This is a genomic window from Devosia sp. YIM 151766 (assembly GCF_030285925.1).
GTDB lineage: Bacteria > Pseudomonadota > Alphaproteobacteria > Rhizobiales > Devosiaceae > Devosia.
This window is the reverse complement of record NZ_CP127251.1, coordinates 2,775,001-2,832,671: the sequence shown is the minus strand read 5'-3', so window position 1 is coordinate 2,832,671 and position 57,671 is coordinate 2,775,001. Positions and strand designations below refer to the sequence as shown.

The following is a 57,671-nucleotide window of genomic DNA, read 5'->3' as shown; positions in this document are numbered from 1 at the left end:
GTCAATCGGGCCGTCGAAGGGCAGGGCGGTGCCGTCGGTCAGGCGCAATTGCCCGGCTGCAGCCGCGACCGGCAGGAAGTTCATGGCCGGGGAGCCGATGAAGCCGGCCACGAACAGATTTGCCGGACGGTCGTAAAGCTCGAGCGGCGAGCCGACCTGCTCGATGCGCCCGGCATTCATCACCACGATGCGGTCGGCCATGGTCATGGCCTCGATCTGGTCATGCGTCACATAGACGGTGGTGGTCTTCAGGCGGGCATGGTTGAGCTTGATTTCGCTGCGCATCTGCACGCGGAGCTTGGCGTCCAGATTGGAAAGCGGCTCGTCGAACAGATAGACCTGCGGATTGCGCACAATGGCGCGGCCCATGGCGACGCGCTGGCGCTGCCCGCCCGACAATTGGCGCGGCAGCCGCTTGAGCAACGGGGTCAGGCCGAGGATTTCGGCGGCCTGGGCCACCTGGACGGCCCGATCTTGCTTGGAGACGCCCTTGAGCCGCAGGGCGAAGCTCATATTCTCCTCGACGGTCATATGCGGATAGAGCGCATAGGACTGGAACACCATGGCGATGTCGCGATCTTTCGGCGCCACGTTATTTATCAGGCGGCCCGAGATCGAAATATTGCCCGAGCTGATATCCTCAAGGCCGGCGATCATGCGCAGCAAGGTCGACTTGCCGCAGCCGGACGGCCCGACCAGGACCAGGAACTCCCCGTCCCTGATATCGAGGGACAGGTCCGGAATGACGGTCAGCTTGTTATAAATCTTCTGGATCGACTGGATGCTGACTGCGCCCATGGATCAACTCCGGCTCAATAGGTTGCGCGACCGCCCGACAGGTCGAAGACCGAGGCGGTGGTGAAGCTGTTTTCGGCACTGCACAGCCAGGCGATCATGCTCGCGGCCTCCTCGACTTCCAGGAAGCGCCCGCGCGGAATGCGGTTGAGCATGTAGTCAATGAATTCCGGTTTGAGTTCGTTGAGAATATCGGTCTTGGCGGTGGCCGGAGTGACGGCGTTGATGGCGATGTCGTATTTGGCGCATTCCTTGCCCACCGCCTTGGTCATGCCGATGACGCCGGCCTTGGCGGCGGCATAGGCGCTGGCATTGGGATTGCCTTCCTTGCCGGCAATTGAGGCGATGTTGACGATGCGCCCGTAATCGCGCGCCTTCATTCCCGGCAGCACCGCGCGGTTGACGAAGAATGTCCCGTTCAGGTCGATCTCGATGACGCGGCGCCATTCCGCGATCTCATATTCGTCGAGCGGCGCGTTCTTGCCGGCGATCCCGGCGGAATTGACCAGGATATCGATGCGGCCGAAATGCGCCTCGGTAGCGGCCACGGCCGCCTCGACGGAGGCGTAATCGGCAATGTCGACGATATAGGTCTCGGCCTGGGGAAGCAGGGCGCGGGCCGCCGCGAGCGCCGCTTCGCTGACATCCCAGAGCGCCAGCCGGGCGCCGCCCTCCGCCAGCTTCTTCGCCACCGCAAGGCCAATGCCGCCCGCCCCGCCGGTGATGACGGCCACCTGGTCCGCGAAGCGCTTCTGCATGCCAATCCTCCCTGTTCAGCATCCAAAGATCATCACAGGGACTATCACCTGTCAATACTAACTTTTGCCCACGAAAGCGGTGCCCTGGATTTGCCGATAGGTGCTTTGTTTTTCCCGGTGTCACCCCCGCGCAGGCGGGAGTGGTTACGTCGGTCGCTTCGAGCCAGTTTGTCTCGGGACGTGAGGCCCCTCCCCTTCCCTCCCCCTTGAGGGGAGGGAAGGGGAGGGGGTGCTGCGGTTCCTACACATCCGGCACCCTCGCTCCGCCACCCCATCCTCCCGGATCGTCACCCTCGCGCTTGACGCGAGGGCTCTTGCGCCAGGTCCATAAACACAGAACCCTCACGTCGAGCGCGAGGGTGACGAGCGAGGGTGACGGGGCTTGGTCACTCAGTCCATTTCGCGCGCTATTGCTTCGTTTCCCCGGTGTCACCCCCGCGCAGGCGGGGGCCTCCGTTTACCACGCCGCGGTCAGGCAAGGCGCCGGCATAGGGGCAGGCGTGTTCGATGCGCTGGCCGACAAGCGCGCGACAGGCTGGCCGGGATCGGCCATGGAGATGGGGAGGTCAGCAGACGCCACTATCGCCCCGGCGGTCCTCTGACCGGCCGGAGCGCGGGATTGTCGCGGGCAGGGAGGGCGTTCCGTCCAATTACGAAACGCCCCGAATGTCCTATTCGGCGGCGCTGCCGGTCAGGAAGGCCGGAAGCTCCGGCGTGTCCGGCTGCGGGGCCTCGGCCGGATCGGCGGCGCCTTCACCGCCGGCAGGGCGGCGGCGGCGGGGGCGGCGCTCGCGCGGCTTGCGCGCTGTCTGCTCGCCATCGGCCGGCGCGGCCTCGCCCTCTTCGGCAGGCTGCGGAGCCGGCGCTTCGGCCGTCTCGCCCTCATTCTCATTGCTCTGCTGAACCGGCTGGGCCGGCTGCGGCGAGGAGAAGCGGGAATTGACGTCCGACACGTCGTCGTCGAAATCGACCTCTTCGCTGACCTGGCCCTCACGCGGGTTCAGGGCCTGCTGGGCCGAGGAAACGATGCGGAAATAATGTTCGGCATGCTGCAAGTAATTCTCGGCCATCACCGAATCGCCCGAAGATTGGGCATCGCGGGCCAATTGCAGATATTTCTCGGCCACATGGGCGGCATTGCCGCGCACCTTCACGTCCGGGCCGTTGCTTTCGTAATTGCGCGATAGCGGATTGACATGCTTGCGTCCGCCGTTCCGGCCACGCTGCCGGTTCTTGTTCTGGTTTGGTCTCATCGGGTCGCTTTGTCTAACTCTAAAAGTTAAGCGTCATCATTGGGGGCGGACCGGGTCACAGGCCCGATCTGGCCGTGGCTCCGACGGTTGAATAATATGCCGTCCGGGGCCCTAACTGGCTTCATGAAGACCGAATGCTCTCGGCAGCGACCTTACGGAAAATCCGCCCCGTCCTCGCGTCGCCCCGGCTCGCCGGAACAGCGCTGCTTCAAGCAGCATTTTCGCAAATTGATCGGGTGTGATCGCTGCGGCGCTCATGATGCACCATTGACAGCACGATCAAAATATCCGTTTCGGCCGCCTTTGGCCAGCACAAAGTGCAATCGAGGATTATCGCCTATCGGTCGTAGCTTCTATCTGGTGTGCCGAGACCACCCGGTCAAGGCCGGCCAAGTCCTTGTGAACGGCGATTTCGGCAAATCCGGCCGCCCGGAACAGCGCCGCGACCGCCGCGCCCTGGTCATAGCCGATTTCGACCAGAACCCGCCCGCCCGCCCGCAGACAGGGCAGCGCTTCGCCGGCAATGATGCGATAGGGCGCCAGGCCATCGGTTCCGCCATCAAGGGCAAGCAGCGGGTCGAAGCGTTTCACCTCCGGGGCCAGGGTATCGATGACGGCGCTGGCAATATAGGGCGGATTGGAGACGATGAGGTCGAATGTGAGACCGTGGCGTTCGCGGCCGGGCAGGGGAGGTGCTGCTGGCGCTTGGGCAGCGGCAAGGGCTTCGAACCAGTTTCCCAGCCCGAAATCCAGCCGCTCCGCCACCCCGTGCCGTCCGGCATTCTGTCGCGCCATGTCCAGCGCTTCGGCATCGAGGTCGGTGGCCAGGCCGGTCGCGTCCGGCCGGTTGGCCAGGATCGCGATGGGAATGCAGCCGGTGCCGGTCCCCAGATCGAGCAGGCGGCCATTGGCCGGCAATGCCGCCAGCGCCAGGTCGACCAGCAATTCGGTATCGGGTCTGGGTTCGAGTGTCGCGGCATTGAGGCCGAAGGCGAGGCCGTAAAATTCCTTCTCGCCGATGATGCGGGCCACCGATTCCCCGCTTATGCGCCGTTGCAGCAGATCGGCGACCTCTGCGGCTAACAATCTGTTAACCAATTCGCCCTCGCGGGTAGCCATGGCCAGGCTGTCATGTCCCAGCGCATGACCGGTCAGCAGCTTGGCGTCGAGGGCGGCATTTTCGAAGCCGAGCCGGGCCAGGACGTCGCGCCAGCCGCGCCAGAGCTTGCCGATCGTGATGGTGTCGGTCAGTTGACCTGCTCCATGGCGGCCAGTTGCGCTGCCTGGTTCTCGGTGATCAGCGCCTCGATCAGCTCATCCAGCGCTTCGCCGGCTATCACCTTGTCAAGCTTATATAAAGTCAGATTGATGCGGTGGTCGGTGACCCGTCCCTGCGGGAAATTATAGGTGCGGATGCGCTCCGAGCGGTCACCCGAGCCCACCTGTCCCTTGCGCTCCGCCGACCTGGCGCTGTCGCGTTCCTCGCGCTGCATCTCATAAAGCCGCGAGCGCAGCACGATCATGGCCTGGGCCCGGTTCTGGTGCTGGCTCTTCATCGCCGAGGTGACGACCAGACCGGTGGGAATATGAGTGATCCGCACCGCCGAATCGGTGGTGTTCACGTGCTGTCCGCCAGCGCCGGAAGCCCGCATTGTATCGATACGGATGTCCTCATTGCGGATTTCGATGTCGATATCCTCCACCTCCGGCAGCACCGCCACCGTGGCCGCCGAAGTATGGATGCGGCCCGAGCCCTCGGTCGCCGGCACGCGCTGCACCCGGTGCACACCCGATTCATATTTCATCCGCGCATAGACGCCCTTGCCGGAAATATTGGCGATGATTTCCTTGAACCCTCCCATTTCCCCGGGGCTTTCTTCCACCACGCTCACCTTCCAGCCATGCTGGGCCGCGTAGCGCTCATACATGCGGAATAGATCGCCGGCGAACAGCGCCGCCTCGTCGCCGCCGGTGCCGCCGCGGATTTCCAGGATGATGGACTTCTCGTCGGCCTCGTCCCGGGGCAGCAGCAGGATGCGGATCGACTGCACCAGGCCGTCGATCTTCTCGTCCAGCTCGGTGATCTCGGCCTCGGCCATTTCGGCCATTTCCTTGTCGCCGCTTTTCAGCAGCGCCTCGGCCTCGGCCCGGTCCCTGAGGGCTTTCTTATAGGCGCCGATCTCACCGACAATGTCCGACAGATTGGCATGCTCCTTGCTGAGCCTGGCGAATTCATCGGGGCTCGCCCCACCGGACAAGGCCGCTTCGATATATTGGAAACGCGTTTCTAAAGCGTCGAGCTTGTCCTGCGGCAGGCTGGGCATGGGCGGGTCTTTCAGGATATGCCCGGCAGGCGCCGGGCGATTTCGGGGATGTAAAGGCCATGAAGGCCAACATCAAGCGCGCAATGACGCCCTATCCCATGGGCAGGTTCTGTTTTTCCGCCCATTTGGTCAGCAGCGCCCGGATGGTCCCGCCATTGACGCCAATGCTCAACGCTTCGGCCACGGCAGCCTGGATCGGCTTGATCTCCAGATTGAGCACCATTTCCTTGATCGGGCCGATAGAGGCCGGCCCCATGGACAGCCGGGTCATGCCGATGGCCATCAGCGCCAGGGCTTCCATCGGCTTGCCGGCGAGTTCGCCGCACATGGTCACCGGCTTGTTGTGGCGCGAAGCCGCATCCACCACCAGCCGCAGCGCCCGCAGGCGCGGTAGGGCGATCGGGTCATAGGTCTTGGAAACCCGCGGATTGGCCCGGTCCGCAGCGGTCAGGAACTGCACCAGGTCGTTGGAACCGATGGAGACGAAATCGGCCTCGGGCATGATCTGGTCGAGTTCGAACAGCAGCGAGGGCACTTCCACCATGGCCCCGATCTCGAGCTGCGCCGGCGGGGGATGGCCGGACCGTTGCAGCCGCTCGATTTCCTTGAAGATGACCTTCTTGGTCTGGCGGAATTCGAAGGTCTCGGTGACCATGGGCACGAGGATCTTGAGCGGCCGTCCATTGGCGGCCATCAGCAAGGCCCGGATCTGCGTCCGGAGCAGGCCGGGCCGATCCAGCCCCAGCCGGATGGAGCGATAGCCCATGGCCGGGTTTTCCTCGGCACTGGCGCGCAGATAGGGCAGGACCTTGTCGCCGCCGATATCGAGCAGACGGAAGACGATGGGGCGCTTGCCGGCGATCTGCATGGCCTCGGCATAAAGATCGGCCTGCTCCCTGAGGCGTGGCAGGCGGCTGGCGATCATGAACTGCAATTCGGTGCGGAACAGCCCGACCCCGACAGCGCCGGTATCCTCCAGCATGGGCAGGTCGGCGACCAGCCCGGAATTGTGCAGCAGCGTGATCTCGACCCCATCCCTGGTCACGCTTGGCCGGTTCTTGAGGGCGGCAAAATGGGCGCGGCGCTTGGCCGAGATGCGGACCTTGTCGATATAGGTCTGCTCGACATCGGGGGAGGGGCGCAGATGCACCTGGCCGATCGGGCCGTCGATGATGATATTGTCGCCAGCCTCGCACATGGAGACGATGGACTCGGCCTGGCCGACCGCGACCAGGCCGAGCGAGCGAGCGACGATGGCGACGTGAGCCGTCGCGCCGCCCTCCTCCAGCACCACGCCGCGCAGCTTCTTGCGGTCATATTCCAGCAATTCCGCCGGCCCCATATTGCGGGCCACCAGAATGGCATTGTCCGGCAGGTCGCGCTGCGCCGGCTGGCTGCTATTGGTCAGAACCCGCAGCAGCCGGTTGGCGAGATCGTCGAGATCATGCAGCCGGTCGCGGATATAGGGATCGGTCTGGCGCAGCATGCGGGCGCGGGTATCGTTCTGCACCCGCTCGACCGCGGCCTCGGCGGAGAGGCCATTGTCGATGGCCTCCATCATCCGCTTCACCCAGCCGCGATCATTGGCGAACATGCGGTAGGTTTCGAGGATTTCCCGATGGTCCGAGCCGCCGGCCATGTCGCCATGGTCGAGCATGGCGTCGATTGAGACGCGCATGGTTTCGAGCGCCGCGTCCAATCGTCCGCGTTCGGCATCGGTGTCCTCGGCGATGAAATTGGTCACCACCACGCGCGGGTCGTGGAGCACCACCGTGCCCAGCGCGATACCATCGGTGAAACTGACGCCATTGAACATGCGGGGCCGCCTGAGGTCGATATCCGAGCCCGGCTTGATGAGACTGTCGAAATCGCTTGTCGCAACCATCTCGGCCAAAATCGTGGCCGTGGTCAGCATGGCCTCGGTTTCGTCCTCGCCATAATGGCGCCGCTCGGCGTTCTGGACCACCAGAACCCCCAGGGTCTGGCCGGCCCGCAATACCGGCACCCCGAGGAAGGAATTGTATTTTTCCTCCCCGGTTTCCGGACGATAGGCGAAAGCGGGATGGCCGGTGGCGTCATCGAGGCTCAGCGGCTCGGCCTCGGCGGCGATGAGACCGACAAGTCCCTCGCCCAGCCGCAGCGTGGTCATGTGCACCGATTCGGCTTTCAGGCCGCGCGTGGCGAAGAGTTCGAGCGCGCCGTCGTCGCGCAGCACGTAGAACGAGCAGACATCGGCCCGCATGTTTTCGGCGATGAGACCGACGATCTTGTCGAGCCGCGCCTGCGAAGCCAGCGGCTCCGCCATCACTTCGCGCAATTGCCGCAGCAATATCCTTGGGCCGCCTATGGTCGTGACCATCGCCTCAATAAGGCAGCCCGCAAAGCCGCCCCCCTAATCTGAGGACGCGGCCCACTCTCCTCGACCGGGTCAGGCGTCCTTTTTGTCCAAACCGTAATAGGTGTGCAAAGCCCGGACCGCAAGCTCGGCATATTCCTCGTCGATCAGCACGGAGGTCTTGATTTCCGAGGTGGTGATCAACTGAATGTTGATGCCCTTGTCGGCCAGCGCCTTGAACATCGAGGAGGCGACCCCGGCATGGCTGCGCATGCCCACGCCCACAACCGACACCTTGGCGCCGCCCTTGGAGCCGGAAAGCCTGGCATATTCGAAGCGCCCGCCATTGTCTTCCAGCGCCTTGACCGCCTTGTCATATTCGTTGTCCGGCACGGTGAAGGTGATGTCGGTCGTCGCGCCATCATCGGCAATGTTCTGAACGATCATGTCCACAATGATGCCCTTGTCGGCGAGCGTGCCGAAAATGGCGGCAGCGACGCCGGGGCTGTCCTTGACCTTGCGCAGGGTGATCTTGGCCTCGGCCTTGGCGAGCGTCACGCCCGAAACGATCTGCTTTTCCATGATCTCATCCTCATCGCAAACGAGCGTACCCGGAATTCCCGGCGAGCCATCGGGCGCAATCTGGGGCGCATCCGGGTCATCGAAACTGGAACGGACGGTCAGGCGCACCTTGTGGGCCATGGCCATCTCGACGGCGCGGATCATCAGCACCTTGGCACCCAGCGACGCCATTTCCAACATTTCCTCGAAGGAAATCTTGGTCATGCGCTGCGCCTTGGGAACGATGCGCGGATCGGTCGTGTAGACGCCGTCCACATCGGTATAGATGTCGCAGCGCTCCGCCCCCACCGCAGCGGCCACCGCCACGGCGGACGTGTCCGAGCCGCCCCGGCCCAAAGTGGTGACGCGGTTATTGGGGGAAATGCCCTGGAACCCGGTAATGACCGGCACCCAGCCATTGCTCATCCGGTCGTCGAGCTCGGTGGGATCGATCCCGACGATACGGGCGGCGCCATGGGAATCGTCGGTATGGATCGGCACCTGCCAGCCGGAATAGGAGCGGGACTGGATGCCCATATCGCTGAGCACCAGGGCCATGAGGCCGGCCGTTACCTGCTCGCCGGAGGCGACCACCGCGTCATATTCGCGGGCGTCGTGGAATTTGCTGGCTTCATTGACCCAGCCGACCAGTTCATTGGTCTTGCCCGACATGGCCGAGACGACCACGGCAACTTCATTGCCGGCCTCGACCTCGCGCTTGATATGGCGTGCGGCGATGCGGATACGCTCGATATTGGCGACTGAAGTGCCACCGAACTTGACGACGATACGGGCCACGTGACTTCCCCGCTGACCGGCAGAACCCGGCGGTACGCTTGTGTTGGCGGGGGAATGCCACAAAGGTGGGGCGCAATCAATGGGCGTTACGGACGCATTTCTCATATGCGGCGCGACTGTGTCGGATGAGCGGCACCATCGACGCCCAAACTGCGACACGCGGTGACTTGCCCCTATCGGCGCCAGGGAGTCATATGGGGCCGAACGGAGCCCGCCCATGACCCAGACCACCGTCAACGATGCCGAGATCGCCAAGTTCACCGCCATGGCCGAGGAATGGTGGGATCCCAAGGGCAAGTTCAAGCCGCTGCACAAGTTCAATCCGGTGCGGCTGGCCTATATCCGCGATCATCTCGTTCGCCATTTCGGCCGCGACGGCAATGCCATCCGGCCCTTCGAGGGCCTGACCATCCTCGATGTGGGCTGCGGGGGCGGATTGCTCTGCGAACCGCTGACCCGGCTGGGCGCCACGCTTGTGGGGATCGATGCGGCGGAGCGCAATATCGCCATTGCCAGCATTCATGCCGAACAATCCGGTCTCGACATCGAATATCGCGCCACGACCAGCGAGGCCCTGGTGGCGGCGGGTGAGAAATTCGATGTGGTGCTCAACATGGAAGTGGTCGAGCATGTCGACAATGTTCCGCTCTATATGAAAAGCTGCGCCGACCTCGTCGCGCCGGGCGGGCTGATGTTCACGGCCACGATCAATCGCACCGCCCGTGCCTGGGCCCTGGCGGTCGTCGGCGCCGAATATGTGCTGCGCTGGCTGCCGCGCGGCACCCACGACTGGAACAAATTCCTCACCCCCGAAGAGATCAGCGCGCAATTGCGCCGCAATGGCCTCGCCGTCATCGATCAGACCGGCGTAACATTCAATCCACTGGCCGACGAATGGCGTACCGCCCCGGATATGGGGATCAATTACATGGTGTTGGCAGCGCGGCCACAAGCCTGAGGGACATGTTCCATCCCAGCGATAATTGTGATCGGCTGCGAGATGGAACAAAATGACGAAAGCGCTATTGTTGATCTCGAACACATCCGAGTGACCATAGATGCCATCTTTCGCCCGCGCTGCCATGGCGCTTGGAATAGTCTTGTCTTGCCTTGCCCCCGGCGTCCAGGCCCAGCCCTATAATGCCGACACCGACGAAAACCTCTTCATCATGGGCGGCCCCTTCACTACCGGGTTTTTCGGGGACACTTTCCTGTTCTGGCAGGATCATTACGAATCCAATCTCTTCGCCGGCATCGGCTATCAGCGCTTCTTCTACCAATATGAGAGCTTCAAGCTGGGCGTGGAGGCCGGGCTCGGATTGCGTCTGGGTACGCCGAGTTCCGCCGAAATCTGGGGCGGCGCGGTGGCCCGCATCACCGAATTCACCTTTGGCGACCTCACTATCACCCCGGCACTGTCCTTCGGCCTCTCGCTGGTGACCGATACGATCGGCATCGAGGCCCAGCGGGCCGAAGCGCTCGGCCATGACGTGCCGGTGCTGTTCTATCTCAGCCCCGAAATCGCCATCTCCAACGCAGCCCAGCCACAATGGGAGGCGTTCGGACGCATCCAGCACCGTTCCGGCGGCTTTGGCACCATTGCCGAAATCGACGGCTCGAACGCAGCAGTCATCGGCCTGCGCTACAAGTTCTAAGTCCGCAAAGCCGCAAGCTCCCGCCGGATAGCCCCCATATCATCGCGCAAGCTCGCCCAAATGCCTGTACCGTACCGTACGGTACGGAAAATTCTTGCCGTTGTGTTGGAATGGGTCTAAACAGGAGGAAATAAAATCCGGCTCCCACCGGCAGCATTTCGAGGATCCCCCGCCATGCCCGCCTATCGTTCCCGCACCACCACCCATGGCCGCAACATGGCCGGCGCCCGCAGCCTGTGGCGCGCCACCGGCATGAAGAATGCCGACTTCGGCAAGCCGATCATCGCGGTGGTGAATTCGTTCACCCAATTCGTGCCCGGCCATGTGCACCTCAAGGACCTCGGCCAACTGGTCGCCCGCGAGATCGAGGCGGCCGGCGGCGTCGCCAAGGAATTCAACACCATTGCGGTGGATGACGGCATCGCCATGGGCCATGACGGCATGCTCTATTCCCTGCCCAGCCGCGACATCATCGCGGATTCGGTGGAATATATGGTCAACGCCCATTGCGCCGACGCCATGGTGTGCATTTCCAATTGCGACAAGATCACCCCGGGCATGCTGAACGCTGCCATGCGGGTCAATATTCCGGTGATCTTCGTCTCCGGCGGCCCCATGGAAGCCGGAAAATCCATCGTCCAGGGCAAGTTGCAGGCGCTCGATCTGGTCGATGCCATGGTCATGGCCGCCGACGATCATTATTCGGACGAGGACGTGCAGGCGGTGGAAGAAAATGCCTGCCCCACCTGCGGCTCCTGCTCGGGCATGTTCACGGCCAATTCGATGAACTGCCTCACCGAGGCTTTGGGCCTGTCGCTGCCGGGCAATGGCTCGACCCTGGCCACCCATGCCGATCGCAAGCAATTGTTCCTGGAGGCGGGGCGTGTGATCGTCGATCTGGCCCGTCGCTATTACGAGCAGGACGACGAATCGGTGCTTCCGCGCTCCATCGCCACCAAGGCAGCCTTCGAGAACGCCATGGCGCTCGACATCGCCATGGGCGGCTCGACCAATACGGTGCTGCACATCCTGGCCGCCGCCCATGAAGGCGGGGTCGATTTCACCATGGACGATATCGACGCCCTCTCCCGCAAGGTGCCGGTGCTGTGCAAGGTGGCGCCCGCCAAACAGGACGTCCATGTCGAGGATGTGCATCGGGCCGGCGGCATCATGTCGATCCTGGGCCAGCTCGATCGCGCCAAGCTGATCAATCGCAGCGAGCCGACCGTGCATTCGGCCTCCATGGGCGATGCCATCGACAAATGGGACATCACCCGCACCAATGCGGAACATGTGCGCCAGTTTTTCATGGCGGCGCCGGGCGGGGTGCGCACCACCCAGGCCTTCTCCCAGTCCAATCGCTGGGCCGAACTGGATACCGACCGCGTCAACGGTGCCATCCGCTCGCCCGACCACCCCTTCTCCAAGGATGGCGGTCTGGCCGTGCTCAAGGGCAATATCGCGCTCGACGGCTGCATCGTGAAGACGGCCGGCGTGGACGAAGCCATTCTCAAATTCACCGGCCCGGCCCGGGTATTCGAAAGCCAGGACGCCACGGTGAAAGCCATTTTGTCCAATGAGATCAAGCATGGCGACGTGGTCGTCATCCGCTATGAAGGCCCGCGCGGCGGTCCCGGCATGCAGGAAATGCTCTATCCCACGAGCTATCTGAAGTCGAAGGGCCTGGGCGCGGCTTGCGCGCTGCTGACCGATGGCCGTTTCTCGGGCGGCACGTCCGGGCTTTCCATCGGCCACGCTTCGCCGGAAGCTGCAGAAGGCGGCGCCATCGGCCTGGTGCGCGAGGGCGACATGATCGAAATCGACATCCCCAACCGCAGTGTCAACGTGCTGGTTTCCGATGCCGAACTGGCGACGCGCCGGGCCGAGCAGGACAAGCTCGGCTGGAAACCGGCCCAGCCGCGCCAGCGCAAGGTGACCACCGCGCTCAAGGCCTATGCGGCCTTCGTGACCTCCGCCGCCACCGGCGCGGTGAGGGATTTGAGCCGGCTGGACGACTGACCTAGGCAAAAAGCCCCGGAGCGATCCGGGGCTTTTTCTTTTCGGCATGTCCGTGACAGGGCCGTGGTCTCGTGCTACAGCCCGCTCAGCCAATCAGCGGCCTGCCAAGGCTTGCTGGCTTGGTCAGGTCCGATAGCGGGGATTCCACCCTCCCTATCGGACCGACCCAATCCCCCAAAATTATTGTGACGACACCGGCGCGGGCTTTATCGGCCCAGCACCGCGCTCAGCTCCGGCACCAGACGATCGATCGACCACGGGATCGAGAGGACGGAGGGAGCCGAGGTCGCCATGACGAAGCTGTTGTCGACCAGGCCCACATGCCGGCCCTCGCGCACCGGCGGAAACAGGTCCACCAGCGGATTGGTCCTGAAGGCGTCCAGTTCTTCCTGGCTCGAATGCCAGGTAATGAAGACATCGGCATCCATGCTGTCGAGCAGTTCCAGGCTGGTATCGACATAAAAGCCGCTATTGATCGGCAGTGCCGCCGAGCCGGGGGACATTTCCAATCCGAGATCGGTCAGCATCTGCACACGCGGATCGGTGGCGACATAGATGCCGACATTGCCGGAATTGGGCTCGTAATAGCCGAAGGTGAAGCTCTTGCCGGCAAATTCGGGATGTTCGGCCGCGATTGCTGCCAATTGTTCACCGACGCCGGCAACCAGCGCCGCCGCCGCATCCGGCTGACCCAGGGCCGCGCCCACCACCAGGGTGATGTCCTGCCAGGTGCCGCTCCAGGGGCCTTCGGCATAGGCGAGAGTCGGGGCAATGGCGCTCAAAATCTCGTATTGGCTCTGGTCGAGATCGCTATAGGGCGCCAGGATGAGGTCCGGCTCCAGGCCGGCGATTTCTTCGATGGGCAGGCCGGAATCGAAATTGATCCGGGCCGGCAAAGCCCCGCCCAAGGCCGCGACGGCGTCATTGACCCAGGGCAGCACCCCGTTTTCGTCTCCGCCCCAGCCCTGATAGGGGATGGCCACCGGCACCTGGCCCAGCGCCAGAACCACGTCCTGGGTCATCCAGCCAATGGTCAGGATACGCTCCGGCGCCGCCGCGATCACCGTCTCGCCCAGGGCGTGAGGAATGGTGACGGGAAATGCCCCGCCATCCTGGCCCAGGACCGGCACGGCAATGCTCGCAGCAACGAGCCCGATAAACGCGCGTCTTCTCATGACGAGACCTCCAACAACCGATGCCGAAGGTCTATTTTAAGTGGACTGTTATCGTCAACTATAAATGATAGAAGGCGCCGGTCAGTTATCTTCGCTCATATCGGGCAGGGGCAGGAAATCGATGCCGTCTTCGATCAGGCCGGCGAGGTCGTCGCGGCTCGCCTCGCCATAAATGCCGCGCGCCTCCACTTCCTCGAAATGGATCTTGCGCGCCTCTTCGGCGAACCGGTCCCCGACATAATCGGCTTCGGTCATGACCTTCCGGCGATATTGCCGCAGCATTTCGCGGAATTTCGCCGCATCGGGATGGGCGGAAGACAAAGGCAGGCGCTCCTGGCCGGAGCGGGCGACATTGGGGGCCATCGGCGCCTTTTCGACCTGGCCATCGCCGCATTGCGCGCAGGTCACGATACCGCGCGCCTGCTGCTCGTCATAGGCAGTGGCGCTTTTGAACCATGCGTCGAAGCGATGTCCCTTCGAACATTGAAGCGAATACTGGATCACGTCTCTTGTCGTTTCCTTGCGGCGCCGGGCCGCGCCTTTATGCGAACCATATAGGGTGCCGGATCAGTTCTGCAAACCGGGCGAAGCGAAGTCGCGGGCATTGGCCAAGGCCGGCACCCGGCCGCGCGCTTCGCTCACCGCGGCTGGATCGATCTCGGCGACGAGCACGCCGGGCTCGTCATGATCCAGTTCGGCAATGACCTTGCCCCAGGGATCGACGACCAGCGAATGACCATAGGTGGAGCGTCCATTGGCGTGGTTGCCGCCCTGCACTGCGGCGATGACATAGGAGCCGGTTTCGATGGCGCGGGCCCGCAGCAATACGTGCCAATGCGCTTGCCCGGTCGGCACGGTGAAAGCCGCCGGCACCGCCAGGAGAGTGGCGCCGGCATTGGCCAATGCGTTGTAGAGACGCGGAAAACGCATGTCGTAGCAGATGGAAAAGCCCAGGGTGAAATCGCCCAGCGCTGCAATCACCGCCTTGTCGCCGGCCGTGTAGGTTGCGCTTTCGCGATAGGCGTTGAGCCCGGCAATATCGGCGTCGAACAGATGGATCTTGTCATAGCGCGCCAACTGATCGCCATCCGTCCCGAACAGCACCGAGCGATTGGCAAAACGGCCATCGGCCAGCGGAATGGCAAGCGAGCCGATATGGACGAACATTTTGTGGTGCCGCGCCAGCTCCGCCATCCGGGTCAATTGCGGATGCCCCTCGAAAGGCGCCGCCACAGAGCGCAATTGCTCCCCATTTTCCGGAAACAGCATCGTGACTTCCGGGGTAAGCGCGTAGGACGCGCCCTGCCGGGCGGCCTCGGCCAGCAGGGGTTCGAGCGCGGCGAGATTGGCTCGCGGGTCGAGTCCCGACCGCATCTGGATAGCGGCGATCTTCATCGGCGCTAACGCGCCAGCAAGGGATCGAGCCCGCCCCGGCGCTCGAGAGCGGCCATGTCGTCATAACCGCCTACATGCAGGTCGCCGATGAAAATCTGCGGCACCGTTCGCCGGCCATGGGCGCGCTCGGTCATCTTCTGGCGCAGAGCGGGATCGAGCACGCTGATCTCTTCAAAATCCACACCCTTGTCGCGCAGCATGGATTTGGCGGCGTGGCAATAAGGGCAGGTGGGAGTGGTGTAGATTTCGACCTCGGCCATGGGAGCATTCTTCCGGACAATAAGGCATCACGCCTTTATATGGGCATATCCCCGCCAATGACAACGCGAGCGAAGGTCAGGACATCCACCCTGTCCATGCCGCCGCGCTTCAGCGCCCGCGCCACTGCCTTGACCGTGGCGCCGGTCGTATAGACATCATCGATCAGCACCAGAGGCCGGCCGCGCCAGCGCTCCAGGGCCCGGTCATGCAGCGAGAACGCGCCCTGCACATTGCGCAGCCTGCTATCGCCGGAAAGGCCGACCTGCTGGCGGGTTTTTCGCTCGCGCCGCACCAGATGGGCATCCACGGCCAAGCCGGTCAGCCGCCCCAATTCCCGCGCCAGCAGCGTCGCCTGGTTGTATCGGCGAAAGCGCAGGCGGCTCGGATGCAGCGGCACCGGCACCAATAGCGGTTTCTCGGCCCAGAATTCCCGGCCCGCTCCATGCATCGATCGGGCGCAGAACCGGGCCAGTTCCACCCGATCGCCATATTTGAACCGTCCCACCAATGTGCTCACCACCTCGCCATAGGCGAAGGCGGCGCGCGCCCGGCCAAAAGGCGGCGGATCGGCCAAGGCCTCAGGCGAATAGGTGTCGGGTCCGGGGTCGCTGTCGAAGGGAAGGCCCAGGACCGGGCAGAATGGCGCGCTGATCGGGCGCATGCCCAAAAAGCAATCCGCGCAGAGCACATCCCCCATCACCAAAGGGGCGTTGCAGGCAATGCAGCAGGGCGGATAGAGCTGGTCGAGCAGGGCATTGCCCAGCCAGCCCAATCCCGGCCTCAGCCGGGCGAGCAGCCGCCCCCCTTTGACTTCCCCGTCTCCGCTCTTCATAACGCCATTATTGCCACGACCCGGCCCCGGCGAAAGCCCTTTCCATGTCCAGCCCGCCCCGCCTTTTCGACGCTGCCCGGATCGCCCGGAATCTCGCCCGCCGCGCCGGTCCCGAAAATTTCCTGCGCGATCTGGTTCTGGACGATCTGGCCGACCGCCTCAGCGCCTATAAGCGCGACTTCGCGCGCGCGGTGGTGATCGGGCCCGATGCCGATCTGCTGCCCGAAACGCTCTTCACCGCCAATGGCCCGGTAAAGGTGCAACGGGTCGAAGCCTTTGCCGGCGAGACCTTCCCCGCCCTGCCCGGGGACGAGTACGACCTGATCATCTCGCTACTGCATCTTCAGGTCATTGACGACGTGCCCGGCCATCTGGCGCGATTGCGGCGCCTGCTGAAACCTGACGGTCTCCTGATGGCCGCCTTTATCGGTGGGGAAAGCCTCACCGAATTGCGCGAGGCCTTTCTCGCCGCCGACCTCCAGGTCACGGGCGGCGCCTCGGCGCGCATCGCGCCCATGGCCCAGGTCCGCGACGCCGGGGCGCTGCTGCAACGCGCCGGCTTCGCCTTGCCCGTCGCCGATGTCGAGACGCATCGCGTCCGCTATGCCACGCCCTTCGCCTTGATGGCGGAGCTGAAAGCCCTGGGTGCCTCCAATCCGCTGGCTGACAGGCCGAAGCGCTTCGCCACGCGCACGCTGCTGGCCGCCGCCGCCCAGGCCTATAGCGACCGCGATAAAGATGCCGATGGCAGGATCAGGGCCACGCTTGAGATCATCTGGATTGCCGGCTGGGCGCCGCATGAGAGCCAACAAAAGCCGCTGCGTCCCGGCAGCGCCACGATCAGCATGAAGGACGTGCTGGGAAAAGACTGAGGGATCAGGCGCCGGGTCGGCCCGGGGGAAGATGGCCCAAGATGAAACAAGGCCGGTGTCTCCACCGGCCTTGTTCAAATTCATATCGGCAATCCGCTTACGCGGCTTCCTCGTCGCTTTCCGCCTCGGCCGCATCGGCCTTGGTCCGCTTGGGGCTCTTGGCGAGCTGCTTCTCGATAAGCTGGACGGCTTCGGTCAGGGTCAGCTTGCGCACGGCGCCGACTTCGCGGCTCATGCGGTCCATGGCCTGCTCGAAGAGCTGGCGTTCCGAATAGGACTGCTCGGGCTGCTCTTCGGAGCGGTAGAGATCGCGCACCACTTCGGAAATGGCGATCAGGTCGCCCGAATTGATCTTGGCTTCATATTCCTGGGCACGACGCGACCACATGGTGCGCTTGACGCGGGCGCGGCCGGTGACGGTTTCCAGCGCCTTGTGGATTTCCTCGTCCTCGGCCAGCTTGCGCATGCCGACGGACTTGACCTTGGCCACAGGAACGCGGAGCGTCAGCTTGTCCTGCTCGAAGCTGATGACGAACAGCTCAAGAACAAGACCGGCGACCTCCTGCTCCTCGATACCGACAATCACGCCGACACCATGGGCGGGATAGACGACAAATTCGCCCGTCTTGAACCCAAGCCGCTGCTGCTGCTTCTTGGCTACCATATGCTGGAACTCCTTATTGACGCCCCAAATGGCCGGTTCCTTGCGGCAAGGACCTGCCATTCCTACTCGTTGACGCCCGATCTGGGCGCTTACTGCGCAGTAAAGCCTCACGCCGTCCGGGTCCGCTTTGTCCGGAACGCCATGCAACAATGGATGTTTGTCAAAAAAATCGTGCCTTGCGGCACGGGCTGGGTGACGGGCTCAACTGCATATGGCCAGACCATAGCACAATTTTTCAGCAGAATCAAAAACGACGAATCAGGCCAGCACGACGAGGCCGCGAAGCCGGCGGCGTCCTGCTAGCGGCGTCATGGTAAGCCCTTGTCGCGCCTCACCGATTTGCGGCCGGAATGCCGGCGCCTCAGTCGCCCTCGCCAGGGGCGTCGGAGAAATATTTCTCCAGCTTGCCGGTTTCGCCATCACGGTTGTCGGCTTCGGGCATCGGGTCGCGCCGCTCGGTCAGGTTCGGCCAGATAGCGGCGAATTTGCGGTTGAGTTCCAGCCAGTCGTCCAGGCCGCTTTCGGTATCGGGCTTGATCGCCTCGGCCGGGCATTCGGGCTCGCAGACGCCGCAATCGATGCACTCGTCCGGATGGATCACCAGCATGTTCTCGCCTTCATAGAAGCAGTCCACCGGACACACTTCCACACAGTCGGTATATTTGCAGGCGATGCAATTGTCGGTGACGATATAGGTCATCTCGGAGGCGATCCCGTCCAAAGGCGATCCGACCTGGGGGGAAGTCGGTCCGCCTGTCTCAACATCCCGGTTGCTAAACCCTTTTGACCCCCGCCGCAAGGGCGGGCCGGGGGACGGTTTGGCGCAGGTTCGCCGTGAAGCGGAATGCTCTGCCAAGCGGCTTCGCCGGCGGGGATTTCCCGCTCCGCCAGGCCGCGAGATGGCCGCTATTGCTCCCCGTCGTGCAATTTGTCCGTCTCCCGCCGCTCCTTCTTGGTCGGCCGTCCGGCTCCCGGCAGGCGTTCGGCGATGGCCGCTTCATAGGGCGACAGTGCGGGCCTCGGCAGCGATGGCGGTGACAGGTCCTCATAGAGCCCTTGCGCCTCGCTGGCCGGACCGCGCCGCGTTCCGGGATCGAGAATGCGCCAGATCAGAATCCGGCCATGGATGGACATGGTCAGCACATCGCCGGCGCCGACCTTGTGATCGGAGCGTCCGGTTTTTTCGGAATTGATGCGAATGGCGCCGGATTCGATGATTTTCTGCGCCAGGGTCCGCGATTTCACGGCGCGCGAAAAGAACAGGAACCGGTCGAGCCGCTCCTTGCGGAGCCTTGCCTCGGCCGGCCCTGCCAAATTCTACTCCGTCTTGCCGCGCAGGGCGGCAAGCGCGGCGAAGGGACTGTCCGGATCGAAGACGGGCTTGCGGTCCTCCCGCGCCGGACGCCGATCCTTGGTCTCGCCCTTGCTCGGGCGATTGCGATTGTCTTCGCGGCCCTTGCCATTGGGTCTGGGGCCACGCGGACCGTCCTCGGCCTCGGGCCGGCGCGGACCTTTGCCGGTGCGCGGGCGCTCGTGGCGACGACCCTGCTGGTTGTCGCCCTCGGCCTCGCGGCGGCCGCGCGGCTCATGGCGGCGCTGGTCGTTGTTGCGGCGGCCCGGGAACCAGACCTCGTCGAATTCCGGCTCGGCCGGAACCGCCGGCTCCACCGCTTCGGCTTCGGCAGGAGCGGCATCGGCAATCGCGCCTTCCGCGATATTCTCCACCGGCGCCGGGATATCGACTGCCTCACCCGCTTCATTTTCGGGCTCGATGCTGGCCGGATTGTCCGCCAGCACCTGGTCCAGCGCCGGCGCTTCCGCGGACGCTTCCTCTGGCGTCACCGGTGCCGGCGCCTTGGGGGTGCGGCGCACCCGATAGCCCAGCGAATTGAGGATCGAGGAAAAATCCTCGCCCGAACAGCCGAGCAGGCTGGTCATTTCCACGGTGACGCGGAAACCATTGCCCTCGGCCGCGCCGGCCGGCAATTCGCCCTGATAGGGACGTCCGGCATCCAGGGCGATCAACGGGCGGATGATATCGGCCAGGCGTTCGAGAATATCGACGCGCACCGCCCGCTTGCCCGCGACCTTGAAACCCGCGACCTCATAGAGTCGGGGATCGACTTCCGGGTCGACCAGGAAGGACGTGCGGCCCGAAAGCACGATATGGGGGATATCGGTCACGCCGGCCTGGCGGATGCCGCCATGCTTGAGGGCGAACAGGATCAGCGCCAATTCGCGCGGCGCCGGCTTGAGCGAGAGCGGCAGATAGATGTGATAGGCGCCGAATTTGAGCCCCAGCTTCCGCAGCTTGCCGCGCACCTCCTGATCGAGGCCCTTGACCTCGTCGGCCACCGCCGCGCGCGGCAGCAGGCCCAGATGCTCGAACAAGCGATAGGCCAGGCCTCGCGCCGTGCCCTCGATATCGGCCGGCGCTTCGAGCGCCATCACCTGTTCGAGCACGGTATTGATATGGTGGCGCAGCCAGAGCGAGAGACGGTCCTGCACCTTTTCCAGGTCCGGCCCGGTCAGCGTCTCGTCGGCCAGCATGATGATGCGCGGTCGATAAAGGCTGTCGCCTTCGGCCAGTTCGGCGACGATTTCGCCACGCCAGCGCAATCTTCCATCGGTGGCCAACACGAATTCTTCATTTGGCGAACCGGCCAATCTGTCGGCACGATTGCATATCTCCGGCGCCACCACCGAATCGGCGGCGCCCCGCAAGCCTTTGGCATCCAGCTCGCCGTCATTGCGGGCCAGAGTAAAACGGAAGCCTTCGAGCGTGCCGATGAGGTGGCCTTCCAGCCTGACTTCGCCGCGCTCATTGATTTCGGGAGATACCATACGTTTGTCTTTCAGGTGGCGGAGCAGTACGCTGGTGCGTCGGTCGACGAAGCGCTGGGTGAGACGCTCATGCAGGGCGTCGCTCAGGCGGTCTTCAATATCCCGTGTCTTTTCGCGCCAATAGCCGGGGTCTTCAAGCCAGTTTTTACGGTTCGCGACGAAGGTCCAGCTACGGATTTGCTTGATCCGGTTGCTGAGTGTGTCAATGTCGCCCTCCGCATTGTCGCAAAACCGCACCTGCTCGGCAATCCAGTCGGCGTCGACTCGATCAATTCGTCTCAAATCCGAATAGATGCGGGTGACGATTTCCCCATGCGCCGCCGGGGAAATCCCCTGATAATCCGGAATCTGGCAACATTCCCAGAGCAGTTTGACCGCTTCATGGCCGCGCGCCAGGGCGCCGGCTTCATTTCGGGCAAGAAATTCCAGCGCCAATTGATCGGTGGCAATGGGCACGCGGGTGAGGGTTCGATCCTGCGGCGCCGCTTCCAGCGAATTCCGCAGCCGCTCGATGGACGAGAAATCCAACAGGCTGTTGCGCCATTGCACGACCCGGACCGGCTCGAAATCATGGGTTTCGAGCTGCACCACCAATTCCTCGTCGAACCCTTCAGTGCCCCCGGTCACCCCGAAAGTGCCGTTGTGCCGGTGACGCCCGGCGCGGCCGGCGATCTGGCCCAGCTCGGCGGGGGTCAGCGGCCGGCTTTGACGGCCATCGAATTTGGTATCGTCGGCGAAGGCGACATGGTGGATGTCCAGATTGAGCCCCATGCCGATGGCATCGGTGGCCACGAGAAAGTCGACGTCGCCATTCTGGTAGAGGTCGACCTGGGCGTTGCGGGTGCGCGGTGAAAGCGCCCCCATCACCACCGCCGCTCCGCCGCGCTCGCGGCGGATCAATTCGGCAATGGCATAGACCTGCCGCGCCGAAAAGGCGACGATGGCCGAACGCGGCGGCTGGCGCGACAGTTTCTTGCTGCCGGCATAGGTGAGCTGGGAAAATCGCGGCCGGTCGATGATTTCGGCATGGGGAACGAGCTTGCGCACCACGCCGGCCATGGTAGCCGAGCCCAGCAGCAGCGTCTCCTGCAAACCCCTCGCCTTCAATATCCGCTCGGTGAACACATGGCCGCGGTCGAAATCGGTGGCGGTCTGGATTTCGTCCACCGCCACGCAATCGACATGGATATCCATAGGCATGGCTTCCACGGTCGCCACCCAATAGCGCGGCCTGGCCGGCACGATCCGTTCCTCGCCGGTAACCAGGGCCACGGCCTGTTCGCCCACCCGCTCCACCACCCGTTGATAGACCTCGCGCGCCAGCAGCCGCAAAGGCAGCCCGATCATCCCGGAGGGATGGGCCAGCATGCGCTCGATGGCGAAATAGGTCTTGCCGGTATTGGTCGGGCCCAGAATGGCCTTGACCGAATGGGAGGGTGCAAACGTCATCGTGGGCCCTATGTAGGCAATCGGCGCTGCCGATGCGAGAGGGCGCGGGGGCTTGTCCCGCAAAAGGACAATCCCTGCCGCCTTTTTGCCACCATGATTAACCAGCCGAACGGATGCGGAACGAAACAGCATCGAATCGGCGCGACTCACCGAATCCGGTTTCGTTCTCTACGAGATATGGTGGGCTGGACGGGACAGGCCCACAAGAAGCGGCCCTGACGGTCACTCCGGCGCCGAAACCCGTTCAGCTTGGTTACGATCTGGTAAAAACCGGCGGAAATCGGGAAGAGATGAAGGGGCGGTAAACGCCGTCGCCGCGCAGATTTTTCCCGCGTTCAGGATAAGACCCAGGCTGCCCGGCCTCTCATTCGGCGGATTTTGACGAAATAGCTGATTGACGTGCCAGGATGGCACAGGGGCGTACTGGGATTTCTCGGTCGGGCTCTTCACGGTGAGCGAGAATTGCCGGCCGGTATCGCGCAGTCCTGTTCCGGCACATTTTTCACCGAATAATCCCGGCGCTCTTAACTTGGGGGCCAAACCCGGAACAAAGCAGGACAGAATCGCGTCAATCGGGGAAATGCGGCTTTGTTCTCCACCATATCTGGTAGGTGCGCGCCGGCAGGTCCACAAAGAGGCCAAGGGGAGCCGTGGAAACCGCGGAAACCCGGTCATCATGGTAAATTTGGAGTTAATAAAGCGTCGAGGCACCCCATTCCTGCCAAGACCTTGCACAAGCAGAGGGCCAACGGGCTACCGGCATTAACCGATGCAGGAAGCATTTCCGGCAGCGGGCGCGACAAAAATTATCGAAAAAGCCGTTGACCGTCCGAAAGCGGGACAGCTCAATCGGCGCGGGCGCTGGTCAGCACCATGGACAGATCGCCCATGCTGGTGCCGATAATGACGCGATAGGGCACGAAATAGCCGGAGGCGCCCAGTGGCGCATACCAGAGGATGATGCGGCTGGTATCGGCCAGATATTGCGTCATTTCCGAACTGTCGAAATGGCCGGAGACCGGCTGGTACTTCACCGAGCAGGCGACCAGCGGCCCCTGATAGCCGGTGCGCGGCGAGGTCGCCTCGTCATTATCGAGAAAACCCATCCTGATATTGAAGCGCTCCACGCCGGTGAAGATCTTGAAGTCCTGCTGGCACAGCGATCGGTCGAGTGCCCGGCCCTTGAGCATGAAGGACGAGAGAAAATCGCCCACTCCGGTCAGATGCGTGCGTTCCAGCGGCACCCGGTCATAGGAATCGAGCACCGGCGGGTTCACCTGGAACGAGCCGACATTGCGCCCTACAAAGCCGACATCGACATTGAACAATTCGCCATTGGCCCGGGTTTCGAGCTGGAAGCGCTCCGATTGCAGGACGGATCCCGACGAGGAGCCGTCGACATTGGCCTTGGCCGTGCCGCTGGCGACGACATTGCCCAGCCCGGTCACCCGCGCCGAAAGCTCGAAGCCATAGCGGCGGCCGTCATCATCGAAGTCGATATCGACCAGGGCCACATTGATGCCCCCTACGGTAACGACATAACTCACCCGCGCATCGACGGGCGCCGCCAGCACGGGCTGGGCGGCAAGGGGGGCAAGCAGGGTAAGCAAAGCGAGGGCGGAACGGATCACGACAAGTTTCTCGGCTGGGGCGCCCGCCGGAGGCGCTGGCCGGACGGGAGCGAATCATTTTCAGCTGTCACCGTGCCGTCGCTCCCGGCGTCGCGCAAGGCGCTCGCGCCTGTTTGAATCGGCGTTTGGCTTGACGAACCGGGCTGTTTTCTCTACAGAGCCGGCAGATTTCATCACAATCGAGGCCCGTCGCGGATATTCCGCCACGCAGGACCTTTACACAAACAGGATATCGACCAAATGGCACGTCGCTGCGAATTGACCGGCAAGGGCGTAATGGTGGGCAACAATGTTTCGCACGCCCTCAACCGCACCCGCCGCCGCTTTCTCCCCAATCTGGTGAACGTCACCCTGCTGTCCGATGCGCTGAACCGCTCGGTCAGGCTGCGTATCTCCGCCGCCGCGCTGCGCACGGTCGAGCATCGTGGCGGTCTCGACGCTTTCCTGCTCAAGCAGGACGACGCCGACCTCAGCCCGATGGCCCAGGGCATCAAGAAGGAAATCCGCGCGGCCCTCGCCGCCTAAGCGATTTTCCGCTACAGTTTTCGCCGCGTGGAGTGAGCTGCTCCGCGCGGTTTTCTTTTCCGCACCGGTCCGATGCCGGCCCGCGGACATAAAGGATGGTCAGATGCTGTCTCGTTTTCTGGTGGCCGTGGCCGCCATGGTGGCCGTAGTCGCCGCCTCCAATTTCCTCGTGCAATTCCCGGTCGATGTGACCCTGGGCGCCGTTCATATCGGCGACCTGCTCACCTGGGGCGCCTTTACCTATCCGGTGGCGTTCCTGGTCACCGACCTGTCCAACCGCGCTTTCGGCCCGCAACGGACCCGCCTCGTCGTCGTCGCCGGCTTCGCCGTCGCGGTGGTGCTCTCCATCTGGCTGGCGACGCCGCGCATCGCCATCGCCTCCGGCTCGGCCTTCCTCGTGGCCCAATTGCTCGACGTGTCGATCTTCCACCGATTGCGCAACGGGCCGTGGTGGCATGCGCCGATGTTCTCGTCGCTGTTCAGTTCGGCGCTCGATACGGCGATCTTCTTCTCCCTCGCCATGGCTCCGGCCTTTGCCGGCATCGACACCTGGTTCGGGCTGGAGGATTCCTCGCTCGCCTTCCCCGCGCCCTTGCTCGGCCTGGGGCCGCAGGTCGAACTCTGGCAATCCCTGGCTTTGGGCGATTTCTTGGTAAAGCTGGTCATGGCCGTGCTGATGCTGGCGCCCTACAAGACCATTCGCGATCTTGTCTTGCGCCGCATGCCGGTGGCCGCCTAGCACTCCGCGCCGGCATAGCAGGACGCTCACTCGGGCAGGGCGAATTCCAGCAGCAGCGTCCGCTGCCAGCCGTTGAAATTATTGTCGGAGCCCATGAAGATGCGCGTCTCGCCGCCCGGCGTGGTGTGCACCATCAGGCTTTCCATATTGTCGATCTCGGGCCCCTGCGCCGAGAGCAGCAATTCGCCGCGCATCAGGTTGCCCGGCCGCACCTCGGCCGCCGGCACCCGCCGCAGATTCATGACGAAGGCGAACAGCGATACGCCCCGCTCCAGTACCAGCAGGTCGCCATTGGGCAGAAAGGCGCAATCGGTGGGGTTGACGATGGGCGAATTGACATAGCCGATCGGCCCCTTGTCGTTCACCCCCAGCAATTCGCCGCGATGATTGCCCTGCGCGTCCAGCGCTTCCTCGGTGAGCAGCAGGGTCGAACCGGCAATGGGCGATGCCGGCGGCGCGATACAGATCGATTCCAGCGATTCATTGGTGCGCAGATCGGTAAGCCATTGCGGGATGGCGACTTCGCGCGCCGCGCCGCCCGGACGGCCATTGGTGATGGCGAAATCGGCCACCCGCGTCAGATGTTCAAAGGAAACCCGCACCGCCGCCGGCTCCCCATCGCGCCATATCGTATCCATGCCTTCGGCATCGCGCGCATATTGGCGCGGCAGCGGTTGGCCCACGGAATTCTGCATCGCCTCGATATGGACGCCGATAAATCCGAACAGCCGATCGGACTCGTCATAAGCCAATTGTCCGGAAACGAAATGCCCCCGGTCGGAGATGAAGGCGATGCGTTGCTCCGCGCCGGTCCGGGTAACGCTCGACAATCCGCCAAAGGTGTCGTCGGGGCTTTGCAGGGTCAGTCCGCCGCGAAAGATCAGGCTGTCCACCTGCTGGTCGAGTTCGGCGCCCTTGAAGCGGGTGACCTGCGCTGCGCTTACCGTCGCCTCCACCGCCCAGGCCCCATTGGCCAGGCTCAGCAGCAGCACGGCAAGGGCGGCGCGCAGCATCATCCCCGTGACCGCCTTCGCGTTTGAGCCGGCAATTCCTCATCGAACAAAGCCGCCAATTCGTCGGTCAAGGCCCCGGCCAGCTCCTCGGCATCGAGCAGCGTCACGGCGCGGCGATAATAGCGGGTCACATCGTGACCGATGCCGACGGCGACCAATTGGATGGGCGAGCGCGTCTCGATATCCTCGATCACCTGGCGGAGATGGGCTTCGAGGTAATTGCCGGCATTGACCGATTGCGTGCTGTCATCGACCGGTGCGCCATCCGAAATCACCATCAGGATGCGCCGCTGCTCCGGCCGCGCCATCAGCCGCTTGCGGGCCCATTCCAGCGCCTCGCCATCGATGTTTTCCTTCAGCAATCCCTCGCGCATCATCAGGCCCAGATTGCGCCTTGCATGACGCCAGGGCTCGTCGGCGGCCTTGTAAATAATGTGACGAATATCGTTGACCCGGCCCGGATTGGCCGGGCGATTGGCCTCGAGCCAGGCTTCGCGGCTCTTGCCGCCCTTCCAGGCGCGGGTGGTGAAGCCGAGGATTTCCACCTTGACCCCGCAGCGCTCCAGGGTGCGCGCCAGGATGTCGCCGCAGATCGCCGCAATGGTGATCGGCCGGCCGCGCATCGAGCCGGAATTGTCGATCAGCAGCGTCACCACGGTGTCGCGGAAATCGGTGTCGTTCTCGACCTTGAAGCTCAGGGCCTGCATGGGGTCGGTGACCACGCGGGTCAGGCGCGCCGTGTCCAGCACACCCTCTTCGAGGTCGAATTGCCAACTGCGGTTCTGCTTGGCCATCAGCCGCCGCTGCAGCTTGTTGGCCAGCCGCGCCACCGCGCCGGCGAGATTTTCCAGCTGCTTGTCGAGCAGCGCCCGCAACTGGTCCAGTTCGTCCGGCGGGCACAGCTCGGCGGCCTTGACGATCTCGTCGAATTTGGTGGTGAACACCTTGTAGTTGAACTGATTGGACAGGCGCTCACCGCCATCCTTGGCCGGCGGGGGCATGGGGGCATCTTCGCCCGCCTCGGCCTCGGCATCCTCGTCGGCATCGGCCATATCGGCCTCCATGCCTTCGACATCGCCGGCTTCCTCGCTCTCGCTGGCCTGCTGGTCTTCCTCGCTGTCGGCCTGCTCGCTCTCGCCTTCGCCCTGTTCGGGCGTCTGGTCCGATCCCTGCGCCTGTTCGGGCTGGTTATCCTCGCCTGCCTCCTCGTCGCCATCGGCGGGATCGTCCATGTCGCCCTCGGCGATCAGGTTGAGATCGCGCAGCACGGCGCGGGCGGCCCTGGAAAAGTCGTCCTGGCTCTCATAGGTGTCGAGCAATTGATCGATCGAATTGCCGGCCTTGGCTTCGATCTCCTGCCGCCACAGATCGACGAGCGCATGACCCGATGGCGGCACCTCCACCCCGGCCAGCCGCTCGCGCAGCATTAGGCCCAGCGCCTCGGCCAGAGGCGCATCGCCCTTGTCGTCGATTTCGGCGAAATTGGCGCGGAAGAGGCGATCCTCCAGCATTTCGTGGATATTGCCCTTCATCCCCGGCATGCGGATGCAGCCCAGCGATTCCACCCGCGCCTGTTCCAGCGCGTCGAACGCCGCCCGCGCCTGCGGGTCCATGGGACTGCGTTTGCGATGGGCATCGGGATCGTGGCTGGCCAGCCGCATGGCCATGGCGTCGCCCTGGCCGCGGGCAATGGCGATGTCGCGCTTGGTCGGCAGGCGCGGCAGATTGGCGAGGCGCGCCTTGTCGGAGGTCAGCAGCGGCCGGTCGGCGGTGAAGCTGACTTCAAGCTCGGGCTTGCCGCCGATGGCGCGCACCGTCGCGCCCATGGCGCTCTTGAACGCCTGCGTCTGGTCCGGCTTGTTGGCTTTGCTGCGCGGAGGATTGGCCATGATCTGTCATTTCCGTGCCCGCGACCTCATGGTTCGACAAGCTCACCATGAGGTCTACGGAATATCGCAGAAATCACAGTAGGCCCCATGGTGAGCTTGTCGAACCACGAGGCCGAACGCGCTGGCGCTCAGGCCATCACTGCCAGATTGGCGGAGCTTTCCGGCAGATCCTCGCCGAAGACACGCTGATAGAACTCGGCGACCACCGGCCGTTCGAGCTCGTCGCATTTGTTGAGGAAGGTCAGGCGGAAGGCAAAGCCGATATCGCCGCCGAAGATCACGGCATTCTCGGCCCAGGTGATGACGCCGCGCGGGCTCATCACCGTCGAGATATCGCCATTGATGAAGGCCGAACGCGTCAGGTCCGCCAGCCGGACCATATTGGCAATCTGCTTCCTGCCTTTTTCGGTTTCGCCATAGCTTTTGTTCTTGGCGAGCACGATGCCGACTTCCTTGTCATGCGGCAGGTAGTTGAGCGTGGTGACGATGCTCCAGCGGTCCATCTGCCCCTGGTTGATCTGCTGGGTGCCATGATAGAGCCCCGACGTATCGCCCAGGCCGATCGTATTGGTGGTCGAGAACAGCCGGAAGGCCGGATGCGGGACGATGACGCGGTTCTGGTCGAGCAGCGTCAGCCGGCCCGATTGCTCCAGCACGCGCTGGATCACGAACATCACGTCGGGACGGCCGGCATCGTATTCGTCGAATACCAGGGCCACATTGTTCTGCACCGCCCAGGGCAGGATGCCGTCGCGGAATTCGGTGATCTGCTTGCCATCCTTGAGCACGATGGCGTCCTTGCCGACCAGGTCGATCCGGCTCACATGGCTGTCGAGGTTGACGCGCACCAACGGCCAGTTCAGCCGCGCCGCCACCTGCTCGATATGCGTGGACTTGCCGGTGCCGTGATAGCCCTGCACCATGACGCGGCGGTTATAGGCAAAGCCGGCCAGGATCGCCAGCGTGGTATTGCGGTCGAACAGGTAATCCGGGTCGATCGGCGGCACGTGGCCGGTGCGCTCCTTGTAGCCCTTGACCACCATGTCGGTATCGATGCCGAAGAGTTCCCGCGCCTGGTATTCGGTGTCGGGCAAGTGGGCGAATTCAGTCATGGCACGGCTCTTGATAGGGGGAAAGCATAAGGGAGGGCGGTGGCTCTATAGCAGTATTGTAACATTGCGGGTAGCCTCAGGATGCGGGCTTTGCCGCCGCGCGGGCAACATTCAGCGGACCACGAATCCCATCTTTTTCAGATGGGTATAGGCCGCGATCACCGAGCGCAGCCGCTCCTCCGAAGAGGCGTCGCCGCCATTGACGTCGGGATGGTGCTTCTTGACCAGGCTTTTATAGGCCGCCTTGATCTCGTCGGACTTGGCCTGCTTGGTGAAGCCCAGCGTTTCCAGCGCCCGGCGGTCCGGCTCGTTGAGCGGCCTGACCCGTTCGGTCGCCGGACGCTTGGATTGCTGATAGCGATACCGGGCAAACACACCGAACGGATCGCCGTATTTGTCACCCGGCTGCGCCGAGCGCAGGCCGGCGGCGCGCGCCGCATCGGCGCTGCCGGTGGCGAAGCTGGATCGCGTCTCCGCCTTGGGCGGCGCGTGCAGCGCTTCGTCCAGTTCGTCCGGGCTCATCCCGGCAAAATAATTGAACGCCTTGTTGTAATGCCGGACATGTTCGAGGCAGAAATTATGATACTGGCCCTCCGAACGCACCCCCTTGGGTGCGCGGAACTCGCCCGGCGCCTCGCAGCTTTCCCAGTCGCACTTGACTGCCGCCGGCTCGGGCCGTTCCTCGCGCCGCGAACGGATGCGAATGTTATCGAAGAGCTTGGATTGCAGTTTCATTGCGCCTAATTACATCTCGAACAATATTCGGAGCCGCCCCATGTCCATGACGGACACAATCAGAGCCAAGCTCACCGACAAATTCTCGCCCCTCCATCTGGAGGTGATCGACGAGTCCCAAAGCCATTTTGGCCATTCCGGCTGGCGTGAAGGCGGTGAAACCCATTTTCGTGTCAGAATCGCGACCTGCGATTTTGACGGGCTCAGCCGTATTGCGCAACACCGCGCGGTCATGGAAGCGCTTGATGACGAATTGAAGGCGCGCGTTCATGCTCTGGCTATCGAGGTTCTGCCCGCCAATCCAGCCTAGATTAAGTATTTCCACGAACTAGGCGGAACCTCGGCAAGCTCAAAAGGTTGATCCTGGCTTGGCAGGAGATTCCCATGAAAGCGCTCAATCTCGTCACCCTGTTTCTCGTTATCGTCGGCGGCCTCAATTGGCTGCTGGTCGGCGCCTTCCAGTTCGACCTGGTCGCCGCCATTTTCGGCGGTCAGGCCGCCGCTCTGTCCCGTATCGTCTATGTGCTGGTCGGGCTGTCGGCCATCTACCAGCTCATCCCGTTCTTCAAGGCCATCTCGTCGGACGAAGTCTACGCCGAGCGGGGGCCGCGCTGATCTTAGGCGGGCGCTGCGCCAGCCGCGCCCGCTTCAGGCATTGCGCATGCCATCCATGAAGCGGGCAATTTGCGCTTCGTCCACCCGGTTCTCGATGAAGGCCTGGCCGATGCCGCGCGTCAGGATGAAGGTCAGGGCGCCGCGCTGCACCTTCTTGTCCTGGGCCATGGCGGCCATCAGCGTCGCGGTGGAGCCGAGCGTTCCGGGAATATCGGACAATCTGGTGGGCAGGCCCGCCCGTTTCAAGTGGGCCGCCACCCGTCCGGCATCCTGGCCCGGCGCCAGGCCCAATTCGGTCGAGAGCCGATGCGCCAGCACCATGCCGATGCTGACCCCCTCGCCATGCAGGAGACGGCCGGAATAGCCGGTATCCTTTTCCAGGGCATGCCCGAATGTATGGCCAAGATTGAGCAGGGCCCGCACCCCGGTCTCCTTCTCGTCCTCGATCACCACCCGCGCCTTGTGGGCGCAGCAGCGGGCCACCGCCTCGCCGCGCGCTGGCCCGCCGGCGAAGATGTCATCGAGATTGGCCTCCAGCCATTCGAAGAAATCGGCATCGTCGATCAGCCCATATTTGACCACTTCGGCATAGCCCGCGGCGAATTGCCGGCGGTCCAGCGTGTCCAGCGCCGAAAGATCGGCCAGAACCAGCCGGGGCTGATGAAAGGCGCCGACCAGATTTTTGCCGTGCGGGGAATTGATGCCGGTCTTGCCGCCGACCGATGAATCCACCTGTGCCAGCAGCGATGTCGGCATCTGCACGAAATCCATGCCGCGCCGGGTGATCGCGGCGGCGAAGCCGGCGAGGTCGCCGATGACCCCGCCGCCCAGCGCGATGACCAGATCGCCGCGCTCCAGCCGCGCCGCCAGCAGGCCTTCGACCACCTTTTCGAGCATGGCATGGCTCTTGGTGCTCTCGCCCGCCGGCACCGTGATCACTGCATAGTCCAGACCGGCCGCATCGAGCGATGAAGTCAAGCGCGGCAATTGCCTGTCGGCGACCATCGCATCGGTGACGATGCCGAAGCGCCGGCCCGGGAATTTCTCCGCCAGGATCGTTCCGGCCGCATCGATCAGCCGCGGACCGACCAGAATGTCATAGGCCCGCTCGCCCAGCGCGACATGAACCTGGTGATCGATCTGGGGCATGGCCGGGTCCTATCGGTGCTGGAGATGGTTGAGAAGGGCGCCGACAATGTCGCCGGCAACATTGTCTTGCGGGACGTCGCGGCTTTCCACCGTCACATCGGCATCGGCATAAAGCGGATAGCGGTCGGCGATCAGCTTTTCGAGCGTCGCCCTGGGATCGGTGGTCTTGAGCAGCGGACGATTGGAGCGCCGCGATACCCGCTCGAACAATATGTCCAGATCGGCCTTGAGCCAGATCGAAACCGCCTCTTTCTTCACCAAGGCCCGCGTCTCGGCGTTGACGAAAGCCCCGCCGCCCGTCGCAAGCACGATGTCCCGTTCGTTGAGCAAACGCGCGATCACCCGCATCTCGCCGGCGCGGAATTCGGCCTCTCCGCGCTGCTCGAAGATTTCCGGAATCGACATCTGCGCGGCACGCTCGATCTCCTCGTCGCTGTCGACGAAGCGGCGTCCGAGCCGGTTGGCGAGACGCCGTCCCACCGTGGTCTTGCCGGCGCCCATCATCCCCACCAGCACCAGCGGTTTTCCGGCAAGCCTGTTGGCCAGCGCCCGGGCGCGACCCTGCCGCGACCCGCCTTCCGTCCTGCTCACCTGCCGCGCCCTCCGCTCATCGCCGCTATCAAGCGGTCTGGCTCCTGCCTGTCAAGCGCGGTGCCGGCAATGGTTGATCCGCAGCGCTATTTCCGCGAGATTTGCCACAAGGAACGCGCTGGCAATCTTTTTCGGCCTAAGCTAGGGCCGACACGGCAATCAGGACCATCATGCCCACCCTTTTTCGCTTGCTCATCACCCTGCTGTTTCTCGGCGGCCTCGCCTTTGCCGGCATGTTCGCGCTCGTCACCTTTGTCGAGGTCAAGCCCAGGGAAGTCACCCAGCGCATTCCGACCCGCGACCTGTTGGGCGAGCCCGGAACGATCGGCGGCGGCGGCGTCATGCTGCCGCAGCCCAATGTGACCTCCACGCCGAGCGAAAATGCAGCGCCATGAGCGGCGGCCATCTCATCGGGACCTTCCTCGAAATGATGAGCGCCGAACGCGGCGCGGCGGCCAATACCATCGAGGCCTATCGGCGCGACCTGGCCGGTTATGCCGGCTTCGTCGCCGGTAAAAAGCAATCCCTGCTCGATTGTCCGCGCGAGACCGTGACCGCCTGGCTCGATGACCTGAAGAACCAGGGCCTGTCGGCTTCCTCCAGCGCCCGGCGGCTCTCGGCCATCCGGCAATTCCACAAGTTCCTCTGCGCCGATGGCCTGCGTGCCGACGATCCGACCCGCATTGTCGCCAGCCCGAAATCGCGCCGGGCGCTGCCCAAAGTGCTGTCTGTGGCGGAAGTGGACCGGCTGCTGGCCCAGGCCGAACAGGAAGCGAATGCGCCGGCCAGCCCGCAGAAGCAGCTTGCGGCGCAAAGGCTCTATGTGCTGCTGGAAATGCTCTATGCGACCGGGCTGCGCGTCTCGGAACTGGTGAGCCTGCGGCGCGCCGCGGTGATGCGCGACGCAACCTTCCTGACCGTCACCGGCAAGGGCGGCAAGGAGCGCGTCGTGCCGATGAACGACCGCGCCGGCGATGCGGTGCGCAAATGGATCGAGACCCTGCCGCCCGGCCCGTGGCTGTTTCCCGCCAATGGCGAGGATGGCTATCTCGCGCGCCAGGTCTTCGCGCGCGATCTCAAATCACTGGCCGGCCGCGCCCAGATTGCCGCGGCCCGCGTCGCGCCGCATGTGCTCCGCCATGCCTTTGCCAGCCATTTGCTGGCGGGTGGCGCCGATCTGCGCGTCGTGCAGATGTTGCTCGGACACGCCGACATTTCCACCACGCAAATCTATACCCATGTGCTGGACGAGAAGCTGCGCAACCTTGTGGAAAGCCACCATCCACTGGCCGGCGGTTAAGTCCGTCGCCACCAATCCCGACGATTTCACTGCCGAACCTTGACTTGCGATTGCGCCCTCGCCACTTTCCGGCCACTTTAGGGCGCAAGAGCAGCGGCCATATTCCAGGGTCCGAGCGCGACCCGCAACGGGCGGATTGGATGCAGTCTTATCTCGATTTTGAAAAGCCGGTCGCCGATCTTGAAGCCAAGATCGCCGAACTCAAATCGCTGGCGGCTACCGACCAGGCCGTATCCATCGATGAGGAGGTGAGCCGGCTGTCGGCCCGCGCCGACGAAGCGCTGGTGGAAATCTACCGCAAGCTCACCCCCTGGCAGAAGACCCAGGTGGCCCGCCATCCGCAGCGCCCGCATTTCTCCGATTATGTGAAATCGCTGATCACCGAATGGACGCCTTTGGCCGGCGACCGGAAATATGGCGAGGATGCCGCCCTCCAGGCCGGCTTTGGCCGGTTCAACAATGCGCCCGTCGCCATTCTCGGCCAGGAAAAGGGCAGTTCCACCGAAACGCGCCTCAAGCACAATTTCGGCATGGCCAATCCGGAAGGCTATCGCAAGGCCGTCCGCATCATGGAAATGGCCGATCGCTTCTCCATCCCGGTCCTCTCCTTCGTCGACACTGCCGGGGCCTATCCCGGCATCGGCGCCGAGGAGCGCGGCCAGGCCGAGGCCATCGCCCGTTCCACCGAAAAGGGCCTGGAGCTGGGCGTTCCGAACCTGGCCATCATCATCGGTGAAGGCGGCTCCGGCGGCGCCATCGCCATCGCCACCGCCAATCGGGTGCTGATGCTGGAAAACGCCATCTATTCGGTGATTTCTCCCGAGGCCGGCGCTTCCATCCTGTTCCGAGACGCCGGACGGGCGCAGGACATGGCCACCGCACAGAAGATCACCGCGCAGGACCTGCTCGGCTTTGGCGTCATCGACGGCATCATCCCCGAGCCTGCCGGCGGCGCCCACCGCCATCACGGCGCCATCATGGAGGCCGCCCGCGCCGCCATTGCCAGCTTCCTCGGCGATTTCGACGGCAAATCGCGCCTCGAAACCCGCGAACACCGCCGCGAAAAATTCCTCGCTATCGGGACGAGCCTTTAGCAGCCCATCATACCGAATATTGAAAGGGCCACCCGGCATACGCGGTGGCCCTTTTGCATTTGACAACAGGGCGGGCCGATACGCACAAATTCGCGTGAACATTCCTGGTTTCCGGGTAGAATATGCCCGTGGTAAAGGCTTCATTCACCGCGCTGGGTCATGCTGCGTCAACCATTCGTCACCGGGCTTGTATCCTTGACTGCTTCCTTGTTTCGCCGCCTCGGCGCCATCGTCATCCTGCTCTGGCTCGCGGTCGGCCTGGCTGCCTGCTCCAGCTTCGTCAAGGGCGGCGATAATCGCCATAACCAGCCGCTGTCGGGTGGCGTGGTGCAGGGCCTGCGCAATATGGGGTCGTCGCCTGCCGAAGGCATGGTGGTGCGCATCTTCAAGGAAGAACAGGTTCTCGAAGTGTGGAAACGCAGTTCCTCGGGCACCTATAAGCTTTTCAAATCCTATGAGATCTGTGCCTATTCGGGCGATCTCGGCCCCAAATTCCGCGAAGGCGATCGCCAGAGCCCGGAAGGGTTCTACACCATCACGCCGGGCCTGATGCATCCCAGGTCCAATTATTACCTGGCCTTCAATACCGGCTTTCCCAACAAGTTCGACCGTGCCCATGGCCGCACCGGTTCCGATCTGATGGTGCATGGCGACTGCTCCTCGCGCGGCTGCTACGCCATGACCGATGATGGGATTGCCGAAATCTATGCCTTGGCGCGCGAGAGCTTCAAGGGCGGCAATGCCAGCTTCCAATTGCAGATCTTTCCTTTCCGCATGAGCGCCGCCAATCTCGCCCGACATTCCTCCAGCCCGCATCTGGAATTCTGGAAGGACATCAAGGAAGGCTATGACCTGTTCGAGCTGACCAAGACCCCGCCGGTCTGGGATGTCTGCGAGAAGCAATATATCTTCAATCCCGCCGCCTCCGGTCCGCTCGACGCGCTGGGCGCCTGCCCGCCATCCATCGCCAATGCCGCATTGACGGCCCGGCAGCAGGCCGATGAAATCGCTTTGGCGAGCCAGACCAGCAATGCTCAGAAGGCGGCGGAGCGCAAGGCGGCCGAGCAGGCGGCGATCAAGGCGCGCGGCGAGGCGGTCGGCGGCTTCATTTCCGGCATCGGCAATTTTTTCGGTGGCAATCCGGGGCAGGCCCCTGATATCGCGCCGGTCATCAGCGGCAAGCCCGCCAGCCTGCCAACCCCGGCGACACAGCGCCCCTGATCCGGCGGGCCAAAGTTCGGCCCCACTTTGATGGGATGGCCCGGCGGCGCCCAATCGGAGAGGTCACGTGCAACAGGCAGAAGGCGAGCGCCCCGATGACGGCGCCCAGATCACGCTGACGCCCGACATGCGGCCCAGCCGCTCCGCGGACCCGGATAATGGTTTTTCTTCCGCCGCTTCCCGGAGACCGGGAGGCCGGCTGGCGATCTGGCTGGGTTTGCTCGGCCTCCTGACCGGCCTGGCGGGATTTGCGGCGGCGGCATGGACGTACACGGAAGCCCGGAGCGAGAGCCGGCGCATCGCCTCCGAAATTGCCCAATTGCGGGTGAGCCTGGAGCTCTATGGGCGCAATAGTGGCGCGATGGATCAGACAGGCTTGATCGAGCTGGCCAATCGCGTCGCCGTGCTGGAGCAGGATTGGCGCCGCGATCCCGCGCCCGCCGCCGCGGTCAATGCGCCGACCGGTCCCGCGCCTGGCGACGAGGATTGCCTGCCCCCGGGCATGCGCATTCTGGTGGCCGAAGGCGATAGCTATCCGGTATGCGGGCAATCGGCGGCGATCGATATCGCCCAGGTGGCCAATGGCTATGTCATGCTGCTCGACGGCACCACCATAGCCTCGGGCGGCTCGATCCTGCTGCCGGACAGCCCTTGCTCAATCAGCGTCACCTCCAGCGGTGACGAGGGCTTGACCGGCTATGCCGAAATCCGCGTCACCTGCTGAAGAAAAAACCCGGCATCGCTGCCGGGCTTTTGAAAATACAGGCTGATCCGGCGCTTATTCGGCGTCCGCTTCGGCGTCCTGCGCCTCGAACGCGGCCTTGAGTTCCGCGTCCTCGATGGTGATCTCGACATCCGCCATCAGCTCATCCATCCTGGCCGTGAAGGAGCGCATCAGGAGCTGGTTCTGAATCTGTGCCGCCACCTGCTCGAAGCTTGGCGGCGCCGATTGGCGCTTTTCGGTCAATTGGATGATGTGCCAGCCGAATTGCGATTGCACCGGCTCGGAGACGTCGCCGGCATCGGTCAGCGCGAAAGCGGCCTCCTCGAAGGGTTGCACCATCATGCCGCGGCCGAAAAAGCCGAGATCGCCGCCATTGGCGGCGCCGGGATCGATGGAGTGCTCGCGCGCCAGCGTCGCAAAATCGGCGCCGCCATCCAGTTCCGCTTTCAGCGTATCGGCCTGTTCCTCGGTCTCGACCAGGATATGGCTGGCATGCACTTCGTCTTGCGGCTGGAACTGCTGGATGAAGGCATCATATTCGGCGCGCGCCGCCTCTTCGGTGATCGTGCCGGCAATGGCTTCGTTGAAATAGGCCCGGCGCAGGGCGCGTTCTTCGAGATATTTCTGCCGCTGGGCGAAAATCTCGGTCTGGTCCATGCCGGCATCGCGCGCCGCCTTGGACATCACCTTCATGTCGATCAGGACGCGCACCAGGAAGGCCCGGCGTTCCTCAGGCGGCATCTGCGCCAGGTCTTGGGCCATGTCCTCGGCGGCAAAAGCCAGGTCCGCCTCGGTAATGCTGTCATCCCCTACCATCGCCACCACCGCATCGGCATTGGCGATGGCTTCATCCTGAGCCATGGCGCCGGTCAGGGCAGAGCTGCTCAGCAGGACGGCGAGGCCGACGGCGCCTATCAGGCGCATGTTGGATTTCCGCATGGGTCGCTTGTCTCCTTGGCCGGCGGCGTCGGCGCCGGCATGGTCAGTTTGGTGTCCCGCTCCGGCTCGCACGGCAAGAGGGCCAAATTGTGCCGAACCGCAAGACGATCACGGCGTCTTCACTTGTGCCTGATATGCCCGGAATACTTGAGACAACAAGTGGTGTGGCGCAATTCGCATACGTTGACAAGACCGGACCTCACTCTTACATCTCACCCGCTTTTCAAGAGCATGGATTGTTGCCGCGCCCCTTTTGAGCGCGCACAGGACGTGCAGGACTGATACAAGGGAACCCGTGGGGTTTACCGATCTGTGACGAGGCAAATGGGCCGGCTGTCGCTCCCATGATATGACACGCCGCCTTATCCGGCCGCCCCGCCGCCGACACAAAAAGGACCAGAAATATGGCACTTGCTATGCTTGCCCGAAAGATTTTCGGGACACCCTCCGACAGGCAGGTCAAGCAGTATCAGGGCAAGGTGGCGGCGATCAATGCGCTCGAGCCCGAGCTCGCCAAGCTCACCGATGACGAGCTCAGGGCCCGTACCGCCGAGTTCCGGGCGCGGCTGGATCAGGGCGCCAAACTCGCCGATCTCGTCGTCCCCGCCTTCGCCACCGTTCGCGAGGCATCCAAGCGCGCTTTGGGCATGCGCCATTTCGACACTCAGCTTATCGGCGGCATGGTGCTGAACGACCGCGCCATCGCCGAAATGCGCACCGGTGAAGGCAAGACCCTGGTGGCGACCCTGCCGATGTATCTCAATGCCCTGACCGGCAAGGGCGCGCATCTGGTCACAGTCAACGATTACCTGGTCAAGCGCGACGCGGCCTGGATGGGCCAGATCTATGCTTTCCTCGGCCTGACCACCGGCACGATCGTGCCCGGCCTCAACGATGCCGAGCGCAAGGCCGCCTATGCCTGCGACATCACCTATGGCACCAATAACGAGTTCGGCTTCGACTATCTGCGCGACAACATGAAATATACCCGCGCCCAGATGGTGCAGCGGGGGCATGAATTCGCCATCGTCGACGAAGTGGACTCCATCCTTATCGACGAGGCCCGTACGCCGCTGATCATTTCCGGCCCCTCCGAGGACCGTTCCGATCTCTATATGAAGGTCGACGCCCTGATGCCGGCCATCGGCGAGGACGATTACGAACTCGACGAGAAGCACCGCTCCGCGACCCTGACCGATCAGGGCGTGGAAAAGCTCGAAGCCGCGTTTGCCGAAGCGGGCCTGCTCAAGGGCGGTTCCATGTATGACGTGGAAAACGTCATCCTCGTCCATCATGCCAATTCGGCATTGCGCGCCCACAAGCTGTTCCGCAAGGACAAGGATTATATCGTCCGCAACGACGAAGTGGTGATCATCGACGAATTCTCCGGCCGCATGATGCCCGGGCGCCGCTATTCGGAAGGCCTGCACCAGGCGCTCGAAGCCAAGGAACACGTCAAGATCCAGCCCGAAAATCAGACGCTGGCCTCGATCACCTTCCAGAATTATTTCCGCCTCTACAAGAAGCTGGCCGGCATGACCGGCACGGCGGCGACCGAGGCCGAGGAATTCGCCGACATCTACAGCCTAGGCGTCACCACCGTGCCGACCAATCTGCCGGTGCAGCGCATCGACGAGGACGACGCCATCTACCGCACCGCGGCGGAGAAGTTCGACGCCATCGCCGATCTGATCAAGCAGTGCCAGGAACGCGGCCAGCCGGTTCTCGTCGGCACGACCTCGATCGAGAAGAGCGAAATGCTCGCCGATATCCTGCGCAAGAAGAATGTCGGGCAGATGAACGTGCTCAATGCCCGTCACCACGAGCAGGAAGCCTTCATCGTCGCCGATGCCGGCCTGCCCGGCGCCATTACCATCGCCACCAATATGGCCGGTCGCGGCACCGACATTCAGCTCGGCGGCAATCTCGAAATGCGCATCGAGCGCGAGACCGATGGCCTGGAAGGCGAAGCGCGCGAGCGCAAGATCGAGGAGATCAAGGCCCGGATCGCCGAAGACAAGCAGCAGGCCCTCGCGGCCGGCGGCCTGATGGTCATCGGCACCGAGCGCCACGAATCCCGCCGTATCGACAACCAGTTGCGCGGCCGCTCCGGCCGCCAGGGCGATCCCGGCCATTCGAAATTCTTCCTGTCGTTGCAGGACGATCTGATGCGCATCTTCCCCATCGAGAGCATGGATTCCATGCTCGGGAAGCTGGGGCTCGAACAGGGCGAGAGCATCACCCATCCCTGGGTGACCAAGGCGATCGAGCGCGCCCAGGGCAAGGTCGAGGCCCGCAATTTCGACATCCGCAAGAACATCCTCAAATACGACGATGTGATGAACGATCAGCGCAAGGTGATCTTCGAGCAGCGTCTCGAATTCATGGATGCCGAGGATGTCAGCGAAACCATTGCCGAGATGCGCCATGACGTGGTCGGCAATGTCGTGGCCAAGGCCATTCCGCCCCGCGCCTATCCCGAACAATGGAATACCGAGCAGCTCGCCGCCGCGGCCAAGACCTATCTCAATATCGACATTCCCGCCGCCGAATGGGCCGCCGAGGATGGCATCGACGCCGAGGCCGTCGAGGAGCGCATCGGCCAGGCCGCCGACGCGGTGATGCAGGCCAAGGAAGAAAAATACTCGGCCTCGATCATGCGCCAGGTGGAGAAATCCATCCTGCTGCAATCGGTGGACGGGCTCTGGCGCGAGCATCTGGTCATGCTCGACCACTTGTCCAAGGTCGTCGGCTGGCGCGGCGTCGCCCAGCGCGACCCGCTCAACGAATACAAGCAGGAAGCCTATGAGCTGTTCCAGGCCATGCTGGGCAATTTGCGCGAATTGGTGACCACACAGCTCAGCCATATCGAGTTGCAGCTCCGCCAGGAGCCGCCGCCGCCCCAGGCCCCCGACATGAACCGGCTGACCTCGACCCATATCGATCCGACCACCGGCGAGAATGATGCCGGCGGCGATGCCGTTGCCAGCCGCGACGGCCTGCCGCCCATCGACCCCAAACTGCTCCAGGGCGTTTCCCGCAATGCCCCCTGTCCCTGCGGCTCGGGCAAGAAGTTCAAGCATTGCCACGGTGCCTTCGCCTGACTTTTAAGAGAATGCGAAAGGGCGGCTTCGAGCCGCCTTTTTTCTAGCATCTTGCGCCTGCCGCACCTTTCGGGCACATCCAATCGCAATAGACTTGCCCACAAGGTTCTCCATTATGGCCGCCCTTCCGGTTTCCCCCCTTGCCCCCAAAACCTATCCGGATCTGCCCCCCATTGCCGGCGTGCGCTTCGCCACCGCCGAGGCGGGCATCAAGTATAAGAACCGCACTGACATATTGCTGATGGCCTTTGACGAGGGCACCATCGTCACCGGCGTCCTCACCCGCTCCAAGTGCTCTTCCGCCGCCGTCGACTGGTGCCGGGCCAACCTGCCGGGCGGCCTCGCGCGCGGCCTGGTGGTCAATTCGGGCAATGCCAATGCCTTTACCGGGATCAAGGGCAGGCACAGCGTCGAAATGACGGCCGAAATCGCCGCCAGGGCCCTTGGATGCACCACCGCCGAAATCTTCCTCGCCTCCACCGGCGTCATTGGCGAGCCGCTCGATCCCGGCAAATTTGTCGGCGTGCTCGATGAAACCGCTACCCGCCTGGCCGAAACGCCCTGGATCGAGCCGGCCAGGGCCATCATGACCACCGATACCTATCCCAAGCTCTCCGGCGCCGTGCTGGAGATCGACGGCGTCGAGGTCAGGATCAACGGCATCGCCAAGGGCTCGGGCATGATCGCGCCGGACATGGCCACCATGCTGGCTTTCGTCGTCACCGACATGCCCATCGCCGCTCCCGTCCTTCAGGCATTGCTCGCCAGGCACAACCAGACCAGCTTCAACGCCATCACCGTCGACAGCGACACCTCCACCTCCGATACCCTGCTCGCCTTCGCCACCGGCAAGGCCCCGGTGGACGCCATCAACAGCCTCGATGATCCCCGCGCCGAAATCTTCGGCCAGGCGCTCGCCGATGTGCTGTTCGAACTCGCCATCCACGTGGTCCGCGACGGTGAAGGCGCCACCAAGCAGGTCGCCATTCACGTCGAAGGCGCGGTTTCCAATGGCAGCGCCTTCCGCATCGCCAAGGCCATTGCCGATTCTCCCCTGGTGAAGACCGCCATTGCCGGCGAAGACGCCAATTGGGGCCGGGTCGTCATGGCGGTGGGCAAGGCCGGCGAACCCGCCGACCGCGACCGGCTGGCCATCCGCTTCGGTGACCTGGTGGTGGCCAGGGATGGCGAGCGCGCGCCCGGCTACGACGAAGCCGCCACCAGCGCCTATATGAAAGGCGAAGATCTGGAGCTGACCGTCAGCCTCGGCCTGGGGGAGGGGGGCGCGACCGTCTATACCTGCGACCTCACCCATGGTTATATCAGTATCAACGGCGATTATCGCAGCTAGCCATGATGTCCGAAAAGCCGCTGCTGCTCGTTGTTGCCTGCGCCCTGGTCGATGCCGACCGCCGCGTGCTGATCGCCCAGCGCCCCGAGGGCAAGGCCATGGCGGGACTGTGGGAATTCCCCGGCGGCAAGCTCGAGCCGGGCGAGACGCCCGAGGCCGCCCTGATCCGCGAATTGCGCGAGGAACTGGCGGTCGAAACCAGGCAGGCCTGCCTGGCGCCGGTCTCCTTTGCCAGCCATGCCTACGAGAATGTCCACCTGCTGATGCCGCTTTATGTCTGCCGCAAATGGCAGGGAACCCCGCAGGCGCTCGAACATGCCGCCCTCAAATGGGTCAGGCCGCAGCTCCTGCGCGATTATGCCATGCCGCCGGCGGACGAGCCGCTGATCGCGGCGCTTTGCGACCTCCTGTGACGGTTGGTCAGCGCGGCGCCACGATCTTGTAGCGTTGCCCGGCCACGACCGGGTCGCCGGGCAGCAGATTGTTGAGAATGTAGAACAGGTCCCGGCCGCCGGCGATATCGGCCATCTGCCGTGCCAGATTGTCGGCATTGTCGCCGGCTTTGGCGGTCACCAGCCGGATCGAGAGCTGCCTGATCTGGTTGAGATCGGCGGGATCGGTGCGCCGGAAGCTCTGGATCGTGGTCTCGGCGCCCTGCTCGAATCTCTGGCTGTCGGCCTTGGCGGCGAAGATGAACCGGTAGACTTCGCCATCGAGCCGCATCACCGCCACGCGGAAGAACCATTGATCGGTCTGGGCCAGGCCCGAGGCCATGTCGATGCCGTTGTAATTATGGGCGGTGACGCTGTCGGCCTTGAGGCCGGCGATCCAGCCCGATTTCAGATAATCGGTCAGCGCCATATTGGGCTGCACTGCGGCGCTGTCGAAGCGAACGGCCTCGCCGTCGCCGGCCACGCCCACCACGGCGCTCTGCGAATTCTGCAGCGTATAGCCCTGCGGCACCGAGAAGGTGAATTTGGACGCCGAATGGATGAAGCGCTGGCCCACGATCGTGCCCTGGGCCGGGCTGTCGCCGAAAGCGAGGCCGGAAATGGCCGACAGATAGCCTTCCCGGTCGGTTTCGCCGCCGCCGGCATTGCCGAACATGCCGCGCGCCGTGCTCATCGCGGTTTCGATGCGCGAGGGAGTGGAAGGGTGCGAGGACAGGAAGCCGTCATCGCCCTTGGTGGTGCCGGCCGAAAAGGCGGCGAAGCGGCTCATCACTCCGAGGAACCGCGCGGCGGCCTGGGAATCGTAGCCCGCCTTGCCGGCGAATTTGATGCCCTCGCGATCGGCCTCCAATTCCTGGTTCTGGCTGAAGGCGGCCAGCGATTGCCTCGTGCGGTTGGCGGTGGCGTCGGTGGAGGTGTCGCCGCCGAAAATCCCGGTAATGACCCGGTCGACGATCTGGGTATTGCGCGTCTTGTCGGTGCGCGCCCGCGCGTGGCGCAGTGTCACATGGGCAATCTCGTGCGCCAGCACCGCGGCCAGCTCGCTGGTGTCGGACGCCAAAGCCAGGATGCCGCGCGTCACATAGATATAGCCGCCGGGCAGGGCAAAGGCATTGACCTCCGAGGTATCGAGAATGGTCACCTGGAACTGGGCATTGGGCTGGTTGGCTGCGGCCAGGAGCCTGCCGACGATCCGCGCCACCATGATTTCGGCCTGCCGGTCCTCATAGACCCCGCCATAGGCGGCAATGATGCGCGGATGCTCGCGCCGGCCGATGACTTCGTCGTCCGGCTCGGTGCCCGCCGGCACGACATTGGGCGCCGGATTATCGCCGGTCCGCCCGACGCTGACATTGGAGCCGGTCAGCGACGAACAGGCGGCGAGCGCCACCAGGCTCACCGCCAGCACAGACAGACGCAGCACCTTTTTGCCCGGAAGCGCTTTCATGGCCTGGCCACAACCTCGATCTGCTCGGGATGGGTCACTTCGATGCGCGGACCATCCCGATCGTCCACCCATCCGCGTATGCGCACCAGCGCGCCTTCCAACAATAAGGGATCGAGCCCGTCGCGCTCGAACAGGCGGAGCGCCGGCGCTTCGATCACGGCGGTGAAGTCTTCTTTCCAGAACCGGCCGAAATTGAGATAGACGCGCGGGCCGTTCTTGTCGGCGAGCAGCACCCGTCCTTCAACCAGTTCATAACCGCCCGCCCGGTCGAGCCACTCGTCCGGGCGATCCGCCGCACGAACGCTGTAATAGGGATCGGTCCAGATGCCAAGCCGCTCCGCCCGGGCGCGGGCTTCGCCCGCTAAAAGTTGATCGAGGCAGCGCCGGTTGTCGGGAAAGGAATAGACCCGGGCGAGGCCCGCTTCGATCATGTGCATCTGCGCCCAGACCAGGCTGTCGCCGCTGCCGACGAAGAGATGGGCCAGCGCCCGCCCGTAGCGATCCTTTTCCTCCCCGCCATAGCCCAATTGCACCTCGCGGCGCAGCGCCAGATTTTCCAGCGCCGCCTTGGCCTCCGGCGCCAATGGCCAGGCGGAGACATCGTCGCGCCCCAGGGGCAGTTTCGGCGCCTGCGTGCCGATCAGCCGCACCGCCAGCCCCGAATCGAGCAGCACGGTGTCGCCGTCCACCACTTCGGTCACCAGGCCGCCCGGCGCCATGCGCAGCCCCTCGCAGGCGGCGGCAGGGCTCGCGCCCGTCAGCAAGGCGGCGGCGAGGGAAGCGATGGCGGTGCGGTGCAAGCGACGGACCCCAAGAAAGATTTGGTTCACCATGCACCAAAATACGGCAAAAAAAGATTACCAAGCCGAAGAGTGCGCCGGCGATTGCCAATATTGGCCCATCGGTTCAAGCTTGGCCCGAAGGGAGAAACGCCATGGCCAAGCACGGCGAAGTACGGACCGGTACGGCGGGATGGGTCTATGCGCCCTGGCGCGGCACCTTCTTTCCCGCCGGCCTGGTGCAGAAGAAAGAACTGTCCTACGCGGCCAGCCGCCTCACCAGCATCGAGATCAACGCCACGTTCCGCGCCAATCAGAAGCCGGACAGCTTTGCCCGCTGGGCCGGCGAGACCCCGGACGGGTTCAAATTCTCGATCAAGGGGCCGCAATTGGTGACTCATGTCAGACGCCTTAAAAATTGCGGGCAGGAACTGGCCAATTTCTTCGCCTCCGGTCCGCTGGCTCTCGGCGACAGGCTGGGCCCGTTCGTCTGGCAATTGCCGCCCAATCTTGCCTTCGACGCCCAAGGCCTCGATGCCTTCCTCGCGCTTCTGCCCGCCGATATCGATACCTATCTCGCTCTGGCCGGCAAGAGCGACGGCGCCAAAACGCCCCCTTATCTCGATGCCAATGGCGTCACCATTATAAGACACGCCATCGAACCGCGGCATCCAAGCTTCAACAGCCCCGAAGCCGATGATCTGCTGCGCCGCTACAATGTCGCCCGCGTCGTCGCCGATACCGCCGAAAATCCCTTCCGGAATCTCACCGCCGATTTCGCCTATTGCCGGCTGCAGGGCCCGGCCCGACCCGATGCGGACGGTTATGAGCAGGCCGACATCGCCGATTGGGCCGGCACCATCGCCAATTGGCGGGACCATGGCCACGATGTCTTCGCCTATTTCGTCCACGAGGACAAATTGCACGCCCCCGCGAATGCCATTGCCCTCCGCCAGGCGCTCGGGTTCCAGAGGCCGGGCGATTGATCACGACCCCGTTGCCGTCTGGCTTTTGCCCGATCCGCAGCTTATTCGGCTTTTATCCAACAGCGTCATCTCCGAGATTTTGCCCATGATCAATGCCCGCCCCCTGGACAAGTTCGCCGCCGGTCTGGCTTTCATCCTCGGTCTTGCCACCATTCTGGGTGCCATTGGCAGCCAGCTTCTGGGCGGCTTGCAGCCCTGCGAACTCTGCCTCGAACAGCGGCTGCCCTATTATTGGGGCCTGCCCACACTGGCCGTCATCCTGGCCCTGTGGAACCGCCTGCCGCTGCCGGTCTGGTATATCGGCATGGCCATCGTCACGGCGCTCTTTGCCTGGGGCGCCTATCTCGGCCTGTTCCATGCCGGCGTCGAATGGGGTTTCTGGCCCGGTCCCGCCGCCTGTTCGGGCGTCGGTGGCAGCCTGTCCCTCGATGCGCTCAACGACCTCCAGCCGGTCATCGGCTGCGATGTGGTGCAATTCCGCTTCCTGGGCCTTTCGCTAGCCGGCTATAATGCACTGATCTCGCTGGCCATCGTCGCCCTGCTGGCGAGCGCAATCGCCTTCCAGGCGCGGCGGGGCCGGTAAGGCCGCCAACCGGCCTTAGAACTCGTTCCACTCGGCGGCAATGGCCGCACTTCCGCTGCGGGCGCGGCAGCCCGCTCCTCGGCCGCCGGCGCCGCCGCCCCGGTCCTGAACACCGCCACGATCCGGTCGAGCTCGGAAGCCTGCGCCTCGGTCTGCTCGATGGCCGCATTGGTTTCTTCCACCAAAGCTGCATTGTGCTGGGTCATCTCGTCCATCTGCCGCACCGCCACCGCCACCTCGGCCAGCGCCCCGGATTGTTCCTGATTGGCGCGGGCAATGGCGTCGATCAGGGTGGCGCTTTCATCGGCACCGGCCAATATGTCGGACAGGCGCTCGGCCGCCTTGCCGACCAATTGCGCCCCGGCCCGCACTTCCCCGGCACTGGCCTCGATCAGCGCCTTGACCTCGCTCGAAGCCTCGGCGGCGCTCTGCGCCAGCCGGCGCACTTCCACCGCCACCACGGCAAAGCCCTTGCCGGCCTCGCCGGCCCGCGCCGCCTCGACCGAGGCATTGAGCGCCAAGAGGTTGGTCTGGAAGGCGATATCGTCGATCAGCCCGATAATATTGGAAATCCTGGCCGAGGACGCCTCGATGGCCGACATGGCCTGCGTCGCCTCGCCCATTACCTGGCCGCCATCGGAAGCGTTCTGCGCCACCTGCCGCGCCTTGTCGCTGGCGCTGGCGGCGCGGCGCGCATTTTCGTTCACCGTGCTCGACAATTGCTCCACCGAGGCCGAGGTTTCCTCGATGGTCGCCGCCTGCTTGGTGGTGCGGCTGGACAGGTCGTTGGCCCCGGATAGGATTTCGGCGGTCGCCGTGCGCACGCCGCGCGATGCCTGGCGCAAGCCGGCGACGATATCGTGCAATTGACCCAGGGAATCGTTGAAGGCGCCCCGCAAGGCCTCGTATTGGCCGGTGAACACCGCATCGATATGGCCGCCGAGATCGCCCTTGGCCATGCGCGCCAGCGACATGGTCAATTCGTCGATAATGCCTTCGGCCCGCTTGCGCTCGGTGATGTCGGTGGCGAATTTGACGACTTTCACGACGCGGCCGGAGGCATCGAATATCGGATTGTAGGACGCCTGGATCCACACTTCCCGCCCGCCCTTGCCGAAGCGCTGGAATTCGGCAGCAATATAGTCGCCGGCCCGCAATTTGTCCCAGAATTGGCGATATTGCACCGAGCCGACATGATCGGGGTCGCAGAACATGGAATGGTGCTGGCCCACGATCTCGTCTGCCGCATAACCGAGCGTTGTCAGGAAGTTCTCATTGGCCGAGATGACATGGCCATCGAGGTTGAACGAGATTATCGCCTGCACCTGGGAAATGGCATTGATCTGCGCCTCGCGGTCGGCGTCCTGCTGCTTTTGCGCGGTGACATCGGTGGCAAACTTGATCACCCCTACCGGCTTGCCGGACCGATCCAGGACCGGGTTATAGCTGGCTTGAATCCACACTTCCTTCCCGCCCTTGGCGAGCCGCCGATAGGTCGCCGACTGGTATTCGCCGCGCTTCAGGCCGGCCCAGAATTGCTGATATTCGGCGCTGGCAACAAGCTCCGCATCGCAGAACAGGGAATGGTGCCGGCCGGCAATCTCGTCCAGACCATAACCCATGACCTGGAGAAAGTTCTCGTTGGCGGTGATGATGGTGCCATCCATCTCGAATTCGATCACGGCCTGGCTGCGCATGATCGCCGCCACCTTTGCCGCAGCATTGCGCCCGGCCGTTTTCCCGCCAAAAGGCAATCCCAGCATGTGCACACCCCCCTTTTGCGACCGATCGCATGCCGATCAGCAGGGTAAAGGCTGAGCCCGTGCAGTTAATACGGTGTTACGGACACTATAGTTAAGTGTACCGATCCGGTATTCGTGATTTATAGGACGCCCGCCTCTGACGGAAATATCAATGACGCGGAAAGACATGCGGAAATAACCGCATGTCCCTTGTCTGTGGCGGCGCAGTCTCGGCCGGCGATTCGACTAGAACTCGGACCAGTCCGCTGAAATGGCGGCATTGCCCTGGCTGAGATAGGACCGGGCGGCGCTGCGCACCTTTTCGGTCTCGAGCCGTGGCGGAACTGCAATGGACGCGGACGGCGTCGCGTCATCCGCCGCATCGATGGTGAAGACGTCGACGACCCGATCCAGCTCGCTGGCCTGGGTCTCGGTCTGTTCGATGGCGGCATTGGTCTGCTCCACCAGAGCCGCATTATGCTGGGTCATCTGGTCCAGCGTGCGCACCGCCACGCTCACTTCCTCGATGGCCGCCGCCTGCGCTTTGGAGGCCGTGGCGATGGATTGCATGAGGCCGGCATTTTCCGTCACCGCGCCCAGCATGTCACGCAATTGCCCGGCGGCGCTCGATACCAGGTCGGAGCCGGTCTTGACCTCGCCGGCGCTGGCCTCGATCAGCGCCTTGACCTCGGACGAGGCTTCGGCGGCGCTCTGCGCCAGCCTTCGCACTTCCACCGCCACCACGGCAAAGCCCTTGCCGGCTTCGCCGGCCCGCGCCGCCTCCACCGAGGCATTGAGCGCCAGGAGATTGGTCTGGAAGGCGATGTCGTCGATCATGCCGATAATGTTGGAGATCTTGGCCGAGGATTGAGTGATCCGTTCCATGGCTTCATTGGCCCGGTCCATCACCGCCCCGCTGCGCGCCGCGTCGTCCGAGACATTGTCGGCGCCTTGATTGGCGGCGTCGGCCATGCGGGCATTCTCGGCCACCGTATTGGCCAATTGCTCCATTGCCGCCGAGGTTTCCTCGATGGTCGCCGCCTGCTTGGTGGTGCGTTCGGACAGGTCGTTGGCGCCCGAGAGGATTTCACCGGTGGCGGTCTTGAGCGCCCGCGAGGTCTTGCGCAAGCTGCCGATCAATTCGCTCAGCTTCTCGGCCACTGCATTGGTGTCGGCCTTGAGCTTGGCGAAGGAGCCCTGGTAATCGCCCGCCATCCGCCTTGTCATGTCGGCCCGGGCCATGGCGGCGAGGACTTCGCCGGTTTCGCCGAGGCCGCGATCCACCGTTTCCACCAGCGCATTGACGCTCTCCGCCAGGCTGTTGAGCTCCTGGTCGGGGAATTGCGCATGTACGCGCTTGGAGAAATCCCCGGCAATGGCGGCGTCGACCACCTCGCCGAAGGCGGCCTGCAGGGCGACCATCATGTCGGTGCGCTCGATACGGCGGCGCTGCGAGGCGGCGCGCTCCTCCTCGGTCATCTGGCTGACCTTGAGGCCGTTCTCGCGGAAAATCTCCACGGCGCGGGCCATTTCGCCGATCTCGTTGCCGCGCTGGCTATAGGGCACCTCGACCTCGTATTCGCCAGCGGCGACCCGCTTCATAATGCCGGCCAGCGCCGGAATGGGCCGCATCATCAGCCGCGACAGCGCCCAGCCTATGGCCCCCAGGATGATCAGGGTCAAAGCGCTCACCGCCAATAGGGGACGCAGCGTATCGGCGATCATGCCGTCGACATGCGAGCGCTCGAGCCCCACGAACAGCATGCCCAGCGCCTTGCCGGAGCGATTCAGGATCGGCTGATAGGTGGTGTAGAACGGCGCGCCCAGAATGGTTTCTTCCCCGAAAAATGCCTCACCCGCCATGGCGCTGGCATAAATCGGGCTGTCGACGCCGATCCGCGTGCCGACATGGCGGACGCCTTCGGCATCGGCAAAAGTGGTCGTCAGATCGACGAAATCCGCTGCCGCCTCGTCCCAGACATAGATGGCGGCGGCTTCCCCGGTGATCAGCGCGATGGCATCGACGATGCCATGATCGGTGAACCGGCCGGGCATGGCGAAGACCGAGATTCCGGCAATGCTGCCATCGTCCTCGGACCAGGCGATTTCGGCGCCGGGCAGCTTGCTTTGCAGGATGGTGGCGGCGGTTTTGAGGTTGACGAGCTGCTGGCGCTCCGCGGTGACCTGCACCGAGCCCGACATGGTCACGAAAATGGCGGCACTGATCACCGCGATCGATACCAGAACCGCCGACACCACGAGCGTGGCGATCATGGTGGTGAGTTTGATATTGCCCAATCCCAGGCCAATCCGCTTCGGCATGCTTCCCCCAAAACATTCCCTCAGCGCCAGACGTTCGGACCTGCGCCGCGATCGGTTGATATTAGTAGATCGCGGTTAATCTTTCCTTGTTTCCCGGTCGACGCGAAGACGGGCAAAGCACAATGAAAAAGGGCGCCCTGCGGCGCCCTTTTCGATCAATGGTGCAGAAGATCAGAACTCGTCCCAATCATGTGCCAGGGCGGCATTGCCCTGGGCCCTGAGCTGGGGCGCGGCGGCGCGCAGCGCCTGTTGCTGTCCATGCACGCTCTCGGTCGGTGCCCGCTCCATCCCCTCGACGGTGAAAACATCCACGATCCGGTCGAGCTCGCTGGCCTGGGCCTCGGTCTGCTCGATGGCGGCATTGGTTTGTTCCACCAGGGCGGCATTGTGCTGGGTCATCTCGTCCATGGTGCGCACCGCTGCCGTCACCTCTTCGATCGAGGTGGCCTGTTCGCCGCTGTCACGGGCAATGGCTTCCAGCGCCGCCGTATTGTCGCGGATGGCTTCGAGCATGGAGGCGAGCTTGCTGGCCGCGTCGCCCACCAGCTTGGAGCCATTGGTCACCTCGCCGCTCGACTGTTCGATCAGCGCCTTGACCTCCGAGGAAGCCTGCGCCGCCGATTGGGCCAGCCTTCGCACTTCCACCGCCACCACGGCAAAGCCCTTGCCGGCCTCGCCGGCCCGCGCTGCCTCGACCGAGGCATTGAGCGCCAGGAGGTTGGTCTGGAAGGCGATATCGTCGATCAGCCCGATAATATTGGAGATTTTGGACGAGGACTGGGTGATCCGGTCCATGGCGTCATTGGCCGCGTCCATCACCTTGCCGCCCTCCTCGGCGGTGTGGGTGACCTTGGCGGCATTGGCGCTGGCATCGCGGGCGCGCTCGGCATTCTTGAGCACGGTGGCCGCGAGCTGCTCCATGGCGGCCGAGGTTTCCTCGATGGTCGCCGCCTGCTTGGTGGTGCGCTCACTCAGGTCGTTGGCGCCGGAGAGGATTTCCCCGGTGGCGTTCTTGAGCGAGCCGGACGTATGGCGCAATTGCCCCACCACTTCGTTCAGCTTGTCGGCCACCGCATTGGTGTCGGCCTTGAGCTTGGCGAAGGCGCCTTCGTAATCGCCGCTCATGCGCTGGGTGAAATCGGCATCGGCCATGGCGCCCAGCACGTCGCCGATCTCGGTCACGCCGCGATTGAAGGTCGCCACCAGATTATTGACGCTGCCGGCCAGGGCATTGAGTTCCGGATCGGGGAATTCGGTGGTCACCTGATGCGTGAAGTCGCCGGCGACGGCGGCATCCACCACTTCGCCGAAGGCGCTCTGCAACTCGCTCATCATCTGCCGGCGCTTTTCCTCGTCGGCGACGATGCGGGCGGCCTCCGCCTCGGTCATCTGGCTGACGCGCAAGCCGTTCTGACGGAACACTTCCACGGCGCGCGCCATGCCGCCCACCTCATTGCCCAGAGACGTATAGGGCACCTCGGCCCCGAAATCGCCTTCGGCAATGGCGTCCATGGCCCCCGCCAGGCGCGGGATCGGCCTGGTGATGAAGCGCGAGGCCACGAAGCCGATCAGGCCCAGGACCAGGGTGACGATGGCGCCGACCATGCCGATGAGACCCAGAACGCTATTGGCGGCGGCTTCGACATGGGCCATGGGCGTGCCCACGAAGATGGCGCCCATCACGTCGCCATTGGTCTTCTTGATCGGCTCGAGCGCGGCAAAATAGGTGACGCCATCGAGCGCGATCGGGCCGAGATATGGCTCGCCCGCCAGCACATGGGTTGCGGCCGGGCTGTCGGCCGGCAATATTCCGTCCACCGCCCTGGTCCCGTCGGCCAGCGCGATGCTGGTGGTCTTGGCGACGATGTCGCCGCTATCGGAGGCGATGACATAGATGGCCGCGTCCTGCTTGGTCACCCGGGTCACCGAATCGATCACCTCGGTGTCATAGAAGGGCGGGATGGCCCAGCTCTGGAAGGTGGCGATGGTGCCGTCGTCCGCCCAGGTGAGGACCGAGCCCGAAATGCGCCGTTCGAGCACGGTGGCCGCCACCCCCAGATTGGTTTCCTGCTGCAAGGTGCTATCGTTCAGAGCCTGGGCATGCAGGCTGAAATAGATCGATGCCGACACTGCGGCGATGGAGCCGATGATCGATGCCAGAACCAGCACCAGGATGGTTGTGGTCATCCGCACATTGCCCAAAAGGCGCGCGATGGACTTCATAGCTATTTTCCCCCGTACGGAGCCCGTGGCAATTCCCAGCCGGGCGCTTCCGTGCTGAATCGTGGGGTGGACGCTAAGAGATTACGGTTACCGAATGTTATACGGAAATTCCCGCAATCGATTTCACCGGCGTTTTTCTTGCGCCTCGGGAGAAAATCGACCCGGAACATTCCAATCCCGCCTGGAATTTGCCCCCCGGAAACAGCCGGCACTTCCTCAGAAGAGAGCGAGGCTCGGAGGCCGGTAATGCCGGGCAGGCGATAGAGGCGCCAATTTCGGGGATGATGCCGGGCCCGCCCGCGATAATTGTCTCGCGCGCCTCTTTTGTTCGCGCGCCAAGCACCTACATCATGCGGCGAAGGGATGTGCCTTTGGGCATTCCTCCAACGACGCTTCCGCCGTCATGCCGGTGCCTTCGGGGCCGAATGGCGGGCGAGACAAGGAGAGTTGCATGAATATCGAGAAATATACCGAGCGGGCGCGTGGTTTCATCCAGAGCGCGCAGACTTTTGCGCTCGGGCAGGGGCATCAGCAATTTGCGCCCATCCACCTGCTCAAGGTGCTGCTCGACGATGACCAGGGCATGGCCAATGGCCTGATCGCGCGCGCCGGTGGCGACGCCAAGACGGCGAGGGCCGGGGTCGAGGCGGCGCTGAACAAGATTCCCAAGGTTTCCGGCGATGCCGGCCAGCTTTATCTCGGCCGCGAATTGGCGCGGGTTTTCGACACGGCCGAACAGGCCGCGCAGAAAGCCGGCGACAGCTTCGTGACGGTGGAGCGGCTGCTGCTGGCGCTGGTGATCGAGAAAGACAATGAAGCCGGCAAGATCCTGGCCTCGGCCGGGGTGAATGCCCAAGGGCTCAATGCGGCCATCGAAACGATCCGCAAGGGCCGTACCGCCGATTCGGCGTCGGCGGAAAACGCCTATGACGCGCTGAAGAAATATGCCCGCGACCTGACCGAGGACGTGCGCGAAGGCAAGCTCGACCCGGTGATCGGGCGCGACGAGGAGATTAGGCGCACCATCCAGGTGCTGAGCCGCCGCACCAAGAACAATCCGGTGCTGATCGGCGAGCCCGGCGTCGGCAAGACCGCCATCGCCGAGGGCCTGGCCATCCGCATCGTCAATGGCGACGTGCCCGAGAGCCTCAAGAACAAGAGCCTGCTGGCGCTCGACATGGGCGCGCTGATCGCCGGGGCGAAATATCGCGGCGAGTTCGAGGAGCGGCTGAAGGCGGTGCTCAACGAGGTGACCTCGGCCGAAGGGCAGATCATCCTGTTCATCGACGAGATGCACACGCTGGTAGGGGCCGGCAAGAGCGAGGGCGCCATGGATGCGTCCAACCTGCTCAAGCCCGCTCTGGCGCGCGGCGAGCTGCATTGCGTGGGCGCGACGACGCTGGACGAATATCGCAAGCATGTCGAGAAGGACCCGGCTTTGGCCCGGCGCTTCCAGCCGGTCTTCGTTTCCGAGCCGACGGTCGAGGACACGATCTCGATCCTGCGCGGGCTCAAGGAGAAATACGAGCTGCATCACGGCATCCGCATCGCCGATTCGGCTTTGGTGAGCGCGGCGACCCTGTCGAACCGCTACATCACCGACCGCTTCCTGCCCGACAAGGCCATCGACCTGATGGACGAGGCGGCGGCGCGGCTGCGCATGGCGGTCGACAGCAAGCCCGAGGCGCTGGACGAGCTCGACCGGCGCATCATGCAGCTCAAGATCGAGCGCGAGGCGCTGAAAAAGGAAGATGACGAGGGCTCCAAGACCCGGCTGGGCCGGCTGGAGCAGGAATTGTCCGGGCTGGAGGAACAAGCGCAGAGCCTGTCGGCCAAATGGCTGGCGGAAAAGGAACGCCTGCAGGGCTCGACCCGAATCAAGGAAGAGCTCGACGCGGCCCGCAGCCAGCTTGAAATCGCCCAGCGCCAGGGCGATCTCGCCAAGGCCGGCGAACTGGCCTATGGCGTCATTCCGGAGCTCGAAAAGCGCCTGGTCGCAGCCGACAATGGCGATGGCAAGCCCGATCCGGTCATGGCCAAGGAAACCGTCGAGCCCAGCGACATCGCCCAGGTGGTGTCGCGCTGGACCGGCATTCCCGTCGACCGCATGCTGGAAGGCGAGCGCGAAAAGCTGCTGCATATGGAAAGCTCGCTCGGCGCCCGCGTCATCGGCCAGGCCGAGGCGGTGGCTGCGGTGGCCAAGGCGGTGCGCCGCTCGCGCGCCGGATTGCAGGACCCCAATCGGCCGATCGGCTCCTTCATGTTCCTCGGCCCCACCGGGGTGGGCAAGACCGAATTGACCAAGACCTTGGCGCAATTCCTCTTCGACGACGAGAACGCCCTGGTGCGCCTCGACATGTCGGAATATATGGAAAAGCACTCGGTATCGCGGCTGATCGGCGCCCCGCCGGGCTATGTCGGCTATGACGAGGGCGGCGCCTTGACCGAGGCGGTGCGGCGCCGGCCCTATCAGGTGGTGCTGTTCGACGAGATCGAGAAGGCGCATCCGGACGTGTTCAACGTGCTGTTGCAGGTGCTGGACGACGGGCGGCTGACCGACGGGCAGGGCCGGACGGTGGATTTCCGCAATACGGTGATCATCCTCACCTCCAATCTGGGCGCCGAATATCTGGTCGAGCTCAAGGACGGCGAGCCGGTGGAACTGGTGCGGGGCAAGGTGCTCGACGCGGTGAAAGCGGCCTTCCGCCCGGAATTCCTCAACCGCATCGACGAAATCCTGCTGTTCCACCGCCTGGGTCGCGAGCATATGGGCTCGATCGTCGATATCCAGTTCGGACGACTCGAAAACCTGCTGCGGGATCGCGACATCGAGCTGGAGCTGACACCCAAGGCCCGCGACTGGCTGGCCAATGAGGGCTATGACCCCGCTTATGGGGCGCGGCCGCTCAAGCGCGTCATCCAGCGCGAAGTGCAGGACGAGCTGGCCGAGGAAATCCTGGCCGGAACGGTCAGCGATGGTAGCCATGTCCTGGTCGATGCCGACGACAATGGCATCGTCCTGCAACCGGGCGGCGCGGCAGGCGCCGATTCGGCGGCCTGATCGGTCGGGCGTCACGCATCGGAAATCGCAAAGGGGCCGGTCCTTGGACTGGCCCCTTGGCTTTTTCGGCTTGCGGCCGGGCTATCGGCGTTTTAGAACAAACAAAGAACAGCGCCTCGGAGGACAGAGCATGGCCGATCGTCTCGACTATATCGAATTTCCCTCAACCAGCCGCGAGCGGAGCAGTGCGTTTTTCCAGGCGGCATTCGGCTGGGGGATCGTGAGCTACGGACCGGTCTATGACGGGCTCACTGGTGCCGGCATCGATGGCGGCATCGACGCGGCGCCGGAGCGGGTGGCGGCGACCATGGCGGTGGTGCGCACGGACGATCTCGATGCGGCGGAACAGCGGGTTGTATCCGCCGGCGGCGTCATCACCCGGGCGCAGTTCGACTTTCCGGGCGGACGCCGGTTCCATTGCCGCGAGCCGGGCGGCAATGAGCTGGCGGTTTACGTCGAGCGGGCGGCGTGATTTTCGCTTCGGGCGAGGGTTGGCTCAATCGGCCTGGGCGACATTGACCGGGGCGGGTTCGCGGGCCATCAGGTCGTTGATCTGGGCGATGGTCCGCTCGAATTCGCCCTTATGCTGTTCGGCCAGCACATTGTCCTTGGGCAGCTTGACGCTGAGCGGATCGACCAGATTGCCGTTGATCAGGATTTCGTAATGCAGGTGCGGCCCGGTGGACTGGCCGGTGGAGCCGACATAGCCGATCACCTGGCCCTGGCGCACCTGACTGCCGACGCCCAGCCCGTCGACGAAGCGCGACAGGTGGCCATAGGCGGTCGCATAGCCGTTGACGTGCTGGATCTCGATCTTGTTGCCGTAGCCGGACTGCCATTTGTAATAGGTGATGGTGCCGTCGCCGCCGGCATAGATCGGCGTGCCGGACGGGGCGGCGAGGTCGACGCCGGTATGCAGGCGCCGGGTCTTGAAGATGGGGTGGATGCGATAGCCGAAGCGCGAGCGCAGGGTGCCGCCGCCTTCGAGCGGGCGGCGATTGAGGAAGCGCTTGCCGGTCTCGCCGTCGGGATCGAAGAAATCCACGGTGCCGTCGGGGGCGGTGAAGCGGTAGAACTGGCGCTTGCTGCCGCCCAGGGTCAGGCCGACATAGAGCAGTTCGGGCGCGGCGTCCGGGGTGGCGGCGGTTTCGAGCAGTTCGATCGTATCGCCGGCGGCGACCCGCTTGGTCATGTCCAGATCATAGGCGAACATGGCGATGATGCGTTCGATGGTCTCGTCGTCGAGATCGTGCTTGCGGCCGGTTTCCCAGATCGAGCGATAGATGGTCGGCAGGTTGCCGACATTGATCTGCTCGACGTCTTCCTCGGGGAATTCCACCCAATCGGGTTGCAGGCCGACGACATATTGGCCGTTATCGCTGAGCGCCACGGTGGCGATGTGCCGCTCGCCCGCAACGTCTTCGGGCCGGTAGATCGACATGCGATAGGGCACGAGGCTGTTAACGGACGAATTCAGCGGCCCATAAAGAATGCGCAGCCTGATGCCGGCGGGCAGGCCGGCCGCGGGAATGAGATTGGCCAGCGTGCCTTCCACCATCGCCACCTGGCCGCGGGTGAAGCCGTTGCGCACCAGGGTATCGGCCAGCGGGCCGATTTCGCGCACGGTAAGGAAGCGCTCGGTGCGGCCCGGGCCTTCTTCGGAGCCGAGAATGGTCTTGGGCACCACGGTGATGTTCTCGGCCACGCCGGCGAGGGAATCTTCCGGCGTGCCGTTGAGTTCGCGCAGGCTGGGCGCCAGGGCGGCATAGGCCAGAGCCGGCCCCGAACCGTCGATGGAGAAACTGGTTTCGGCCATGCCGCGCACGAAATCGGCAGCGTTCTGGTCGGAAATGGCGCGGAGCGGCACGAAATTCGCCGGCAGCGAGGCCTGGCGGACCGCCACCTCGCCGTCGACATCGGTGCCATAGACATCGGTGGCCACGTCCAGGCTGGTAGCGGCCAGCGGCTGGGTCTTGTTGAGAATGGCGACCGGATCATAGGAGGGCACGTCGGCCGACAGGGTGGTGGCCGTGGTCGCCAGCGTGGCGGAGATGCGCATGAAGGGCTGGTTGCGGATGATTTCGCGGCCATCGACATTCTGGCGAATGGCCGCCTCGATGATTTCGAGGTCGGAGCGCGTGGCGGCCACCGGGCGCAGGCGCGAGCTTTTGGAGACGAGGTCGGTGGCCAGCGGCTGGTCGATGCGCGGGGCGGCCAGTTTGAGCGCTGCATAGGCGGTGGAGAAGGTGTCCTGTCCCTGGAAGGAGACGTAAAGCGCCGCGCCCATGAGCAGCACGCTGGTCAGGCCGGTCATGACCGTGCCGCTCAGCCAGGCAAAGCTCAATTCGCGGCCC

General features: G+C 63.9%; 50 protein-coding genes (2 of these 50 only partly in view). 20 read left to right on the top strand and 30 right to left on the bottom strand.

Annotated elements, in window-relative coordinates:
- From O9Z70_RS13905 to O9Z70_RS13875, 7 genes are all read right to left on the bottom strand, one after another.
- Positions 1-798, bottom strand: the 5' portion of a protein-coding gene (locus O9Z70_RS13905; protein ID WP_286020034.1) for an ABC transporter ATP-binding protein. The gene continues 255 nt to the left of window position 1, outside the view; only the first 798 of its 1,053 coding nucleotides appear in the window; its start codon is at positions 796-798; its stop codon lies beyond the left edge, outside the window.
- Between the two features lie 14 nt (positions 799-812).
- Positions 813-1,553, bottom strand: a complete 741-nt coding sequence (locus tag O9Z70_RS13900; protein WP_286020033.1) for an SDR family NAD(P)-dependent oxidoreductase — start codon at positions 1,551-1,553, stop codon at positions 813-815.
- A gap of 671 nt (positions 1,554-2,224) precedes the next feature.
- Positions 2,225-2,806 carry a DUF4167 domain-containing protein gene (locus tag O9Z70_RS13895; RefSeq protein WP_286020032.1) on the bottom strand — a complete coding sequence of 194 codons (582 nt, stop codon included), beginning with the start codon at positions 2,804-2,806 and terminating at the stop codon, positions 2,225-2,227.
- 330 nt (positions 2,807-3,136) lie between these two features.
- Positions 3,137-4,006 (bottom strand): peptide chain release factor N(5)-glutamine methyltransferase, encoded by an 870-nt coding sequence (gene prmC, locus O9Z70_RS13890; protein ID WP_502870201.1) that lies wholly within the window; start codon positions 4,004-4,006, stop codon positions 3,137-3,139.
- A 47-nt stretch (positions 4,007-4,053) separates the two neighbouring features.
- Positions 4,054-5,130 (bottom strand): peptide chain release factor 1, encoded by a 1,077-nt coding sequence (gene prfA / locus O9Z70_RS13885; protein ID WP_286020031.1) that lies wholly within the window; start codon positions 5,128-5,130, stop codon positions 4,054-4,056.
- 91 nt (positions 5,131-5,221) lie between these two features.
- The gene (ptsP, locus tag O9Z70_RS13880) at positions 5,222-7,489 is read right to left on the bottom strand and encodes a phosphoenolpyruvate--protein phosphotransferase (protein WP_286020030.1); all 2,268 of its coding nucleotides are present in this window, start codon (positions 7,487-7,489) and stop codon (positions 5,222-5,224) included.
- 69 nt (positions 7,490-7,558) lie between these two features.
- Positions 7,559-8,824: an aspartate kinase gene (locus O9Z70_RS13875; RefSeq protein WP_286020029.1), complete on the bottom strand. Its 1,266-nt coding sequence runs from the start codon at positions 8,822-8,824 to the stop codon at positions 7,559-7,561.
- A 217-nt stretch (positions 8,825-9,041) separates the two neighbouring features.
- Here O9Z70_RS13875 and ubiG point away from each other — a divergent pair, with 217 nt between their 5' ends.
- The 3 genes from ubiG to ilvD all read left to right on the top strand — a co-directional run bounded on the left by ubiG (position 9,042) and on the right by ilvD (position 12,498).
- On the top strand, positions 9,042-9,782 hold the full coding sequence (gene ubiG, locus O9Z70_RS13870; protein WP_286020028.1) for a bifunctional 2-polyprenyl-6-hydroxyphenol methylase/3-demethylubiquinol 3-O-methyltransferase UbiG: 741 nt from the start codon (positions 9,042-9,044) through the stop codon (positions 9,780-9,782).
- Between the two features lie 142 nt (positions 9,783-9,924).
- Positions 9,925-10,479, top strand: coding sequence for a hypothetical protein (locus O9Z70_RS13865; protein WP_286020027.1), 555 nt, complete (start codon positions 9,925-9,927; stop codon positions 10,477-10,479).
- Between the two features lie 174 nt (positions 10,480-10,653).
- A complete protein-coding gene (ilvD, locus tag O9Z70_RS13860) occupies positions 10,654-12,498 on the top strand; it encodes a dihydroxy-acid dehydratase (protein ID WP_286020026.1) in 1,845 nt (614 codons plus the stop codon).
- A 206-nt stretch (positions 12,499-12,704) separates the two neighbouring features.
- Here the strand turns inward: ilvD and O9Z70_RS13855 are convergent, their stop codons facing one another.
- The 5 genes from O9Z70_RS13855 to O9Z70_RS13835 form a co-directional block, all read right to left on the bottom strand.
- A complete protein-coding gene (locus O9Z70_RS13855) occupies positions 12,705-13,673 on the bottom strand; it encodes an ABC transporter substrate-binding protein (RefSeq protein ID WP_286020025.1) in 969 nt (322 codons plus the stop codon).
- A gap of 81 nt (positions 13,674-13,754) precedes the next feature.
- Positions 13,755-14,177: a DUF1178 family protein gene (locus O9Z70_RS13850; RefSeq protein WP_286020024.1), complete on the bottom strand. Its 423-nt coding sequence runs from the start codon at positions 14,175-14,177 to the stop codon at positions 13,755-13,757.
- Between the two features lie 63 nt (positions 14,178-14,240).
- Complete coding sequence (locus O9Z70_RS13845) at positions 14,241-15,068, bottom strand: carbon-nitrogen hydrolase family protein (protein WP_286020023.1); 828 nt, start codon at positions 15,066-15,068, stop codon at positions 14,241-14,243.
- Positions 15,069-15,073: 5 nt separating this feature from the next.
- Entirely contained in the window at positions 15,074-15,328 is a 255-nt protein-coding gene (grxC, locus tag O9Z70_RS13840) for a glutaredoxin 3 (protein ID WP_286020022.1), read from the bottom strand.
- A 35-nt stretch (positions 15,329-15,363) separates the two neighbouring features.
- On the bottom strand, positions 15,364-16,161 hold the full coding sequence (locus tag O9Z70_RS13835; protein WP_286020021.1) for a ComF family protein: 798 nt from the start codon (positions 16,159-16,161) through the stop codon (positions 15,364-15,366).
- Between the two features lie 44 nt (positions 16,162-16,205).
- On the opposite strand from O9Z70_RS13835, the gene O9Z70_RS13830 reads away from it, so the two are divergent.
- Positions 16,206-17,033, top strand: coding sequence for a methyltransferase domain-containing protein (locus O9Z70_RS13830; protein WP_286020020.1), 828 nt, complete (start codon positions 16,206-16,208; stop codon positions 17,031-17,033).
- 97 nt (positions 17,034-17,130) lie between these two features.
- Here the strand turns inward: O9Z70_RS13830 and O9Z70_RS13825 are convergent, their stop codons facing one another.
- The 5 genes from O9Z70_RS13825 to O9Z70_RS13805 form a co-directional block, all read right to left on the bottom strand.
- Positions 17,131-17,697, bottom strand: a complete 567-nt coding sequence (locus O9Z70_RS13825) for a CarD family transcriptional regulator (protein ID WP_286020019.1) — start codon at positions 17,695-17,697, stop codon at positions 17,131-17,133.
- 361 nt (positions 17,698-18,058) lie between these two features.
- Positions 18,059-18,397 carry a ferredoxin FdxA gene (gene fdxA / locus O9Z70_RS13820; protein WP_286020018.1) on the bottom strand — a complete coding sequence of 113 codons (339 nt, stop codon included), beginning with the start codon at positions 18,395-18,397 and terminating at the stop codon, positions 18,059-18,061.
- A gap of 206 nt (positions 18,398-18,603) precedes the next feature.
- Entirely contained in the window at positions 18,604-19,011 is a 408-nt protein-coding gene (locus O9Z70_RS13815; protein ID WP_286020017.1) for an RNA-binding S4 domain-containing protein, read from the bottom strand.
- 3 nt (positions 19,012-19,014) lie between these two features.
- Positions 19,015-21,990 carry a helicase-related protein gene (locus tag O9Z70_RS13810; RefSeq protein ID WP_286020016.1) on the bottom strand — a complete coding sequence of 992 codons (2,976 nt, stop codon included), beginning with the start codon at positions 21,988-21,990 and terminating at the stop codon, positions 19,015-19,017.
- 845 nt (positions 21,991-22,835) lie between these two features.
- A complete protein-coding gene (locus O9Z70_RS13805) occupies positions 22,836-23,621 on the bottom strand; it encodes a DUF3108 domain-containing protein (RefSeq protein ID WP_286020015.1) in 786 nt (261 codons plus the stop codon).
- A 240-nt stretch (positions 23,622-23,861) separates the two neighbouring features.
- Between O9Z70_RS13805 and rpmB the strand changes: the two genes are divergently transcribed.
- Together rpmB and O9Z70_RS13795 are read left to right on the top strand one after the other, a co-directional pair.
- Positions 23,862-24,146 (top strand): 50S ribosomal protein L28, encoded by a 285-nt coding sequence (gene rpmB, locus O9Z70_RS13800; RefSeq protein WP_286020014.1) that lies wholly within the window; start codon positions 23,862-23,864, stop codon positions 24,144-24,146.
- A gap of 103 nt (positions 24,147-24,249) precedes the next feature.
- Entirely contained in the window at positions 24,250-24,885 is a 636-nt protein-coding gene (locus O9Z70_RS13795; RefSeq protein WP_286020013.1) for a queuosine precursor transporter, read from the top strand.
- A 26-nt stretch (positions 24,886-24,911) separates the two neighbouring features.
- Here O9Z70_RS13795 and O9Z70_RS13790 read toward each other — a convergent pair whose 3' ends face one another.
- The 4 genes from O9Z70_RS13790 to O9Z70_RS13775 all read right to left on the bottom strand — a co-directional run bounded on the left by O9Z70_RS13790 (position 24,912) and on the right by O9Z70_RS13775 (position 29,634).
- Positions 24,912-25,901, bottom strand: coding sequence for an esterase-like activity of phytase family protein (locus O9Z70_RS13790; RefSeq protein WP_286020012.1), 990 nt, complete (start codon positions 25,899-25,901; stop codon positions 24,912-24,914).
- Complete coding sequence (cobT, locus tag O9Z70_RS13785) at positions 25,898-27,787, bottom strand: cobaltochelatase subunit CobT (protein ID WP_286020011.1); 1,890 nt, start codon at positions 27,785-27,787, stop codon at positions 25,898-25,900. The genes O9Z70_RS13790 and cobT overlap by 4 nt, the downstream gene beginning before the upstream one ends.
- 128 nt (positions 27,788-27,915) lie before the next feature.
- Positions 27,916-28,899, bottom strand: coding sequence for a cobaltochelatase subunit CobS (gene cobS / locus O9Z70_RS13780; RefSeq protein WP_286020010.1), 984 nt, complete (start codon positions 28,897-28,899; stop codon positions 27,916-27,918).
- A gap of 111 nt (positions 28,900-29,010) precedes the next feature.
- Positions 29,011-29,634 (bottom strand): J domain-containing protein, encoded by a 624-nt coding sequence (locus tag O9Z70_RS13775; RefSeq protein WP_286020009.1) that lies wholly within the window; start codon positions 29,632-29,634, stop codon positions 29,011-29,013.
- A 40-nt stretch (positions 29,635-29,674) separates the two neighbouring features.
- Here O9Z70_RS13775 and O9Z70_RS13770 point away from each other — a divergent pair, with 40 nt between their 5' ends.
- Positions 29,675-29,944, top strand: a complete 270-nt coding sequence (locus O9Z70_RS13770; RefSeq protein WP_286020008.1) for a BolA family protein — start codon at positions 29,675-29,677, stop codon at positions 29,942-29,944.
- Positions 29,945-30,018: 74 nt separating this feature from the next.
- A complete protein-coding gene (locus O9Z70_RS13765; protein WP_286020007.1) occupies positions 30,019-30,249 on the top strand; it encodes a DUF378 domain-containing protein in 231 nt (76 codons plus the stop codon).
- A 33-nt stretch (positions 30,250-30,282) separates the two neighbouring features.
- On the opposite strand, the gene aroB is transcribed toward O9Z70_RS13765, so the two are convergent.
- A complete protein-coding gene (gene aroB, locus O9Z70_RS13760; protein ID WP_286020006.1) occupies positions 30,283-31,398 on the bottom strand; it encodes a 3-dehydroquinate synthase in 1,116 nt (371 codons plus the stop codon).
- A gap of 9 nt (positions 31,399-31,407) precedes the next feature.
- Entirely contained in the window at positions 31,408-31,989 is a 582-nt protein-coding gene (locus O9Z70_RS13755; RefSeq protein WP_286020005.1) for a shikimate kinase, read from the bottom strand.
- 170 nt (positions 31,990-32,159) lie between these two features.
- Here O9Z70_RS13755 and O9Z70_RS16350 point away from each other — a divergent pair, with 170 nt between their 5' ends.
- The 5 genes from O9Z70_RS16350 (at position 32,160) to O9Z70_RS13730 (ending at position 36,328) form a co-directional block, all read left to right on the top strand.
- Complete coding sequence (locus O9Z70_RS16350) at positions 32,160-32,384, top strand: hypothetical protein (protein WP_502870136.1); 225 nt, start codon at positions 32,160-32,162, stop codon at positions 32,382-32,384.
- Positions 32,381-33,289: a site-specific tyrosine recombinase XerD gene (locus tag O9Z70_RS13745; RefSeq protein ID WP_286020004.1), complete on the top strand. Its 909-nt coding sequence runs from the start codon at positions 32,381-32,383 to the stop codon at positions 33,287-33,289. Before O9Z70_RS16350 ends, O9Z70_RS13745 begins: the two co-directional genes overlap by 4 nt.
- A gap of 140 nt (positions 33,290-33,429) precedes the next feature.
- Positions 33,430-34,383 (top strand): acetyl-CoA carboxylase carboxyltransferase subunit alpha, encoded by a 954-nt coding sequence (locus O9Z70_RS13740; RefSeq protein ID WP_286020003.1) that lies wholly within the window; start codon positions 33,430-33,432, stop codon positions 34,381-34,383.
- Positions 34,384-34,578: 195 nt separating this feature from the next.
- A complete protein-coding gene (locus O9Z70_RS16345) occupies positions 34,579-35,604 on the top strand; it encodes a L,D-transpeptidase family protein (protein WP_502870135.1) in 1,026 nt (341 codons plus the stop codon).
- 67 nt (positions 35,605-35,671) lie between these two features.
- Positions 35,672-36,328, top strand: a complete 657-nt coding sequence (locus O9Z70_RS13730) for a hypothetical protein (RefSeq protein WP_286020002.1) — start codon at positions 35,672-35,674, stop codon at positions 36,326-36,328.
- Positions 36,329-36,382: 54 nt separating this feature from the next.
- On the opposite strand, the gene O9Z70_RS13725 is transcribed toward O9Z70_RS13730, so the two are convergent.
- Positions 36,383-37,267: a peptidylprolyl isomerase gene (locus O9Z70_RS13725; protein ID WP_286020001.1), complete on the bottom strand. Its 885-nt coding sequence runs from the start codon at positions 37,265-37,267 to the stop codon at positions 36,383-36,385.
- Positions 37,268-37,671: 404 nt separating this feature from the next.
- Between O9Z70_RS13725 and secA the strand changes: the two genes are divergently transcribed.
- From secA to O9Z70_RS13710, 3 genes are all read left to right on the top strand, one after another.
- Positions 37,672-40,371, top strand: a complete 2,700-nt coding sequence (gene secA / locus O9Z70_RS13720) for a preprotein translocase subunit SecA (RefSeq protein WP_286020000.1) — start codon at positions 37,672-37,674, stop codon at positions 40,369-40,371.
- Between the two features lie 115 nt (positions 40,372-40,486).
- Complete coding sequence (gene argJ / locus O9Z70_RS13715) at positions 40,487-41,722, top strand: bifunctional glutamate N-acetyltransferase/amino-acid acetyltransferase ArgJ (RefSeq protein ID WP_286019999.1); 1,236 nt, start codon at positions 40,487-40,489, stop codon at positions 41,720-41,722.
- A 5-nt stretch (positions 41,723-41,727) separates the two neighbouring features.
- Positions 41,728-42,135 carry a (deoxy)nucleoside triphosphate pyrophosphohydrolase gene (locus O9Z70_RS13710; RefSeq protein ID WP_286022019.1) on the top strand — a complete coding sequence of 136 codons (408 nt, stop codon included), beginning with the start codon at positions 41,728-41,730 and terminating at the stop codon, positions 42,133-42,135.
- A gap of 7 nt (positions 42,136-42,142) precedes the next feature.
- Here O9Z70_RS13710 and O9Z70_RS13705 read toward each other — a convergent pair whose 3' ends face one another.
- Together O9Z70_RS13705 and O9Z70_RS13700 are read right to left on the bottom strand one after the other, a co-directional pair.
- Positions 42,143-43,621, bottom strand: coding sequence for a M48 family metalloprotease (locus tag O9Z70_RS13705; RefSeq protein ID WP_286019998.1), 1,479 nt, complete (start codon positions 43,619-43,621; stop codon positions 42,143-42,145).
- Complete coding sequence (locus O9Z70_RS13700; protein WP_286019997.1) at positions 43,618-44,421, bottom strand: thermonuclease family protein; 804 nt, start codon at positions 44,419-44,421, stop codon at positions 43,618-43,620. The genes O9Z70_RS13705 and O9Z70_RS13700 overlap by 4 nt, the downstream gene beginning before the upstream one ends.
- A 134-nt stretch (positions 44,422-44,555) precedes the next feature.
- Here O9Z70_RS13700 and O9Z70_RS13695 point away from each other — a divergent pair, with 134 nt between their 5' ends.
- A complete protein-coding gene (locus O9Z70_RS13695; protein ID WP_286019996.1) occupies positions 44,556-45,386 on the top strand; it encodes a DUF72 domain-containing protein in 831 nt (276 codons plus the stop codon).
- A gap of 85 nt (positions 45,387-45,471) precedes the next feature.
- Positions 45,472-45,969, top strand: a complete 498-nt coding sequence (locus O9Z70_RS13690; protein ID WP_286019995.1) for a disulfide bond formation protein B — start codon at positions 45,472-45,474, stop codon at positions 45,967-45,969.
- On the opposite strand, the gene O9Z70_RS13685 is transcribed toward O9Z70_RS13690, so the two are convergent.
- The 3 genes from O9Z70_RS13685 to O9Z70_RS13675 form a co-directional block, all read right to left on the bottom strand.
- Positions 45,891-47,732, bottom strand: a complete 1,842-nt coding sequence (locus tag O9Z70_RS13685; RefSeq protein ID WP_286019994.1) for a methyl-accepting chemotaxis protein — start codon at positions 47,730-47,732, stop codon at positions 45,891-45,893. The two genes, O9Z70_RS13690 and O9Z70_RS13685, sit on opposite strands and share 79 nt — an antisense overlap.
- A 225-nt stretch (positions 47,733-47,957) precedes the next feature.
- Positions 47,958-50,033, bottom strand: coding sequence for a methyl-accepting chemotaxis protein (locus O9Z70_RS13680; protein WP_286019993.1), 2,076 nt, complete (start codon positions 50,031-50,033; stop codon positions 47,958-47,960).
- Between the two features lie 171 nt (positions 50,034-50,204).
- A complete protein-coding gene (locus O9Z70_RS13675) occupies positions 50,205-52,256 on the bottom strand; it encodes a methyl-accepting chemotaxis protein (protein ID WP_286019992.1) in 2,052 nt (683 codons plus the stop codon).
- Positions 52,257-52,707: 451 nt separating this feature from the next.
- Here O9Z70_RS13675 and clpB point away from each other — a divergent pair, with 451 nt between their 5' ends.
- Both clpB and O9Z70_RS13665 read left to right on the top strand, forming a co-directional pair.
- Positions 52,708-55,317, top strand: coding sequence for an ATP-dependent chaperone ClpB (gene clpB / locus O9Z70_RS13670; protein ID WP_286019991.1), 2,610 nt, complete (start codon positions 52,708-52,710; stop codon positions 55,315-55,317).
- Positions 55,318-55,447: 130 nt separating this feature from the next.
- Positions 55,448-55,789, top strand: coding sequence for a VOC family protein (locus O9Z70_RS13665; protein ID WP_286019990.1), 342 nt, complete (start codon positions 55,448-55,450; stop codon positions 55,787-55,789).
- A 24-nt stretch (positions 55,790-55,813) separates the two neighbouring features.
- Here O9Z70_RS13665 and O9Z70_RS13660 read toward each other — a convergent pair whose 3' ends face one another.
- Positions 55,814-57,671: the 3' portion of a M23 family metallopeptidase gene (locus O9Z70_RS13660; protein WP_286019989.1), read on the bottom strand. Its footprint extends 104 nt past the window's final position; 1,858 of the gene's 1,962 nt are visible here — the last part of the coding sequence; the start codon falls outside the window, past its right edge; its stop codon occupies positions 55,814-55,816.

Excerpts from the sequence above, each read along its gene's own strand:
- O9Z70_RS13900 (WP_286020033.1), bottom strand. The coding sequence starts at position 1,553 with ATGCAGAAGCGCTTCGCGGACCAGGTGGCCGTCATCACCGGCGGGGCG.
- O9Z70_RS13895 (WP_286020032.1), bottom strand. The coding sequence starts at position 2,806 with ATGAGACCAAACCAGAACAAGAACCGGCAGCGTGGCCGGAACGGCGGA.
- prfA (WP_286020031.1), bottom strand. The coding sequence starts at position 5,130 with ATGCCCAGCCTGCCGCAGGACAAGCTCGACGCTTTAGAAACGCGTTTC.
- ptsP (WP_286020030.1), bottom strand. The coding sequence starts at position 7,489 with ATGGTCACGACCATAGGCGGCCCAAGGATATTGCTGCGGCAATTGCGC.
- ubiG (WP_286020028.1), top strand. The coding sequence starts at position 9,042 with ATGACCCAGACCACCGTCAACGATGCCGAGATCGCCAAGTTCACCGCC.
- ilvD (WP_286020026.1), top strand. The coding sequence starts at position 10,654 with ATGCCCGCCTATCGTTCCCGCACCACCACCCATGGCCGCAACATGGCC.
- O9Z70_RS13855 (WP_286020025.1), bottom strand. The coding sequence starts at position 13,673 with ATGAGAAGACGCGCGTTTATCGGGCTCGTTGCTGCGAGCATTGCCGTG.
- O9Z70_RS13845 (WP_286020023.1), bottom strand. The coding sequence starts at position 15,068 with ATGAAGATCGCCGCTATCCAGATGCGGTCGGGACTCGACCCGCGAGCC.
- grxC (WP_286020022.1), bottom strand. The coding sequence starts at position 15,328 with ATGGCCGAGGTCGAAATCTACACCACTCCCACCTGCCCTTATTGCCAC.
- O9Z70_RS13835 (WP_286020021.1), bottom strand. The coding sequence starts at position 16,161 with ATGAAGAGCGGAGACGGGGAAGTCAAAGGGGGGCGGCTGCTCGCCCGG.
- O9Z70_RS13830 (WP_286020020.1), top strand. The coding sequence starts at position 16,206 with ATGTCCAGCCCGCCCCGCCTTTTCGACGCTGCCCGGATCGCCCGGAAT.
- O9Z70_RS13825 (WP_286020019.1), bottom strand. The coding sequence starts at position 17,697 with ATGGTAGCCAAGAAGCAGCAGCAGCGGCTTGGGTTCAAGACGGGCGAA.
- fdxA (WP_286020018.1), bottom strand. The coding sequence starts at position 18,397 with ATGACCTATATCGTCACCGACAATTGCATCGCCTGCAAATATACCGAC.
- O9Z70_RS13810 (WP_286020016.1), bottom strand. The coding sequence starts at position 21,990 with ATGACGTTTGCACCCTCCCATTCGGTCAAGGCCATTCTGGGCCCGACC.
- rpmB (WP_286020014.1), top strand. The coding sequence starts at position 23,862 with ATGGCACGTCGCTGCGAATTGACCGGCAAGGGCGTAATGGTGGGCAAC.
- O9Z70_RS13795 (WP_286020013.1), top strand. The coding sequence starts at position 24,250 with ATGCTGTCTCGTTTTCTGGTGGCCGTGGCCGCCATGGTGGCCGTAGTC.
- O9Z70_RS13790 (WP_286020012.1), bottom strand. The coding sequence starts at position 25,901 with ATGATGCTGCGCGCCGCCCTTGCCGTGCTGCTGCTGAGCCTGGCCAAT.
- cobT (WP_286020011.1), bottom strand. The coding sequence starts at position 27,787 with ATGGCCAATCCTCCGCGCAGCAAAGCCAACAAGCCGGACCAGACGCAG.
- cobS (WP_286020010.1), bottom strand. The coding sequence starts at position 28,899 with ATGACTGAATTCGCCCACTTGCCCGACACCGAATACCAGGCGCGGGAA.
- O9Z70_RS13775 (WP_286020009.1), bottom strand. The coding sequence starts at position 29,634 with ATGAAACTGCAATCCAAGCTCTTCGATAACATTCGCATCCGTTCGCGG.
- O9Z70_RS13770 (WP_286020008.1), top strand. The coding sequence starts at position 29,675 with ATGTCCATGACGGACACAATCAGAGCCAAGCTCACCGACAAATTCTCG.
- O9Z70_RS13765 (WP_286020007.1), top strand. The coding sequence starts at position 30,019 with ATGAAAGCGCTCAATCTCGTCACCCTGTTTCTCGTTATCGTCGGCGGC.
- aroB (WP_286020006.1), bottom strand. The coding sequence starts at position 31,398 with ATGCCCCAGATCGATCACCAGGTTCATGTCGCGCTGGGCGAGCGGGCC.
- O9Z70_RS16350 (WP_502870136.1), top strand. The coding sequence starts at position 32,160 with ATGCCCACCCTTTTTCGCTTGCTCATCACCCTGCTGTTTCTCGGCGGC.
- O9Z70_RS13745 (WP_286020004.1), top strand. The coding sequence starts at position 32,381 with ATGAGCGGCGGCCATCTCATCGGGACCTTCCTCGAAATGATGAGCGCC.
- O9Z70_RS13740 (WP_286020003.1), top strand. The coding sequence starts at position 33,430 with ATGCAGTCTTATCTCGATTTTGAAAAGCCGGTCGCCGATCTTGAAGCC.
- O9Z70_RS13725 (WP_286020001.1), bottom strand. The coding sequence starts at position 37,267 with ATGCGGAAATCCAACATGCGCCTGATAGGCGCCGTCGGCCTCGCCGTC.
- secA (WP_286020000.1), top strand. The coding sequence starts at position 37,672 with ATGGCACTTGCTATGCTTGCCCGAAAGATTTTCGGGACACCCTCCGAC.
- argJ (WP_286019999.1), top strand. The coding sequence starts at position 40,487 with ATGGCCGCCCTTCCGGTTTCCCCCCTTGCCCCCAAAACCTATCCGGAT.
- O9Z70_RS13710 (WP_286022019.1), top strand. The coding sequence starts at position 41,728 with ATGTCCGAAAAGCCGCTGCTGCTCGTTGTTGCCTGCGCCCTGGTCGAT.
- O9Z70_RS13705 (WP_286019998.1), bottom strand. The coding sequence starts at position 43,621 with ATGAAAGCGCTTCCGGGCAAAAAGGTGCTGCGTCTGTCTGTGCTGGCG.
- O9Z70_RS13695 (WP_286019996.1), top strand. The coding sequence starts at position 44,556 with ATGGCCAAGCACGGCGAAGTACGGACCGGTACGGCGGGATGGGTCTAT.
- O9Z70_RS13690 (WP_286019995.1), top strand. The coding sequence starts at position 45,472 with ATGATCAATGCCCGCCCCCTGGACAAGTTCGCCGCCGGTCTGGCTTTC.
- O9Z70_RS13685 (WP_286019994.1), bottom strand. The coding sequence starts at position 47,732 with ATGCTGGGATTGCCTTTTGGCGGGAAAACGGCCGGGCGCAATGCTGCG.
- O9Z70_RS13680 (WP_286019993.1), bottom strand. The coding sequence starts at position 50,033 with ATGCCGAAGCGGATTGGCCTGGGATTGGGCAATATCAAACTCACCACC.
- O9Z70_RS13675 (WP_286019992.1), bottom strand. The coding sequence starts at position 52,256 with ATGAAGTCCATCGCGCGCCTTTTGGGCAATGTGCGGATGACCACAACC.
- clpB (WP_286019991.1), top strand. The coding sequence starts at position 52,708 with ATGAATATCGAGAAATATACCGAGCGGGCGCGTGGTTTCATCCAGAGC.
- O9Z70_RS13665 (WP_286019990.1), top strand. The coding sequence starts at position 55,448 with ATGGCCGATCGTCTCGACTATATCGAATTTCCCTCAACCAGCCGCGAG.